General features: G+C 33.2%; 43 protein-coding genes. 3 read left to right on the top strand and 40 right to left on the bottom strand.

Going from position 1 to position 41,426, the window contains the following annotated elements; genetic code table 11:
* Window positions 1-230: 230 nt before the first annotated feature.
* The 15 genes from SPJ17_RS01775 to SPJ17_RS01705 form a co-directional block, all read right to left on the bottom strand.
* On the bottom strand, window positions 231-392 hold the full coding sequence (locus SPJ17_RS01775; protein ID WP_321092158.1) for a hypothetical protein: 162 nt from the start codon (window positions 390-392) through the stop codon (window positions 231-233).
* A 143-nt stretch (window positions 393-535) separates the two neighbouring features.
* Window positions 536-877, bottom strand: a complete 342-nt coding sequence (locus tag SPJ17_RS01770; RefSeq protein ID WP_321092155.1) for a zf-TFIIB domain-containing protein — start codon at window positions 875-877, stop codon at window positions 536-538.
* On the bottom strand, window positions 874-1,392 hold the full coding sequence (locus SPJ17_RS01765) for a hypothetical protein (protein WP_321092154.1): 519 nt from the start codon (window positions 1,390-1,392) through the stop codon (window positions 874-876). Before SPJ17_RS01765 ends, SPJ17_RS01770 begins: the two co-directional genes overlap by 4 nt.
* Window positions 1,392-2,018, bottom strand: a complete 627-nt coding sequence (locus SPJ17_RS01760) for a DUF4417 domain-containing protein (RefSeq protein ID WP_321092153.1) — start codon at window positions 2,016-2,018, stop codon at window positions 1,392-1,394. Before SPJ17_RS01760 ends, SPJ17_RS01765 begins: the two co-directional genes overlap by 1 nt.
* Before the next feature lie 94 nt (window positions 2,019-2,112).
* Entirely contained in the window at window positions 2,113-2,784 is a 672-nt protein-coding gene (locus tag SPJ17_RS01755) for a nitroreductase family protein (RefSeq protein ID WP_321092151.1), read from the bottom strand.
* A gap of 2 nt (window positions 2,785-2,786) precedes the next feature.
* Window positions 2,787-3,212 carry a MarR family winged helix-turn-helix transcriptional regulator gene (locus tag SPJ17_RS01750; RefSeq protein ID WP_321092149.1) on the bottom strand — a complete coding sequence of 142 codons (426 nt, stop codon included), beginning with the start codon at window positions 3,210-3,212 and terminating at the stop codon, window positions 2,787-2,789.
* A 111-nt stretch (window positions 3,213-3,323) separates the two neighbouring features.
* Window positions 3,324-3,809 carry an NUDIX domain-containing protein gene (locus tag SPJ17_RS01745; RefSeq protein ID WP_321092147.1) on the bottom strand — a complete coding sequence of 162 codons (486 nt, stop codon included), beginning with the start codon at window positions 3,807-3,809 and terminating at the stop codon, window positions 3,324-3,326.
* A 153-nt stretch (window positions 3,810-3,962) separates the two neighbouring features.
* The gene (locus tag SPJ17_RS01740; protein WP_321092145.1) at window positions 3,963-4,493 is read right to left on the bottom strand and encodes a GNAT family N-acetyltransferase; all 531 of its coding nucleotides are present in this window, start codon (window positions 4,491-4,493) and stop codon (window positions 3,963-3,965) included.
* Between the two features lie 455 nt (window positions 4,494-4,948).
* Window positions 4,949-5,455, bottom strand: a complete 507-nt coding sequence (locus SPJ17_RS01735; protein ID WP_321092143.1) for a hypothetical protein — start codon at window positions 5,453-5,455, stop codon at window positions 4,949-4,951.
* Window positions 5,456-5,611: 156 nt separating this feature from the next.
* The gene (locus tag SPJ17_RS01730) at window positions 5,612-5,737 is read right to left on the bottom strand and encodes a hypothetical protein (RefSeq protein WP_321092141.1); all 126 of its coding nucleotides are present in this window, start codon (window positions 5,735-5,737) and stop codon (window positions 5,612-5,614) included.
* Between the two features lie 26 nt (window positions 5,738-5,763).
* Window positions 5,764-7,080 (bottom strand): AAA family ATPase, encoded by a 1,317-nt coding sequence (locus SPJ17_RS01725; RefSeq protein WP_321092139.1) that lies wholly within the window; start codon window positions 7,078-7,080, stop codon window positions 5,764-5,766.
* Window positions 7,081-7,567: 487 nt separating this feature from the next.
* The gene (locus tag SPJ17_RS01720; protein WP_321092138.1) at window positions 7,568-8,143 is read right to left on the bottom strand and encodes an RNA 2'-phosphotransferase; all 576 of its coding nucleotides are present in this window, start codon (window positions 8,141-8,143) and stop codon (window positions 7,568-7,570) included.
* Window positions 8,109-8,564, bottom strand: coding sequence for a hypothetical protein (locus SPJ17_RS01715; protein WP_321092136.1), 456 nt, complete (start codon window positions 8,562-8,564; stop codon window positions 8,109-8,111). The genes SPJ17_RS01720 and SPJ17_RS01715 overlap by 35 nt, the downstream gene beginning before the upstream one ends.
* Before the next feature lie 190 nt (window positions 8,565-8,754).
* Window positions 8,755-10,230, bottom strand: a complete 1,476-nt coding sequence (gene rlmD, locus SPJ17_RS01710) for a 23S rRNA (uracil(1939)-C(5))-methyltransferase RlmD (RefSeq protein ID WP_321092134.1) — start codon at window positions 10,228-10,230, stop codon at window positions 8,755-8,757.
* Window positions 10,231-10,241: 11 nt separating this feature from the next.
* Window positions 10,242-11,795, bottom strand: a complete 1,554-nt coding sequence (locus SPJ17_RS01705; RefSeq protein WP_321092133.1) for an ABC-F family ATP-binding cassette domain-containing protein — start codon at window positions 11,793-11,795, stop codon at window positions 10,242-10,244.
* 198 nt (window positions 11,796-11,993) lie between these two features.
* On the opposite strand from SPJ17_RS01705, the gene SPJ17_RS01700 reads away from it, so the two are divergent.
* On the top strand, window positions 11,994-13,652 hold the full coding sequence (locus SPJ17_RS01700; RefSeq protein ID WP_321092131.1) for a 2-isopropylmalate synthase: 1,659 nt from the start codon (window positions 11,994-11,996) through the stop codon (window positions 13,650-13,652).
* 67 nt (window positions 13,653-13,719) lie between these two features.
* On the opposite strand, the gene ilvB is transcribed toward SPJ17_RS01700, so the two are convergent.
* The 16 genes from ilvB to SPJ17_RS01620 form a co-directional block, all read right to left on the bottom strand.
* The gene (gene ilvB, locus SPJ17_RS01695) at window positions 13,720-15,393 is read right to left on the bottom strand and encodes a biosynthetic-type acetolactate synthase large subunit (protein ID WP_321092129.1); all 1,674 of its coding nucleotides are present in this window, start codon (window positions 15,391-15,393) and stop codon (window positions 13,720-13,722) included.
* A gap of 30 nt (window positions 15,394-15,423) precedes the next feature.
* Window positions 15,424-17,088: a dihydroxy-acid dehydratase gene (gene ilvD, locus SPJ17_RS01690; protein WP_321092127.1), complete on the bottom strand. Its 1,665-nt coding sequence runs from the start codon at window positions 17,086-17,088 to the stop codon at window positions 15,424-15,426.
* 28 nt (window positions 17,089-17,116) lie between these two features.
* Window positions 17,117-18,214, bottom strand: coding sequence for a 3-isopropylmalate dehydrogenase (leuB, locus tag SPJ17_RS01685; RefSeq protein WP_321092124.1), 1,098 nt, complete (start codon window positions 18,212-18,214; stop codon window positions 17,117-17,119).
* 2 nt (window positions 18,215-18,216) lie between these two features.
* Window positions 18,217-18,729 carry a 3-isopropylmalate dehydratase small subunit gene (gene leuD / locus SPJ17_RS01680; protein WP_321092122.1) on the bottom strand — a complete coding sequence of 171 codons (513 nt, stop codon included), beginning with the start codon at window positions 18,727-18,729 and terminating at the stop codon, window positions 18,217-18,219.
* 9 nt (window positions 18,730-18,738) lie between these two features.
* Entirely contained in the window at window positions 18,739-19,992 is a 1,254-nt protein-coding gene (leuC, locus tag SPJ17_RS01675) for a 3-isopropylmalate dehydratase large subunit (protein ID WP_321092121.1), read from the bottom strand.
* Window positions 19,993-20,005: 13 nt separating this feature from the next.
* Complete coding sequence (cimA, locus tag SPJ17_RS01670; RefSeq protein WP_321092120.1) at window positions 20,006-21,577, bottom strand: citramalate synthase; 1,572 nt, start codon at window positions 21,575-21,577, stop codon at window positions 20,006-20,008.
* 82 nt (window positions 21,578-21,659) lie between these two features.
* Window positions 21,660-22,685, bottom strand: coding sequence for a ketol-acid reductoisomerase (gene ilvC / locus SPJ17_RS01665; protein WP_321092119.1), 1,026 nt, complete (start codon window positions 22,683-22,685; stop codon window positions 21,660-21,662).
* A gap of 22 nt (window positions 22,686-22,707) precedes the next feature.
* Entirely contained in the window at window positions 22,708-23,205 is a 498-nt protein-coding gene (ilvN, locus tag SPJ17_RS01660; RefSeq protein WP_321092118.1) for an acetolactate synthase small subunit, read from the bottom strand.
* 270 nt (window positions 23,206-23,475) lie between these two features.
* Entirely contained in the window at window positions 23,476-23,802 is a 327-nt protein-coding gene (locus SPJ17_RS01655; RefSeq protein WP_321092117.1) for a hypothetical protein, read from the bottom strand.
* Entirely contained in the window at window positions 23,790-24,893 is a 1,104-nt protein-coding gene (locus SPJ17_RS01650; protein WP_321092116.1) for an aminopeptidase, read from the bottom strand. Before SPJ17_RS01650 ends, SPJ17_RS01655 begins: the two co-directional genes overlap by 13 nt.
* A complete protein-coding gene (locus SPJ17_RS01645; protein WP_321092114.1) occupies window positions 24,856-25,446 on the bottom strand; it encodes a cytidylate kinase-like family protein in 591 nt (196 codons plus the stop codon). Before SPJ17_RS01645 ends, SPJ17_RS01650 begins: the two co-directional genes overlap by 38 nt.
* A gap of 116 nt (window positions 25,447-25,562) precedes the next feature.
* Entirely contained in the window at window positions 25,563-25,976 is a 414-nt protein-coding gene (locus tag SPJ17_RS01640) for a peptide deformylase (RefSeq protein WP_321092111.1), read from the bottom strand.
* A gap of 30 nt (window positions 25,977-26,006) precedes the next feature.
* Window positions 26,007-26,318 carry a hypothetical protein gene (locus tag SPJ17_RS01635; protein ID WP_321092110.1) on the bottom strand — a complete coding sequence of 104 codons (312 nt, stop codon included), beginning with the start codon at window positions 26,316-26,318 and terminating at the stop codon, window positions 26,007-26,009.
* A gap of 490 nt (window positions 26,319-26,808) precedes the next feature.
* Window positions 26,809-27,792, bottom strand: a complete 984-nt coding sequence (gene plsX, locus SPJ17_RS01630) for a phosphate acyltransferase PlsX (RefSeq protein WP_321092107.1) — start codon at window positions 27,790-27,792, stop codon at window positions 26,809-26,811.
* A 10-nt stretch (window positions 27,793-27,802) separates the two neighbouring features.
* Entirely contained in the window at window positions 27,803-29,461 is a 1,659-nt protein-coding gene (locus SPJ17_RS01625; protein ID WP_321092105.1) for a DAK2 domain-containing protein, read from the bottom strand.
* A gap of 5 nt (window positions 29,462-29,466) precedes the next feature.
* Window positions 29,467-30,357: a DegV family protein gene (locus SPJ17_RS01620; RefSeq protein ID WP_321092102.1), complete on the bottom strand. Its 891-nt coding sequence runs from the start codon at window positions 30,355-30,357 to the stop codon at window positions 29,467-29,469.
* A 211-nt stretch (window positions 30,358-30,568) separates the two neighbouring features.
* Between SPJ17_RS01620 and SPJ17_RS01615 the strand changes: the two genes are divergently transcribed.
* Window positions 30,569-31,681 (top strand): hypothetical protein, encoded by a 1,113-nt coding sequence (locus tag SPJ17_RS01615; protein ID WP_321092100.1) that lies wholly within the window; start codon window positions 30,569-30,571, stop codon window positions 31,679-31,681.
* 31 nt (window positions 31,682-31,712) lie between these two features.
* Here the strand turns inward: SPJ17_RS01615 and SPJ17_RS01610 are convergent, their stop codons facing one another.
* From SPJ17_RS01610 to SPJ17_RS01590, 5 genes are all read right to left on the bottom strand, one after another.
* Window positions 31,713-32,780, bottom strand: coding sequence for an Mbeg1-like protein (locus SPJ17_RS01610; RefSeq protein ID WP_321092098.1), 1,068 nt, complete (start codon window positions 32,778-32,780; stop codon window positions 31,713-31,715).
* A gap of 21 nt (window positions 32,781-32,801) precedes the next feature.
* Window positions 32,802-33,749: a hypothetical protein gene (locus SPJ17_RS01605; protein ID WP_321092096.1), complete on the bottom strand. Its 948-nt coding sequence runs from the start codon at window positions 33,747-33,749 to the stop codon at window positions 32,802-32,804.
* Window positions 33,750-33,829: 80 nt separating this feature from the next.
* Complete coding sequence (locus SPJ17_RS01600) at window positions 33,830-34,273, bottom strand: hypothetical protein (protein WP_321092095.1); 444 nt, start codon at window positions 34,271-34,273, stop codon at window positions 33,830-33,832.
* A 131-nt stretch (window positions 34,274-34,404) separates the two neighbouring features.
* Entirely contained in the window at window positions 34,405-35,025 is a 621-nt protein-coding gene (locus tag SPJ17_RS01595) for a flavin reductase (protein WP_321092094.1), read from the bottom strand.
* Window positions 35,026-35,028: 3 nt separating this feature from the next.
* Entirely contained in the window at window positions 35,029-35,403 is a 375-nt protein-coding gene (locus tag SPJ17_RS01590; RefSeq protein WP_321092093.1) for a desulfoferrodoxin family protein, read from the bottom strand.
* A gap of 171 nt (window positions 35,404-35,574) precedes the next feature.
* Here SPJ17_RS01590 and SPJ17_RS01585 point away from each other — a divergent pair, with 171 nt between their 5' ends.
* Window positions 35,575-38,070: a glycoside hydrolase family 3 C-terminal domain-containing protein gene (locus SPJ17_RS01585; RefSeq protein WP_321092091.1), complete on the top strand. Its 2,496-nt coding sequence runs from the start codon at window positions 35,575-35,577 to the stop codon at window positions 38,068-38,070.
* 24 nt (window positions 38,071-38,094) lie between these two features.
* Here SPJ17_RS01585 and SPJ17_RS01580 read toward each other — a convergent pair whose 3' ends face one another.
* The 4 genes from SPJ17_RS01580 to SPJ17_RS01565 form a co-directional block, all read right to left on the bottom strand.
* Window positions 38,095-38,721 (bottom strand): hypothetical protein, encoded by a 627-nt coding sequence (locus SPJ17_RS01580; RefSeq protein ID WP_321092090.1) that lies wholly within the window; start codon window positions 38,719-38,721, stop codon window positions 38,095-38,097.
* A gap of 287 nt (window positions 38,722-39,008) precedes the next feature.
* Window positions 39,009-39,953: an L-lactate dehydrogenase gene (locus SPJ17_RS01575; RefSeq protein ID WP_321092089.1), complete on the bottom strand. Its 945-nt coding sequence runs from the start codon at window positions 39,951-39,953 to the stop codon at window positions 39,009-39,011.
* 104 nt (window positions 39,954-40,057) lie between these two features.
* Window positions 40,058-40,477 carry a hypothetical protein gene (locus SPJ17_RS01570; protein WP_321092087.1) on the bottom strand — a complete coding sequence of 140 codons (420 nt, stop codon included), beginning with the start codon at window positions 40,475-40,477 and terminating at the stop codon, window positions 40,058-40,060.
* The gene (locus SPJ17_RS01565; RefSeq protein WP_321092085.1) at window positions 40,470-41,006 is read right to left on the bottom strand and encodes a hypothetical protein; all 537 of its coding nucleotides are present in this window, start codon (window positions 41,004-41,006) and stop codon (window positions 40,470-40,472) included. The genes SPJ17_RS01570 and SPJ17_RS01565 overlap by 8 nt, the downstream gene beginning before the upstream one ends.
* Window positions 41,007-41,426 lie beyond the last annotated feature (420 nt).

The raw sequence follows: 41,426 nt of genomic DNA, 5'->3' as shown, positions 1-41,426 counted from the left end.
CATTATACGGGAGCTAGGGTACCTCTCTTTGTCCCAGTAAAAAAATCAGCAAGAATTTATTCTCACTGATATTTCTATTTTAACATAATCATATTTCCTTTACTACGGAAGATTATATGAGTCAACGATATTAATAATGCTATTGCAAAAGATTTATAGATAAATATACATAATAAAAAGCATTATTGACTTGTGGTAAATCTAATGACTAATATGCTGTTTAAAAATAATTAATTTTTATTCTCAGCCACCACGCCTAATAATATCTCTTTGTCAGCTAGAAATTTAGCATTGTCAAAGTTACATGCTGATTCTTCAGTATCAAATACATAATAAGAAGAATATAAATCAATATTCTTATTTAATATAAAAACTTCTTTATTTGTATCCATTAAATTAATTCCAGTTATTGATTCACCAGTTTCTTGGCCTAAAATCTAAATAGTTCTTTAATTAAAATCTAAATCTAAAATAACTTTATCTTTCATTTTTGTTTATCCTGATTAATCTAAGACTTCATATAAATATATAAAATTTACCACTTAAATTCAGGAGTAATGGAATATTTGATATTAAGACCATCTAACGCATTTCTTATATCATATATCTTTTTAGCTTCTCCTTCGATTAGTATCCCACCATCATTTAGCATTTTCTTAGCCGCCAATAGGTTTATATTCACTTGCTTTGATATTAATTGAACTTGAGAAATATTGCTATCTTGAGGCAAAACTTCCATCTTATAAATTGTTTCATCCTCATCTATTGGTTCAACAACAAAGGCACTAACACCATAATTACATTGTGGGCAATGATACTCTCTACTATTCATTTTAATTATTTCATTTAAAATACTTCCACATTTTGGACAATTCATCTCGATCTCCCCTTTCTTGGATAAAATATTCTAAATTCCTCTCTAATTGAGCCAGTTCGACTCTCAGAAATATAATAACTACCATCTGATTCGGCCCATAAAGTAGTCCTTGGTGCATATACGATTGTATTTAATTTATTAGCTAGATTTTGTGCAAATCCATTATCTAATTTCCCCGTACTACAGGACAATAATTTTATAGGCTGACCTCTATAGTACTTCTTATCTCCTTTAATTATCTTTGCAACTGTTCTCCAATCGACCTCATGTGTTTTTCCATTAACATAAATCTCGACACTTTTAGGACCACCATGCGCCGCAAAATCAAAATTCCCTTCCGAATCCTTATCCTTTCGACGTTCTATATAATCATGAAAATAATTGTATTTAGGATCAGCCAAATTTATATCACCAGGAACCGCATGTGCCACTAGTTTGCTTATTAATTCATAATTTTCAATACTAACTTGTCCTCTAACACCTGAAGCAAGCCCACTATTAATTCTTCTTCCCATTATTTGATACCTCCACAATTTCTAATTTGTAGAGTATTTGGAATATAAATAATCGGAATCCCTTTACTTATAGCGTACCATAAGATAGAATCTGATGATTCTTTTGATGCAACTGTATAAATTATTAATGCCTTAGGAGAACGAGTATCTATTAATACTTTAAGCGCCTTCATAAATAATTCTCTTTCAGGACCATACATTACGCCTTTTAAACTTATGCACACATTAGATTTTTCCATAATATAGCCAAAGCACCAGCCAAATGTATCTTCAAGTCCATAAGTTATGAGCGGAAAAACAATACCATCGCATTCGAAAGTAAGCCATAAATATACTACAATTTCTTTTTTAATATTATGCAGAATTTGTTCCTCATCAAAGTCACCATATGGTGAGTAATCAATAGGTATAAAAAACTTAACATCTTTATATCTGCTCTTATAATATCTAAGCAATTCAATATCCTTATACACTATAGCGTTATATAAACCATCTATGGTATCAAAATACGAATCATCTTTAAAAAAACATACACCTGTATTTGGCGTTTTGTTAAATAAACCAGGCTCACTATCTAACGCAAGGAAATCAGGATATTGGTCAACAAATGAGCCTATATCAGGCAATGCTTTAGGATTGAATTTAGTAGTCTTGTTAGTTAAATAAAAACCGTATACATCACTGATCTTCTATTTTTAATTTCATTTAAAATATCCATACTTATTTTTCCCATTCAAAGTTCTCTTTTCCAGCTCCAAGCTCAAAATGGTATTTGATGATACCCTTATCGATGCCACGATACATTCCATCTCCCATATCTATTTTTACCATATTACCATTTCCAACAATTTTATATTCCTGTCGATTTAGGGCTGTTGGGGCATATAGTGTTGCCTCAACTCCATTTTTAAACCACTCAGGAGTATCATTTTCCATATAATTTGAAACCTCAAGTGGGGTTCTTTTTTCTTTATGAGGTTTACCGTTATTCATTCCAAAGCCTATAACTAAAATACCTAAAACCTGGGATTTCTTAACCTTTTTATGTACATGGAATTTATTGTATGTCCCAGATATAAACCATGTATTTAATCCTAGCGTTTGTGCATAAAGCATTAAATCACATGCTGCATAGCCTATACGCTCCTCTAAATCCTTTGCATGATTTCCACATAAGATAATATAGTTTTTTACTCCCTTGCATAGAAAAAGCCTTAAAAATAATGGTATTGCAAAGGAATCCTTTGTAATAAGCTTCATATTTAATAAATATTTTTGGTTATTTTCTTCGATCCTTTCATTTATAACATCGATAAATGAATCAGGAAGGTTCTTATCTAAATATTTCCTTACGGTATGTCTTTTATACATTGCATCAATCATTTTCATCATTTTTATTTACCTTCCCCAATTATATTTCTTGAAACCTTATCAGATAAAAGGAATAAGGCCTCTAATTCTTCCTTTGAAAAACCACAAAATAGCTCTTCTTCGAGCTTTTTCTTTTGTTCTTGATAATACCTTATAATAGGCTTTGCTTTTTCTTTAAGTTTCAAATGGACAATTCTTCTATTTTCACTTGAACAAATTGCACTTAAATAATCGCCTAATTCAAGCTTTCTTACCGCAGTGGATACATTCGATTTCGAATAGCCTGTATATTTTACAATATCTGTTGCGGTATCCTTCTTATTCTTTGCTAAGTATAAGATGATATTCGCTTCTGCTGGATTTAAAGCAAAGCTTTGGCAAACATCATCAAACATTTGTTGATAACGATTCTTAAATTGATTTAAATCATCCCAGAATTTTTCACTCATCCTATCACTTCCATTCGATTTTGAACTGTTCTATATTGAACATTTTAGCATAGATATAACGATTCGTCAAGGCAAAAGAAAAGGAATGAGGTAATCATTCCATTTTCAAGGCTATTTTTTTAAATATTCTAGGTAAAACCATTTCGCTAGGGAGTCTGGCTTTATATTATCTAAGACTTCATTTTCTTTAAACCATTTATAGCTATCGATTTCATAATTTAGCTTAAGGCTACTTATATCATCGAATTCAAGGATAAAATTACACATAAGTGTATTGGAAGCAGGATAATATTTTGAGGTATTAAATGTAATTTTGCTAGGAATTAAATTTATTTCCTCTTTAATCTCTCTTTTTACTGCATCCTCTAGTCCTTCACCTAAATTTAAATAGCCTGCCACTAAAATATAATAAGGCTTATGATATTGCTTAATTAATAATATAGTATCTTGATATTTGCATATCATAGATACTGCAGTATTAAACATAGGGAATCGGTATTCCTTACAATTTTCACAATAAGGAATTAATCCTTCATGCTCTAATTCCTTTAAAGTTAGCTTAGCGCCACATTCTGGGCAGCATTTTTGTTTGATCATACTCCACCTCTATAAATTCAATTTATCCTTATGTAATTTTGATAAATAAATTTTATTTATGGTATTTATTCTTTTTATAAATTATATTAATAATTAACAGAAAAATATAAGTTAAATTTATAATTTTATTATTTTTTATAAATATTATTTATATTATTCAATCTCAATCCAATATCTTTGAATTAAACCAGATTTTGTTAATCCAGCCTCATCGACTACATCATCCTCTAGGATTCCACCATTTCTTAAAATAGCCTTTGAGGATCCTTCATTAATACCATCACAGGTAATTAAAATTTCATGTAAGCCTATCTTTTTAGCTTCTTCCTTTATCAGGGCAACAATTTCTGTTGCGTAGCCCTTTTTTCTTTCGTCTATTGCAACACTAAAGCCAACATTGCCACCAAAATTAAGCAAGAATGGAGTTAGCTCGTGACGGAAATCGACAATACCACAAACCTTATTATCGCTCTTTCTTACAGCAAGATAAATTGTAGATGGTACATAGCCCCACAAATAATTCTTTTTATTTCTCTTTTCAAACTCTAGCCATTCCTCATAGGTTTTACAATCCTCAAGCTTACAGCAGCCATCGAATCTTTGATTATTCTTTAAAAAATCCTCTTTATATTTCATTACCTGATCCTTATATTCTAAGGTAGGCTTTATTAATTCTAGTTCCATATTGAATTCTCCTTTTATTGAAAGTTTCTTTAAGATAATTTTACACTATTTTATGGCAAAAGAAATAAAAAACATAAAAAAATGCCCTCTTTTCTTAGAAAAAGAGAGCATTCCTCTTATGAATTTGAAATTCATAAGATTGAATCATGTAACCGAACTCATTGATTCTTATAGTTTTTATTGGTAACAAAGGAGGATTCTTTTTTTATTTTTATATGATCCTTTAAAATTGAATTTGATTTTACCCATATAAAGCCTTACACCTATAATATCATTAGCCCTAATACCCATATAAACCCAAAACCTAAACATACCTATGTCATTTCATTATATCTTTAATGATTCACTAGTTTTTATCACTTTTAAGTTTATTTCTTTAATTTATATAATAGTTTAATTGATATATATACATGTTGCCATTTATATATAAATTTGTTACCAAACGGAATACCTAACTAACACTCGATGGTGTTTGTTAGGTTTGTTCTATCAATTGCAATTTGTAATCTTGCAATTTCTTGCTTTAATTCCTTAAGGATTACTGGAATAGAATCAATATCGTATAAGCATTCGCGAATCTTAATACGGTTTGGCTGGTCCGCTATTGTAGATGGAATAACAGTTCTTGTTACCTTTTGCTTAGATACTAATCTTTTCACTCTCTCTAAGGATTTTGTTAGCTGCGCAAGCTTAACTAGTCCCTCAGCAATGGAAGTCTTACCATCGTAATCCATAAGAATGGTAGTAGCATTACTATAGGCAAGTAAAGTACGGATTCTTCTTTCTTCTTCTAATAGCTCATTAAGCTTAGCATAGGATTCTTCGAAATTGAAATCCTTATATACGTCATCGCCTTCGTAATATGTTACAATAGAATATTCTGTGATATTATTTCTAATTTCAGCAATTTCAGTTTGTAGAGTTTTTAACTCCTTCATTAATTCTGCATTACATTTTCTCATTTTATTCGTACCTTCTTTCACTTACTCTATATGGAAATATTCAATTTTTGCAACCCAAAAGAAAAAAAGTAGTCCAATTTTTATAGACTACCATTTCTTCTTTGATTTTTTCCCTATTGCCTCAAAAGGATCCTCTCGCATCCTTTCGATATCCGATTAAGGAATATATTTCATTTTATTCTCTTTATAATTTTTTGTATTTTCCTTTTGCTTTTTAACTAAAGCTTCTAATTCCTCTAGCTCAGAATCCTTCTCTAAAACTGCAGCACTTTCGACATGCACATCTATATCTTTTAAATTGCTCCACGTTATACAAACATGATCAAATAAATTGGTAATATAACCAAACCATCTTTTATTTCAGATATATTTTTATTTCCAAAAATATATCCAAATGGAAGCTTATAATTTCCATCTTTTGAAACTAACTTGGGTATTGCTCTAAAATTGTTTTGATCTTTACCTGATTTAATTTCTATTGGTAGAACACTCAAATTATCGTAATCATTAATTAAAAAATCAACCTCACCTACTTTTTTACTATCAAAATAAAATAGATTATGACCATGAGCTAATAACTCCATAGCGCACGCTGTTTCATAAACCGAACCAAGATTAACACCCTTATCAGCATCTAAAATTGCTAATATATTATTTTTATACAGTAGATTTGTTAAAATACCAACATCATTGTAATATAACTTCACTAAGTTCTTACTTGTTGATTCATTAAGCGGAAAAACAGGATTACTTACTGCGTATGTATTGTTAGCCACACCAGATGCACAAAGATAATCGAATTCTTCTTCATATTTTTCTAGATTTGTGTCTTCTTTATTTTCTATTTTCTTAAATATTATTCTTTTAACTTTATTTGACATATTAGAAATCATCAAATCATAAAGCTTTCCAATTTTAAGTTTATGTTCTAAATCATATTTGGAGCAATCATCTTTGTAATACGTGAATGTTTGATTATGTACCGTTCTCATCTTCATGACATTTCTATTAATTACATATTCAATAACAGCATCAGGTAGTCCACCACATATTAAATAATCTTTAAATAAAGACAGAATCGTTCTATGAATAGGTTCGTCAACTTTGCTTCTTTTCAAAAAACACTCTCTCAAATATTCAATGATTTCATTTGAAACGTTATTTGCCCATAAGAATTCTTCAAAATCCATTGGATACATTTTGATCTCATTAATGGAGCCCATAGGTATAAAAGAATGTCTCAATGTAATACCAAGAAGAGAACCGCTCGCAATATATCTATATCTTGATTCTTTTTTCAAATCTTTAAGCATTGTAATTAGATGTGGATAAAATTGTATCTCATCTAAGAAAATTATTGTGTCATCCAATGAATTTAATCTATCGCCATATAAAGAACCGATTAACAAGTAAAACGATTTTGTTGTTTTAACATTTTCAAAAAGTTTTTCACCTTCATAATCAGATTTTAAATCAATTTCAACATAATTACTGAAATGTTTTGAGGCAGTCTTTCTAATAATATAGCTTTTCCCTATTTGTCTTGCTCCATCAATTACAATAATTTTATCATTAGAATTACTATAGTACTCATTTAGCACACTTTCAACTTCTCTCTTAAACAAGTAAATCATCATTTTCGTTTTTTCTAAATATGTTTTAGCATATTTTACCGGTTTTTCTAATAAAAATATGCATTGAAATTACGGTTAATCAAAAACGTGTTATTTAAAAAACGCAGCATGTTTCAACTGTGTTCATTGTTCTTGAGAACATGAATATGTAAAAGCATAATCATTACCTTGTATATTGTAATATGCTATGTTGTATTAAAGTTTGTGTTTGTATAAAAGAATATGTCTATCGCATTTTTCTCCTAAACACTTAACTTTTTAGGAGAATAGTCGATTGATTAGGAGATTAATTAGGGTTTTAGGTGAACATTTCAAATAAAGCAGCATTCTTATATGAATTGAGTGCCAACATAACATATCAATTAGCACTGGCACTTGACACTCATGTTATTTGCTAATATTAATATTAACTGTTTATAATCAACTAAAAATTATGAGTGCCACAATCTATTCGTGGCACTCATAATAGTATCATAACTTATTTAGTATCTAATTTTATTTTAATATATTTAGGAGGAACTTTATCACAAAGCCATACCTTATCATTTCCGATATAAAATATAACACCATCATTTACTGCCGATTGACAATCTATCTCTAATATTACAGGATTGTTATCTCTTCTTTTTCCAACAGTTATTGCCATTTTTTCATCAACTGATAGATGTACGTATTGTCTATTCATTGGAAGTAACCCATTGCTCACAATAGAATCAACAAACTTTTTAGCAGTTCCATGATATAAGATCTTTGGCGGAATAGCAATTTCTTTCGAAATCTTATTAATAATTGAATGCCCATATAATGCTCTTATCTTACCGTCTTTAATTTCATGGCGTTTTTTATCTGAGTTATTAACTATATATTCAAGATCCTCTTTAACTATTAACCTATCATATATATTTAATTCATTTAATGAAGCTAATAGTTGATTTATATCAACATATCCCTCATCATCAATTTCTAATTCATATTCCCATGGTGCATGTCTCAATGCATAAGATATCTCTTTTGATAATTTAATGTAATCCATTGCCTTTTTTCTTCCATTCATTAATTGCATCAATAACTAAAGAGTCATTGGTAGGAATATAATCAAATAGCTGTTCCTGTGAATATATACCGGAATGTAAAAAAATCTCAGTCGTCATTCCTTCTAACAGATACCCTGCTTCTTGATGCTTTTTGATATCAATATTTGCATATAAAAAAGCACAAAATTCAACTGCATTATATATTTTTTGCTTATAACCTTCATAACACCAAAATAAATTAGCAAAATTTAAAATTGAATCTTCGTCCTTACAATTGTTAAGTAGATAATCATACCATACATCATACACTGAATCCCACGAGAAATCTTGAATCAATTTTTCTGCAATATCTAAATATTCATAGTATACGTTATCATCTTCGAAATCAATTTCATAATTTACTTCGAACAATTTTTTTGTTATAATTTTGATATTTTCCATAATTATTTTCTCCATTTTGATTTATTATTTAATACATTAGGATATTTTTTACATATTACAATTTAGCTGTTTTCACAGCGCTACACATGCAAGGTTCGAAATAAAAAAGGTATTCAAGATTTTTAACAGTCTAAAATACCCCTAATTTATTATTTTAGAAAAATGGCTTAGTTAATCCAATTTTAATAGACTACCATTTCTTCTTTGGTTTTTTCCCTGTTGCTTCAAAATGATCCTCTCGCATCATTTCGATATCCGCTTTGGGGATATATTTCATTTTATTCTCTTTATAATTTTTGGTATTTTCCTTTTGCTTTTTAACTAAAGCTTCTAATTCCTCTAGCTCAGAATCCTTCTCTAAAACTGCAACACATTCTGTGTGTATCGTTCTTGGGAACATATCTACTGCAGTAATAGATTTAACAACATAATCATTCTCAGAGAATAAATATAAATCTCTTTTCAATGTCTCTGCATTACAAGAAATATAGACTACCTTTCTAGCACCTAAATAGTTTATAGCATTAATGAAAGCCTTTGTTGATCCATCTCTTGGTGGATCCATTAATACAACATCACATTTTTCTCTATTCTTAGCTAAATTGGTCATATAATTCGTTGCATCATCACTAATGAAGGTAACATTATTTATATTATTAATTTTAGCGTTTATTTTTGCATCTGTAATTGCATTTTTATTTAATTCAACACCAACAACCTTTTTTGCGTATTTGCTTGCAAAAATTGAGATTGTACCAACACCACAATATGCATCAATTACCATATCGCTCTTTTTAATTTCAGCCTTTTCTAAGGCTAAATTATATAGTTTTTCCATACCTAGGGTATTAATTTGGAAAAAGGATGTGCCTGAGATTTTAAATTTATAGCCACCTACAGTTTCATAAATAAAGCCTGGTCCATAAATTACCTTTTCCTTATCCCCTAAAACAATAGATGTATCTCTTGCATTATAGTTTTGTACAATGGTTGTAATTCCCAAATTTAATTTCTTTAAATCACTTACAACATTTCCTCTTCCTGGAAACATTTCCCCATTGGTAACTAAGACAACCATGATTTCTTTTGAATTAAAACCATAGCGAATATAAACGTGTCTTAGATTTCCTTCTCTTGTTTTCTCATCATATGGTCTTATTTTATTCTTCGTTAAAACCTTATTTAATGCAAGAATTACCTCATTTGCCTTTTTTGCTTGAAGCATACAATCCGTAATCGTTACAATTTTATGGCTATATTCCTGATATAATCCACAAACAACCTTTTTAGATTTGGATAGCTTATAGGTCATTTGACATTTATTTCTATAATTATTAGGCATATCTAAAGTAACTAAGGAAATATGAGGTAAATGGAAGGATTTAAATAAATCATTTAAGTATTTTTCTTTTAGCTTTTTTTCATATTCATAGGAAACATGCTGAAATTGACATCCACCGCATTCTGCTTGATATGGGCATCCATCATAAATTCGATTCGGTGATGCCTTAATGACCTTATGTAATGCTGGATATTTTAAATCTGTATCAACTAAAATATCTTCACCTTGAATGACATCATGAATTTTATATTTTTTATTATTTAATTCGATTTCTGTATCTGGAATATATCCAACAGATACATTCTTAAATTCCTTTAATGCCATTTTATCAGCTCCTATAATATTTTTGTTGTCCAATCCTCTGCGTTTAAAATGTCTGTTGCAATATCATTATAAAACTCTGGCTCATGAGATACAAGAACAACTGTTCCCTTAAATGCCTTTACGGCATCCTTTAGGGATTCCTTTGCGTAAACATCTAAATGGTTGGTAGGCTCATCTAGGATTAATGTGTTGCATTCCTGTAGCATAATCTTACATAATCTTACCTTTGCAGCCTCTCCACCAGATAACACCATCATCATGGATTCAATCTTTTCCTTCGTTAAGCCGCATGCGGCAAGCGCACCTCTAACCTCTGCATTCGTCATAGAAGGATACATATCCCAAATCTCTTGGTGTGCTGTTTTATCACTGTATTCCTCTTCTTGGGCGAAATAGCCATAATGGACATTATAATCCATTTCACATTTACCACTTAATGGCTTTAATATACCAAGTAAGGTTTTAAGTAAGGTAGATTTACCAATACCATTCGCGCCCTTAATAACAACCTTTTGGCCTCGCTCTATGGTAAAGGATACTGGCTTCGTTAATGGTTCTGAATAGCCAATGACTAAATTTTCAGCAACAAAGACAAATTTTCCTGATGAACCACATTCCTTAAATTTGAAATTGGGTTTAATAACTTCCTTTGCTTTATCGATGATTTCCATCTTATCTAGTCTTCTTTGTCTAGATTTTGCTAAATCTGTTGTAGCAACTCTTGCTTTATTTTTATTAATAAATTCCTTTAAATCACGAATTTCCTTTTGTTGCTTCTCATAGGCAACATTTTGATTTCTCTTTTCAATTTCATACATTTGCATATACTGATCATAATTACCTGTATATCTTGTTAAGGTGCCATCCTCCATATGATAGATAACATTAACCACCTTATTTAAGAAGGGTACATCATGGGATACTAATAAAAATGCATTTTCATAATTTGCTAAATAATTGGTTAACCAATTAATTTGAGCCTCATCTAAGAAGTTTGTTGGCTCATCAAGAATCAAAATCATAGGTTTAGCTAAAATAAGCTTTGTAAGTAAAACCTTTGATCTTTGACCACCAGATAAATTGGATACATCATGATCAAGTCCAATATCACCAAGTCCAAGTCCATTAGCAACCTCTTCAATCGTTGCATCAAGGCTATAGAATCCTGAGGATTCAAGTAAAGTCTGCATTTGTCCTGTATCCTCTAAATACTGGTTCATTTCTTCTTCTGTGCAATCACACATTTTTTCATATAAAGCATTCATTTCAGATTCTAAATCATACATATGCTTAAATGCTTCTCTTAATACATCTCTTATCGTCTTACCCTTAGATAGAGTTGTATACTGATCTAAATAGCCCGTTGTGATTCTTTTACACCATTCAATTTTACCATCATCTGGTGTTAGCTCGCCTGTAATCATTTTTATAAATGTAGATTTTCCTTCGCCATTTAAACCAATTAATCCAATATGCTCACCCTTTTGCATAACAAAGGATGCATTTTCAAGTATAGTTCTATTTCCAAAGGAAAAGGATACGTTTGTACATTTTAATATGCTCATGTTATTACCCCATTTTTACCTATTTTAATTCAACAGATAGATAATACCATAGTTGATATAATTTTTAAAGAAAAATTTTATCATATAAAAGCGCTATTATTCTTCTTTTTTGTTCGATAAAATTGACTACTATATAAACTTTTGATATAATGATATAAATTTATTTATAAATTTAATTGAATTTTTTGGAGGATTATTATGAAGGGATACGAAAAATATTTCAGAGGCTATTTTATGCCACCAGTCAAATGTAATGATTGGGTAGAAAAAGAATATATCGATAAAGCGCCTATTTGGTGTAGTGTTGATTTAAGAGATGGTAATCAATCCTTAATCAAGCCTATGTCCTTAGACCAGAAAGTAGAATTCTTCAAGCTCTTAGTTCAAATCGGATTTAAAGAAATTGAGGTAGGCTTCCCTGCAGCAAGTGAAACAGAATATGAATTCTTAAGGACATTAATCGATGCAGATTTAATTCCTGATGATGTTACCATCCAGGTATTAACACAGGCAAGACCTCATATTATTAAAAAGACATTTAAGGCACTAGAGGGCTGTAAGAAGGCTATCGTGCATTTATATAACTCTACTTCCCTAGCTCAGCGTGAGCAGGTATTTAAAAAGAGTAAGGAAGAAATAAAGGAAATTGCAGTTGAAGGAGCTAAAATGCTTGTCGATTTAGCAAGTGAGGCGAAGGGAGAAATTTATTTTGAGTATTCTCCTGAATCCTTTACAGGTACAGAGCCTGATTATGCACTTGAGGTTTGTAATGCAGTAATTGATGTATTTAAACCAACAAAGGATCATAAATTAATAATCAATCTACCTGCAACTGTTGAAATGTCACTTCCTCATGTATATGCATCTCAAATCGAATATATGTCAAAATATATGAAAAATAGAGAGGCTGTAACCATTTCACTTCATCCACATAATGATAGAGGTACTGGAGTTGCCGATGCAGAGCTTGGAATTTTGGCTGGTGCGGATAGAATTGAAGGTACATTATTCGGTAATGGTGAACGTACTGGTAATGTTGATGTCATTACTCTAGCACTTAATATGTATACGCATGGTGTTGACCCTATCTTAGATTTTTCAAATCTTCCTGATATCATAAAATTATATGAATCTGTTACAGAAATGAAGGTTTATGATAGACAGCCATATGCAGGTAAATTCGTATTTGCCGCATTTAGTGGTTCTCACCAGGATGCCATTTCTAAGGGCTTAAAATATCATAAGGCAAACAAGCTTGCAACATGGAGTGTTCCATATCTTCCACTGGATCCAAAGGATGTATCTAGAGAATATTCTGCAGATGTTATACGTATTAATTCACAATCTGGTAAGGGTGGTATTGCCTACATTTTGGAAACAAACTTTGGTTTAAATATTCCAACAAAGATGAGAGAAACGGTTGGATATACCGTTAAAGATGTATCTGATAAGGAGCATAAGGAGCTTACTCCTTCTGATGTACAAACCATCTTCGTTGAAAACTTCGTTAATCTTAAGACTCCTCTTAAGATGCTTGAATACCACTTCATTCGTGAGGGTGCCATATTCAAGGTAATGATTTCAACCGAATGGAATGGAATCAGAAAGGATTATTTAGCTGAGGGTTCCGGTAGACTTGATGCTGTATCGAATGCAATTAAGGAATGCTATAATCTCGATTATGTATTAACAAATTATAATGAGCATGCCTTAGAATCTACATCAAAGTCAGAGGCTGCAGCATATGTATCCGTTAAAATCGGAGATAAGGAAACTTGGGGTTCTGGTATCCATGAGGATATCATTTGCGCTTCCATTTACGCACTTGTTTCTGCAATCAATAACCAATATAAATAAGAATGGGACACGAAGGTGTCCTTTTTTTGGGATTAAAAAACTCCTCGAAATTTGAGGAGTAATTTTTTTACTTTAGCATAATATCATCAATTTGATGTCCTGGTGCTACCATTGGTAATACCTTTTCATCAATTTCTACATGTGCATTAATTAGTGTAGGTCTTCTGAGCTTTACGGTTTCTTCTATTGCCTTCGAATAATCATCTTTTGTGAAGCATTCATAATAAGAAACGCCTAAAGCCTTAGCTAGGGCTTCATAATCAAGTACAGTATCAAGTATTGTTTGAGAATATCTCTTCTCATAGAATGCAGTTTGCCACTGACGAACCATACCAAGTACTTGGTTATTTGCAACAATTACACATACAGGCAAATTGTATTTAGAAATCGTAAGTAATTCGTTGAAATTCATACGGAAGGAACCATCACCTGCAATATTGAATACCATTGCATCAGGATGTGCTATTTGAGTGCCAATGGATGCACCCATACCGTAGCCCATTGTGCCAAGACCTCCTGATGACATCAAACGGTTTGGCTTTGTATATTTGAAGTATTGGGCAGCCCATAGCTGATGCTGACCAACCTCTGTACAAATATAACAATCTCCATTTGTTGCTCTTTGGATTTCTTCCATGAAGAACCTAGGCTTTAATGTAGAAGACATTTGATTTTCTGTGAAGATATTCTTCCAAGAATCAACAAGTGCTAACCAAATAGGATTCTTCTTTGGCTTAAGGTATGGAAGTAGGCGATCTAAGAATTCCTTTGCATCCATAACTAAGGAATAATCTGTTGGAATATTTTTATCAATTTCAGCTAAATCAATATCAACCTGAACAATTTTAGCATTTTCTGCAAAATGCTTACGGTTCGATAATACGCGATCGGAAAATCTTACGCCAAGAGCAAGTAATAAATCACATTCAACAATACATTTATTAGATGCAACTGTACCATGCATACCAACTAAACCTGTAGATAGGCGATTGGTTTGATCAAATGCACCAAGACCCATTAAGGATGTACATGTTGGAATATCCATCATATTAGCAAATTGATTTAATTCTTCGCTTGCGTTTGCGCGAATAATACCACCACCAGCATAGATAAATGGACGTTTTGCTTGATTGATTAAATCTGCAATTTCTTTAATTCTATCATCGGATACATGAGGAAGCTTTTTAGCGAAAACCTTTGTATCAATTACTGCTGGTTCATATTCTGCCTTACATTTGGGGTCTGTAATATTCTTTGGAATATCGACTAATACAGGGCCTGGTCTTCCGCTTCTTGCGATAGCGAATGCCTCACGGATGGTATCCGCAAGCTTATTTACATCCTTAACGATATAATTATGCTTTGTAATTGGCATGGTAATACCTGTAATATCTACCTCCTGGAAAGAATCCTTACCTAAAGAGGAGACACCAACGTTACCTGTAATAGCAACCATTGGTACAGAATCCATATATGCCGTTGCAATACCTGTAACTAGGTTTGTTGCACCTGGACCTGATGTTGCTAAAACAACTCCAACCTTTCCTGTTGATCTTGCATATCCATCGGCTGCATGAGATGCACCCTGTTCATGGGATGTTAGGATATGAAGGATTTTGTCCTGATTTTTATATAATTCATCATAAATGTTTAATACAGCTCCACCAGGGTATCCGAATATTACATCAACACCTTGCTCAATTAAACATTTTACGATGATTTCTGAACCACTAAGTTTCATATTCACACCACCCTTTTTAGATTTTAATAATTATTCATCCTTAAATACTGCACCTGTAGATGCATTTGTAACAAGCTTAGCATATCTTGCTAAATAGCCTGTCTTAATCTTTGGCTCAGGGCATACCCATTTTGCCTTTCTCTTTTCTAGTTCCTCATCGGAAACTAATAATTCAATCTTACATGCAATCATATCAATTGCAATCATATCTCCATTTTCAACATAGGCAATAGGACCACCTTCCGCTGCCTCAGGAGAAACATGACCAATGGATGCGCCACGAGTTGCACCACTAAATCTACCATCGGTAATTAAAGCAACATCCGATGCCAAGCCCATACCTGCTAGTCTAGAGGTTGGTGCTAGCATTTCTCTCATACCTGGTCCACCCTTAGGTCCTTCATAACGAATGACAACAATATCACCCTTTTCAATCTTTCCACCATCAATTGCAGCAATTGCCTCCTCTTCAGAGTTATATACCTTAGCTTTACAGGTGTGCTTAAGCATTTCAGGTGCTACGGCACCTCTTTTTACAACACAGCCATTAGGTGCTAAATTACCCTTTAATACAGCAATTCCTCCAGTCTTTGAATATGGATTATCTATTGTACGAATAACATTAGGATTCTTATTTATTGCACCCTTAATGTTTTCTCTAATTGTTTTACCTGTAACTGTCATTAAATCTAAATCTAAAATACCAAGCTTAGATACCTCATTCATAACAGCCTTAATTCCACCGGCTTCATTTAAATCCTCCATGTAGGTAGGACCTGCAGGAGCTAAATGGCATAGATTTGGAGTGTGTTCAGAAATACCATTGGCCATATCTAAATCGATATGTACACCAGCCTCATGTGCAATTGCTGGTAAATGAAGCATTGTATTTGTAGAGCATCCAAGTACCATATCCATAGTTAAGGCATTCTTTAGGGACTTTTCATTTACAATATCTCTTGCCTTAATATCCTTCTTAACCATTTCCATAATCTGCATACCAGCATGCTTAGCTAAACGAATTCTTTCCGCATAAACCGCAGGAATTGTACCATTACCAGGTAGTGCAATACCTAATACCTCGCACATACAGTTCATAGAATTTGCTGTATACATACCAGAACATGAACCACAACCAGGACAGGAATTATTCTCATATTCATCTAGTTCTTCTTGTGTAATCTTTCCAGCTAAGAATTTACCTACTGCCTCAAATGTAGAGGAAAGGGAGGTTTTATGTCCATCTACTCTACCAGCAAGCATAGGTCCACCAGAGCATACGACGGTAGGAAGATTTAATCTTAATGCTCCCATAAGCATACCTGGAACTATTTTGTCACAGTTTGGAATTAAAACTAATCCATCGAAGGCATGAGCGCTTGCCATACATTCTACAGAATCTGCAATTAATTCTCTTGTGACTAAGGAATATTTCATTCCCTGATGTCCCATAGCTATACCATCACAAACACCAATGGCAGGTACCTCAATTGGAGTACCACCAGCCATTAAAATACCTCTTTTAACAGCCTCTGCAACCTTATCTAGCCACATATGACCAGGTACTATTTCAGATTTTGCACAAACAATACCAATCATTGGTCTTTCGATTTCTTCGTCTGTATATCCTAAAGCCTTGAATAAAGAACGGTTAGGTACTCTTTCAACGCCCTTCTTTACAACATCACTCTTCATGATGCCACCCCTTTTCTAAAACAAATTCTTACTTTAATTGAGCGACAACTAAATCGCCCATTTCCTTAGTTCCAACAATCTTATCTTCTGGAGTATCCTTTGATTTAATATCACCAGTTCTCCAACCAGCATCTAAAACAGCATTAACTGCAGCCTCAATAGCTTCAGCCTCCTTAGTTAAGCCTAAGGAATATCTAAATAGCATTGGAACGGATAAAATTGTAGCAAGTGGGTTTGCTAAATTCTTTCCAGCAATATCTGGTGCAGAACCATGAATTGGCTCATATAAGCCTAACTTACCTGCACCTAAGGATGCACTCGCAAGCATACCAATAGAGCCTGCAACCTGGCTTGCCTCATCGGTTAAAATATCACCAAAGATATTCGATGTTACAATAACATCAAACTGACGAGGATTTCTAACGAGCTGCATTGCACAGTTATCTACATACATTTCACTAGTTTCGATATCAGGATATTCATTCTTTACTCTTTCGAATACTGCTCTCCATAATCTAGAGGATTCAAGTACATTAGCCTTATGAACACAGCATAGCTTCTTTTGTCTCTTTCTTGCACATTCAAAGCCTGTTCTTAAAATTCTTTCAATCTCAAATACAGAATACTTCTCTAAATCGGATGCCCAGCAATCAGGCTTTTCTGGGTTGAATGCTGGTGAATTTGCCTTCTCCCCAAAATACATACCACCAGTTAATTCTCTTACAACTAAAATATCTAAGCCTTCACCAATAATTTCAGGCTTTAGTGGAGATGTATGCTGTAATTGCTTATATAAAACTGCTGGTCTTAGGTTCGCATAAAGCTTTAATGCACCACGAATACCAAGTAGTCCCTTCTCAGGTCTATCTCCATTGGTTAGGTGATCCCACTTAGGTCCACCTACAGCACCAAGAAGTACTGCATCAGATGCTAAGGCAGCATCAATGGTATCCTGTGGTAAGGATGTACCATCCATATCAATAGCGATACCACCCATTCTCTTTTCAATAATATCAAATGTATGACCATATAATTCACCAATACGGTTCATAACCTTAACTGCTTCTCTTACGATATCAGGTCCAATACCATCACCTGGTAATGTTACAATCTTAAATGTTGCCATAATTACTTATTTTCTCCTTTGATCTTATTCACTAATCCGCCAGCCTTGATAATATTTTGCATAAATTCAGGGAATGGCTGACCCTGGAAGGATTTACCTGTTGTTTCATTTTTAATTACGCCTGTATCAAAATTTACAGAAACAGTATCGCCTTCCTTAATTCCATCAACTGCCTCAGGGCACTCTAAAATTGGAAGACCAATATTAATGGAATTACGATAGAAAATACGAGCAAAGCTCTTTGCAATTACGCATGAAACTCCGCAAGCCTTAATTGCGATTGGAGCGTGCTCACGAGAAGAACCACATCCAAAATTCTTTTGGGCAACAATGATGTCTCCTTCATGAACTCTTTTTGAAAATACTGGTAAACCAGCATTAATATCCTGCTTAGAATCCTCCATACAATGTACGGCTAATTCCTTTGGATCTGATGTATTTAAGTAACGTGCAGGGATGATTACATCTGTATCAATATCTGCACCATAACAAAATGCTCTACCTTTAGCGTTCATAATAACCTCCTAAACCAAATCAGGATTTGTAATATATCCTGTTAATGCACTTGCAGCTGCAGTAGCTGGAGATGCTAAGTAAACCTCAGAATCTACATGACCCATACGTCCAACGAAGTTACGGTTTGTTGTAGATACACATCTTTCACCAGCAGCTAAGATACCCATATATCCACCAAGACATGGTCCACATGTAGGTGTTGATACGGCGCATCCTGCCTCAACTAAATCCTGAATAATTCCTTCAGCGATAGCCTCAAGATAAATTTTTTGCGTACCTGGGATAATTATGACACGAACATTTGGATCTACCTTCTTGCCCTTTAAGATTTCATGAGCAATTCTTAAGTCCTCCATACGACCATTTGTACAAGAACCAATAACTACCTGGTCAATCTTTACTTCATTTTTACCAATCTCATCTACGGTCTTTGTATTTTCAGGTAAATGAGGGAATGCTACTGTAGGACGAATCTTTGATAAATCAATATCATAAACTGCATCATAGATGGCATCAGGGTCTGCCTCATATACAACCGGAGTCTTCTTAGAATGCTTCTTGCAATAATCAAGGGTAACCTCATCTACTGCAAAAATACCATTCTTAGCACCAGCTTCAATTGCCATATTTGCCATACATAAACGAGAATCCATACTTAAATTCTTTAAACCCTCACCAGAAAATTCCATAGACTTATATAAAGCTCCATCTACACCAATCATACCGATAATGTGCAAGATAACATCCTTACCAGAAACATTCTTCTGTAATTTTCCAGTTAAATTAAATTTTAATGCACCAGGTACCTTAAACCAAGCCTCACCTGTTGCCATACCACAAGCCATATCTGTAGATCCTACACCTGTAGAAAATGCACCAAGTGCACCATAAGTACAGGTATGTGAGTCAGCACCGATTACAACATCTCCTGCAACAACTAAGCCCTTCTCAGGAAGTAAGGCATGCTCAATACCCATTTGTCCAACCTCGAAGAAGTTTACAATTCCCATCTTATGAGCGAACTCACGGATATATTTGCACTGCTCTGCAGATTTAATATCCTTATTCGGTACAAAGTGATCTGGTACGATAGATACCTTTTCCTTATCAAATACATGATCAACTCCAATATTTTTAAATACATTTACTGCTACTGGAGTTGTAATATCATTACCATGTACTAAATCTAGCTTACATGTAATTAATTGTCCGGCAGTAACTTCCTTTAATCCTGCATGAGCTGCAAGGATTTTTTGTGTCATTGTCATTCCCATATTATTTATTATTCTCCTTAAATAACTTATATTCTATGGAATCGATTAAAGCCTTGAAGGAGGCTTCAATGATATCCTTGGATACACCAACAGTGGACCATGTATATGCTCCATCTGTCGATTCAATTAAAACTCTTGTTTTTGCTGCGGTAGCGGATTCCTTACCATCTAATATACGAACCTTATAATCGGATAGGTGTACCATATTTAAGATTGGATAGAATCTACCAATGGCCTTTCTTAATGCCTCATTTAAGGCATCCACTGGACCATCGCCATTTGCAGCTGTAATTTCTTCTATTCCTTCTACTGAAACCTTAATGATTGCAGCGGAGGAATGTAGGTTTGCCTTTGATGGACCTTCACCAATCGTTTTGAAATCTAAAACCTCGAAGAAAGGCTTAAATGCACCAAAGCTTTTATGGACAATTAGCTCGAAGGATGCATCTGCACCCTCAAACTGATATCCTAAATATTCTAAATCCTTGATTCTTTGAATAATCATGGATAATCTTGGATCATTTTTTTCTACATTTGGATAAATCTTTTGAATCTTAGCTAGTACGGTTGCCTTACCTGCAACCTCACTAATTAAGAATTTTCTTTCATTGCCTACAAGTTCTGGAGAAATATGCTCAAAGGATTTTGAGTTCTTAAATACTCCATCTACATGCATGCCAGCCTTATGTGCAAAGGCAGTTTCACCAACAAATGGTAATGTACCAAGTAGCTTAAAATTCGAAATTTCAGCAATGGTTCTTGCCGTATTCGTTAATTCCTTTATGTTGCCTTCTGGTAGACATAAAATATTTTTCTTTAATTCTAGGTTTGCAATAATTGCAGAAAGATTTGCATTACCGCACCTTTCACCATAGCCTAAGAATGTACCCTGTACCTGAGTTACGCCATTTAATACAGCAAGTACAGATAAGGATACCGCCATACCGGAATCATTATGAGCATGAATTCCAAGCTCTGTGTGAATATTTTCTTTAACTTCTTTTATTATTTCAACCATTTCATCTGGAAATGTACCACCATTTGTATCACATAAAATAATACATTCAGCACCTGCATCCTCTGCAGCCTTTAAGGTTTTTAGAGCATAATCCTTATTTCCCTTAAAGCCATCAAAGAAATGCTCAGCATCAAAGAAAACATGCTTATTCTTAGATTTTAGATATATAATCGTATCCTTTATCATAGATATATTTTCTTCAAGTGTTGTATTAATAATTTCTGTCACATGGAAATCCCAGGATTTACCAAAAATACAAACATAATCTGTTGAAGCCTCAAGAAGAGCATTTAAATTTGCATCATCGGAAGCTTCAATATTACATCTTCTAGTACTTCCAAAAGCAACAAGCTTCGAATGCTTAAAGGTTAAGTTTTTCGCTACATGGAAAAATTCCATATCCTTTTGATTTGAACCAGGATTCCCTGCTTCAATAAAATCAACACCTAAATCATCAAGCGCCTTAGCAATTTTAATCTTATCACCAACTAAAAAGCTAATACCTTCGGCTTGTGCTCCATCTCTTAAGGTTGAATCGAATATCTTGGCACGCAAGAAATTCACCCCCTTTTATATGTGAAAATTAGGAAGCAGCTAAGCCGCTTCCATAATTTCATAAAACTATGTTCAATTAAAATTAATTATTGATGAACTTGTTCTTTTCGTCGTTCCATGCATAGAACTTACGGATTTCTTCACCAACCTTTTCTGATTGATGAGATGCTGCCTTAGCTCTTAATGCATTGAAATGTACCTGACCGGATGCAGAAGACATATCTAATAAGAAGTCCTTAGCAAATGTACCATCCTGGATATCTGCTAATACCTTCTTCATTGCCTTCTTAGTATCTTCAGTAATAATCTTTGGACCAGTGATATAATCACCATATTCAGCTGTATTCGAAATAGAATATCTCATACCTGCGAAGCCAGACTGATAAATTAAATCAACGATTAGCTTCATTTCATGAATACACTCGAAATATGCATTACGAGGGTCATAACCAGCTTCAACTAGAGTTTCAAAACCAGCCTGCATTAAAGCACATACGCCACCGCAAAGTACTGCCTGCTCACCGAATAGGTCTGTTTCCGTTTCTGTCTTGAATGTAGTTTCCAAAATTGCAGCACGAGCACCACCAATACCAGCACCGTATGCTAAAGCAATCTCTAATGCCTTACCAGTTTCGTTTCTTTCAACTGCAACTAAGCATGGAGTACCCTTTCCAGCCTGGAACTCAGAGCGTACAGTATGACCTGGAGCCTTTGGAGCAATCATAGCTACATCGACACCCTTAGGTGGATTAATTAAACCGAAATGAATATTGAAGCCATGAGCAAACATTAACATCTTACCAGGCTTTAGGTTAGGAGCAATATCCTTTTCATACATAGCCTTTTGCTTCTCATCATTAATTAAGATCATGATAATGTCTGCAACCTTTGCAGCCTCAGCTGTAACCATAACCTTGCAGCCCTGTGCCTCTGCCTTAGCCCAGCTCTTGGATCCTTCATATAGACCTACAACAACATTAACACCAGATTCCATAAGGTTTAATGCGTGTGCATGTCCTTGAGAACCATATCCAATAATTGCAACTGTCTTACCATCTAAATAATGTAAGTCACAGTCCTTTTCATAAAAAATTCTAGCTTCTGCCATTTTCAAAATCCCTCTTTCATTTTTAATAATTTTTTAATTCGCTATCTCCACGGGCGATAGCTGAAACTCCGGTTCGGATTACTTCTTTGATGCCGAACTCATCAAGCATAGAAATAATAGCTGATACCTTATTTTGATCACCTGTAATTTCTAGGATAATAGTACTATTGGTAACATCAATGATATGTGCTCTAAATATATTTGCTATTTCCATGATTTGACTTCTTGTACCATTTAATGCATCAATCTTAATTAAGGCAAGCTCTCTTTTTACAGAATGCTCTTCTTCAAATTCAGCTATTTTAATAACATCCATAAGCTTTGCTAGCTGATTTTTGATTTGCATGTACACGTCATCCTCACACTCAACAACAATCGTCATTCTAGAAACATTTGGATCTTCTGATTTTCCAACGGATAAGCTTTCAATATTGTAGCCTCTTCTTGAGAATAATCCAGATACTCTAGATAATACACCCATGTGATTGTTCACTAGTACAGATAATGTGTGTCTAGCCACTATGTCCATCCTTTCCGACACCCTATATATTATAAATATATAAGCGGTCAAATATGAATTATGGTTTAATTATAACATTTTAAAATACTTTGTCAAACCAATTCCATTGTCTTAACGAACTAGATTTTGTGAAAATATTATTTTTCATAAATTATATTTTTAGAAAACGTTATTTTATGAAATTTAATTTTATAAAATTGATTATAACAAAAATACTATAAATTATATTCGTTTTTTTGAAAACGTTTTATGTTTTTTTGTACATGATTTTCATACAATTATGTAAATTACACCACTATTTCCAACACGTTTTTCACTATCTGGTATGAAATGGGAATACTTAAATGTAAAAAACTTAGGTGTATAATCATATAGGTCAGAAGATAAGATATAATCCTTTATCCCATGACCTTTTTTCTCCTCTAGGTAAGCTAAAACCTCATTTTTAATAATATGCGTTCCACCACTTGATCCATACCCTACAATCACCTTAACACAATGATCCGCCTCTCTTTTTCCAAAGGATATTGCAATCTTTAGCTCCTCTATTGCACTTTTTCTATTCTCGTTATATTTGTGTATGTCTACGGTATACATATTCCTCCATCCTTAAGGATTAAAATCTCATCCTTTCTATTTTTAATTTTAGCATATACCTTTAGGCTTAAGGAGCCAAAAACTAAATCGATATGATATTGGGATTTATTGATTCTTCCCAATTCCTCTATGCCATAAGGATAGCTATTACCAAGCGCGATATGACATCCTATATTTTCATCCATGATTGTAGATAGAAAATACCCATCTTCATATGGTGCAAGTGCTACTTCTCCTATATAGGATAAGGATTCATCTAAAGATAGAATTTCATCTAAGTTTTTCGATCGAATTACTTTTCCATTTTCAAGTTCTATTTCCATATCCTTATATATTTTCCCGTGGTAGCATAAAGGCTTTGTAAATACGATTTTCCCCACTCCACTATATTTACTAGGGGCTGTAAATATTTCTCTAGATGGGGCATTTGCCTGATATATTTTTCCATTATGTTCAATTCTTTTTCCAACAAATTTAAAATTCTTTGTCATTTTAAAGCGACAATTTGTACCCTCATCACTTACAAAATGCAATTCTTCTATATTTAATTCATCTAAGGATTCCTTATATATATCAAAGGAATCACTATCGTATAAGGCTTCTACCTTATCCCATAATTCATTTAACGAAATACCTAACCTTGATGCCCAATATAGATTTGGCTTCACAATCATAATTCTTGGGGAATGAATTAAGTATTCCTGTAAGAAATTAAGCTCATCTAAATGCTTTAAATAGCCATTAATCTCACTCGTAATAACTACTGGCAAAGGAAAAGGAGATAATATAGTAATACGGATGAATCCTTCAGATATTCTTTCCTTGTAAAAGGAAATCTTATCATTTAGATATTTCCTAAATCCTTTATTTATCTCCTCACATATAATTCCATTTGTATAAGTAATAAAAACATTTCGGATACCTTTGGCTATAAAAAGCTCCTTTAGGGTTTTAGCAAATTCCATTTCCTCATAGGAAATCACAATTTCAATAGATTTTGTATCCTTAAAGTCATAATATTCCGTTAAAACCCTTTGGGCAAGCTTTAATTCCTTATTCCAAATGGAATCTTCTTTTTGTGTAGTCGACAATCGTATCTACACATCCTTCAATACCGATTCTAGAATTGATACATAAATCATAATTCGAAGCCTTACCCCAATCCATATCGGTATAAAAATTATAATAGCCTTTTCTCTTCTTATCCTTTTTTACAATATAGGATGCAGCCTTTTCAGGCTTAATTCCGTAATACTCAATCGCACGCTTTATTTTATCCTCCATAGGTGCGCAAATAAAAACATTAACAACATTAGGATTCTCTTTTAGTACATAATCCGCACATCTACCTACAATGACACAGGATTTTTCCTCTGTAATCTTTTTGATTGTATCAAATTGTGCTAAAAATACCTTTTGAGATAGGGTCATATCATAGGAATACATACCCAATCCACCACCTAAAAAGCCATCTTGCTTTTCATCATAGCTTTCAAAAATTGATGGAGAAAGCCCAGATTCCTTAGCCGCCTCAATTAAAAGCTCATTATCATAAAAAGGAATTCCAAGCTTTTCAGCAACTAATCTACCGATAAATCTACCACCACTGCCGTATTCACGACCAATCGTAATAACATACTTCATATTGAGTTCACCGTCCTTTGTTACTTTCATTATAATCCATATTTTAAAAACTCTCAAATAATTTTTATGGCACACAAGAAAAATCCTATACTGTATTTATACAATATAGGATATCTTTAAATGATTTTCCCAAGTAAATGATCCATTTCATGCTCAATGATTTCTGCAGTGAAGCCAGAGAATGTCTTAATTCTCTTTTTAAAATCTAGGGTTAAATATTCAATTTTAATTTTCTTATGACGGATACATTTTCTAAATCCCTCTAAGGATAGGCATCCTTCTTCTATCTCATAAGGATCCATTGCCTTTAGGATTTTAGGCTCTAATATAACCTCCATCTTTTCATCATCATTAATGAAAATAATCATATTCTTAGAATAGCCTATCATATTTGCTGCCATACCAACACAATGACTTCTATGAAATCTTAAAGTATCGATTAAATCATCCGCGATGAATAGATCTTCCTTTAATACTTCACTCGATGGCCTTTTTAGAAATTCTATATCCTTAATTATATTTCTTATCATATAGAAAGAAAAAATGTCAAAAATGACATTTTACCCCTTTAATCCGTCAGCCTGACGCTGCATATTTTCAACTACAATATCATAAATATCGCCCATTTCCTGACCCTTAGCTAATAATAGCCATGGCTCATTCGTATGGAAATGAACCTTAATGAAGTTTTCAGGATTACCATATTTATCTTCACCCTCAATTGCAGCAATTACAAGTGAGTCTCCTACTAATTTTGTTAAAATGAATTCTCTTAAGGAATCCTCTGCATCATCAATATCACCATCAGCTATATCGATTAAAAGCTGTGTATCAAATTTATATTCTACTAAACTTAAATGTTCCTTTACCATTATCGTTTCCCTCCATAATCTATATACATTATACGCTATAGGTGTTGATTTGTAAAGAAAATAAAATGGTAAGTTAGATGAAACAAACCTCATTTTTATGAATACATATTTATTTATTCTATATTGTTTTTTATCTTCTCCTAGGCCCTTTAGCTATCCATAGATCACAATTTGAAAATACTAATAAAGGAATCATCCTCATCCATCTTATCTATAATTCTTTATTTACCATATCGAATAAGCGTTCCTTTAAAGCTAGGGTTCCACGGTATGGATTATGAATTCATATGATTCATTATATCTATTAATATATAGAAAATTAAAGCTTACTTTTTGTTTTTTAATAAAGAATGGTATCCTTTAATATCTTATTGGTAGTTGAAGAGGTCACTTTAGTGATGTTTACTTTAACTACATTTATGGATAACATAAAAAGTCCCTCATTTAATAGACTCTATTTTAGTCATATTATTTGAAGGACTTTCTTCCTTTAAGATAATAGATTCTCCATTATACCAATCATATCATTTTTAGCTAAAACATAGGCTTCTTTAATCATATTATAGAATGTTTTAGCCTCGCCTGCACCATGACCCTTAATGACAGGTTTTTTAACACCTAAAAGATTAGCACCACCCAAGGTGTTATAATCATATTTGGCCATAAGGTTTTTTACCGTATTCATTAATACTTTGGCTTCTTTATCATCCTTAGCTTCCTTTGATGCCTTGATCATATCCATGAATAAAGCTTTTGCAGTACCCTCGATCGTTTTAATCACTGTATTTCCTGCAAATCCATCACTACAGATGACATCACAAGTGGATTGAAGAACATCCTTACCCTCAACATTACCTAAGAAATTAAGTCCAGAATTCTTTAATAATTGATGGGCTTCCTTGATTGCATCAGGTCCCTTCTTTTCCTCTGCACCATTCGATAATAAACGTACAGAAGGATTTTCAATTCCCTTAGCCTTCATATAGGCTACACCCATCTTTGCAAATTCTACAATTTGCTCAGGCTTGCAATCGACATTCGCCCCACAATCGCTAATTAAGAATTCACCATTTTGACCTAGAAGTAGACAAGATAGACATGGCCTGACCTCGCCAATTCTGCCTAAGATGAACATAGATGAAACAAGTACTGCACCTGTAGAGCCACAGGATACAAAGCCTCCGGCGAATGGATCGTTTTTACAAATATTTAAGCCCTTTACTAAGCTTGAATCTGGCTTTTTTCTAAAGGCTTTTGTTGGAATATCATCATTTGTAATTTCTTCACTGCAATCTATAATTTCCACCTGGTCCTTATTATAAGATAATGTTTCAAGCACAGGCATAATGATATCCTTTTTTGCACATAGGGTAACCATTAAATCACTATTTTCATTAATGGCATCGATTGCGCCAGAAACAAGCTCGTTTGCTGGCTTATCTGCCCCCATAAGATCAACAACAATCTTAATCATAGTAAACCCCTTATTCAATACCAATAATATAAGAATAAATATCCTGATTTCCTTTAAGAGGATATACCTCAATATAGGAATTTAGTGTTTCAGCAAACTCTCGAATAGAATCACATTCTTCAATTTTAACATCCTGTCCACAAAGAATAGTCATAACCTGCTTATCGCTAAAATCACTAATCTTCTTTAAGGATTTTTTAACTGCAGTAACTCTATCCTTATCGGATGCAATTAAATCACCATTGTAAATACAAATATAGTCACCCTTTTTAATTTTAATACCATTAATTTCTGTATCACGGATGGAATAGGTAACCTCAAGTGTAGAAACATTTTTGACTACTTCTATTTCCGTCTTTACAATTTCATCGATATCATCAATTTCATAATTGAGCATAGATACTGCAGAATAGCCTTCTGCAATCGTCTTAGTAGGAATGACATATACCTTGGCCTTATCATAGTTTTCTTGAGCCTGCTTAGCCGCCATAACGATATTTCCATTATTTGGGAAAACCAAAATATATTCTGCATCAATTTTATGAAATGCATTTAAGAAATCCTCTGTTGAGGTATTCATCGTTTGTCCACCTGTAACTACCTCATCTACACCCATTTCCTTAAAGGAACGGACTAAACCCTCACCATTAGCTACCGCAACGCTTGCATACTTCTTATGTTCTAAAGGCTTCTCTTCTACCTCTTGACTTGAGGCAATGATTTCATTATTTTCAGTATGCTGAACGTTCATATTTTCAATCTTAATGGTGATGAATTCACCATACTTTCTCATCTCAGTTAATACTAAGCCTGGGTCAAAGGTATGAACGTGTACCTTAACTAAATCCTCATCCTTAAAGGAAACGATGGAATTACCTATAGTCTTTAGGTAATCTTGGATAATCTTTAAATCAAAATTAGGAATATCAACCTTAGAATTTTGAAGCTGTAAAATGAATTCTGTACAATAGCCCCATGTAAGCTCACTATCCGCATTAAAGCCTGAATTATCTACAACAGAAATATTCGAATCCTTAGAAGATAAAACCTCTTCACCTAAGGATGCTTTAAGCATTCCTTCAATGATTAAGCAAAAGCCTGCTCCACCAGAATCGATTACTCCCGCTTCCTTTAGTACAGCTAAAAGCTCAGGTGTATGCTCTAAAGATACCTTTGCAGCCTCTAAATATATTTTTAAATATTCCGGTAATGTCATAGAATCAGTTAAAGCTTTATATGCAGCCTCCCCTGCTTCTCTCATTACAGTTAAAATTGTACCCTCCGTAGGAATTTGAACGACACTATAGGATTTTTTAGTTCCTTCTAGCATGGCCTCGGCAAAGCCCTTTACATCTACATTTTCCTTTCCTTCAAATCCAATAGATAAGCCCTTAAAGAATTGTGATGTGATTACACCAGAATTGCCTCGAGCAGATAAAACCATGGAACGGGCAATATTTTTAGAAATTGCTCCAAGATTTGTTTCCTTATTTCCTAATCCTTGCGATGCACCACCTTCAATGGTCATCTTCATATTTGTACCTGTATCTCCATCAGGTACAGGGAATACATTTAATGCATTAATTCTATCTACATCGTTTGCAAGGCTTCTTGCGCCTGCAACAATTAAAGAAACATAGTCCTGTCCATCGACCTTATTCAGTATCATGGTGATTACTCCTCACCAGTGATATCCATCTTCTTGCCGTAGAAGCTTACAGTAATCGTATCAGGTCCACAGGTAGCACCAATGATAGGTCCTAATGTAGAAATGTGTACTTCCTTGCAATTTGTCTTAGCTTTAATTTCCTTAGCTACGTATTCTGCATCCTGTAAGCAATCTGCATTTTCAACATATACAACTGCATTTTCCTTATTTTCTAATCTTTCTACTGTAATAGCAACTAATTCATCAAGACTAGTCTTTCTACCCTTAACCTTCTTGAATCCATAGTTATTACCCTTAGTATCACCACAAATAATTGGCTTTACACCAAAAAGATTACCAAAGAATGCTTTAGAAGCCTTAACTCTACCTGCCATCTTTAGCCAGTTTAAGGATCCAACTGTTGCGAATGTCTGATAATTTAATTTATATTCATCAAAATATTTAACTACATCATCCATAGTCTTACCCTCATTTGCCATACGAGCTGCATCCATAGCCATCATAGCCTCAGCATAGCAGCTTCTTAAAGAGTCGTAGCAAACGAACTTTCTGCCAGGGTATTTTGCAACGATTTCCTCACCGATAACCTTTGCGTAATTTACGGATGTAGATAATTTAGATGAGCATGCTAAATAGAATACATCTAAGCCTTTAGCAAATGCTTCCTCGAATTTCTTTTCAACCTCAGTTGTTAAAATCTGATTCGTTGTTGCACGATTACCCTGCCTTAATGTATTATAGAAATCTTTAGAGGCAAGTCCGCTCCATTCAAGATCTGCATCATAATCCTTTTCATCAATTCGAAAGGCCATCTTTAGATATCCAAAATCTAATTCTTCACGATAGTTCTTCTCAACATCAGATGTTGAATCTGTAAAAACATAAAAATTTTTCATAAGTTTCCTCCTAAAATAAGTGTTTCCACTTTTATGCTTAATCTAAATTTAATTATACCAAAGTTTTCTTTACTTTTACATAATACTTTGTATTATTTTTTAAAAATCTTAACTTTTTATGTCAAATCCAAAAAAATGAAATCTTTTTCTTTATTTTCTTTTAAAAAATGGTATACTAAAATACAAACCTAAACGAAACGAGGAGAGTAAAATGAGTAAAAGATTTCGTATGTCAACCGCACTCGATGTTGACGATTTATTAATGGAATGTATTCCTTATGCAATAAAGCTTGCAAACGAGAAATACAAATTCGACCCACCACTGACGATTTATGAAGTAGACCACTGGGGAAAGCTTGGGACGCGTGCCGATGTCATTTTTGAATTCTTCAATGACCCTGATTTTTTTAGAACACAGCCCGTCATTGAAGGTGCAAAGGAATTTGTAAGAAAGCTTACGAAAATGACTGAGGTCTTTATATCTACTTCTATTTATCCTGAATTCATGGGAATCCGTGCACAAAGAATTATGGAGGAATTCCCAGAAATTCCTAAGGAGAACATTTATATGGGCTCAAGAAAGGATAAAATCAATGTAGATATTTTATTTGATGATGGTATGCATAACATTTTTAATTCTAGTGCTGCATATCCAATTCTTATGCGTAAGCCATGGAATATGAACGCAACAGGTATGCTTGCAGTAAATAGCTACGATGAATTTTTAAAGCTTGTAGAGGTGATTTCTAAAAGCTACCTATTCAATGTCGATAAGCTTATCCAGCCAGGTATAGTAATTTTGGTTGGACCATCAGGATCTGGTAAAAGTAAAATAGCGAAGAAGCTATTAGATGAAAAACCCATACTGGAAAAGCTTAAAACCTATACTACTGCAGATCCTACTGCCGTCTATGAAAATGATTGGTATAATTATGTATCAAAGGATGAATTCTTCCATATGATGGATAAGAAGATCTTCTTTGAATCTACGATGTATGCAGGACATGGATATGGTTCTAAAAAGGAAGATGTCGATAAGATTTTAAAGGATGGAAAATCCGTACTTGCAACTATGGATATTTGTGGTGCTATGGCATTAAAATCAAGATATGATAATGTCATTACTATCTATATAAAAAAGGATAGAAAGGAGCTCATTTCTTCTATTTTGAATAAGAAATGCTCCCATGAGGATAAGGTAAATCGATTAATTTCTATTGAAGATGAAAAGAGAAACGAAGAAATTTGTGATTATGTCGTATCTGTAACGAATAAGGATTATGAATCCTCAGTAAAGGAAATTGAAGAAATATTAGGCATATAAGTAAAATGGGTCAACATTGTTGGCCCATTTTTTAAAAGAACAAAAATTCACTGACAAGCTGTAGGAATAATTGCTTACTTCTTCCACTAAATTTATTTAAATATTTCAATAATTTTATAGATTCCTTTTTACAATCTAGTAGGGTATCTAATTGGCTTGCAAGAATAAAATCATATACATTTTTACCTAAGACTATCTTATCCTCTACTGGTACTTCCTTAATTAGCTTAGTTAATGCTCTATCTAGTTTTCTTGCCTTAGGCTGAAGCTCCTTCGCAAGATCAAAATCGGTAACTTTAATTTGCCAAGAGAATCCATCATGCTGATAAACTCCCTTCGCATTGGATTTAACTACAACTGTTCTTCCTGCAAAGCAATCAAAAATCATACCCACAACACTAAGCTCTGGAATAATTCTTATAATTCTTCCTTTAATACGCTCATATTTCTCTAAATCAATATAATTCTTATCCATTCCTTGTCCATCATTGGTATAGCATCTTATGATTCTATCTTGAACGTCACTTCTTGCATAAATAGAGGCGTAATTTGCCAAATTACCACCCTTAGAATGTCCGCCTAAGTAGATGTTCGCATTCGGATATAAATCCGCTATATCCTCTAAATATTTTACAGCAAGAACCTGCCCCCTAACAGGAGATGTATAAAGCATATCTATATTTTCTTGCCATCCAATTAAAGAATCATCTGTACCTCTATAGGCAATATAAATCGTATCCTCATCTAAATGGAATACGACTGCAGAAAACTGTGTTCTTGTTTCCTTTTCAATAATGTTGACATAATTCGACATATAGATTCTACCAAATCTTTTGGTATCTTTTACTAAATCCATAAGATCTACAATTCTTTTAGGCACAATTAAGCCTAGTACCATTTTTTCCTTATCATGTGTCTCAAATACCTTATTCATTGCAGTTCTTGCAAGAATTTTCTTCTGTGATGGATATTCTGGTACAGCATCCTTAAAATCAATATATGCAAGCTTTGCAAATATTAAATTGTCTAAAATATTAAATTGATCCTGAAGGAAGGATAAATCACCTCTCCAGTGTACATAATCTAATATATTTGCCATGATATCACTTCCCAAATAATATTATATTTCTCCATTTTCAATAACTACATTACCACTAATATCATTCTTCGTAATCATAGGATCACCACCATAATAAATAACTCTACAATCTCCCAGTGCAGAATTTACATGAATAGAGGATATAGCTTGAACTAAAACCTCTGATTTTCCATAACCAATATTGATCACAACATGGTCAATTTCATTTTCTCTACCACTATATTTACCATCACTCATAACTAAATCGAGCGCATTTGAATTACCACTTACACGGATAATACTATTTCCATTTAAAGTGAAAAAGGAATTTTGAATATCCTTAGATATAAAGAGAATCTCTGATTCATTATCTAGTGTAACTCTAGCCTCCTGTGCGTTAATTTCGCCAGACTCTATGGTTGATTTTTCTTTTAAATTAAAATTAACTAAGGAGGATAATTCTAATTTTTCAATTACCATAGAAGAATTTGAGCCTAAGTTTGCTCTAAAGCGCGTACCCTTATAATAATCTAAGGTAACATCCGTTGCATAATTTAGATTAAACGCTACATCATCTTGAAGTGCAGCGGCAGAAACTTTAACACTAGAAAGCTCAAAATATAAGTTGCTTAGAGTATATCCTGAAATATGTATTCGAATAGACTTGGCAACATAATTTACATTCTGATTCCCAGAGATTAATAATTGTCCAAAGGAGGATGTAATGGATATAGAATCATAGACCTCCTTTTGGCTATAAATGGTTATTTTCTTTTCCATATTGGAATCTATTTCAACGATAATAGGTAAAATTTTCGTATTGTTTACAATTCTGATATCTGAGATTCTAATGGTTTCAATATTCGATGCACTTTGATAGTCAAATTCTAGAATCTCCCCACTACCAATGACATTCTTCCTTTGATTACAGGAGGTAAAAAGAAATAAACTAAATATGAACATAATAAAAATAAATAATTTATTTTTCATAGAATTCCTCCTCTCGTATAAGCCGGCTTTATTTTACAACAATATGAAAAAAAAGTCCACAGGTACACCTGTGGAGCCTTCTAGATTAAACCAAATAATGCACAAACCTTCTTTTGCTCATCAATGGTTGCTTCATTATTTGCTGAAATAATAAATAACGCAATGATATATAAAGCACTCTTGTGACCATATTTTTTAAAATCCTTATGTGCATATTCTCTTAGCTGATTTACCTCATTTGGCATCATATTCTTTCTACACATTTCTAAGAATTCATCGGCAGTAACTGTAAATAATGAATTATTACAAAATTCATATTCACTTCTATTGATTTGTCCATCGGATGCACTAATATACGAAATTAATCTTTCAAGCATCTTTTGTGTTTGCAGGCTAGATAAGCCCATTTCCTTTGCTTGATTTAAATAATTCTTATATAAATTCTTTCCATAAAGAGTTCTCTTTTCTCCACCGATAGCTAAATATTGCTTCATCTCTTTTTGAAATGCTTCTAATTCATTCATAACCTACCCTCAATTTCTTAAATTCATACTCATATTATAGCATTGTTTTCTTTAAAGGAAAAGAGTAATCTCATTTTTAGTGCATAAGAAAAGACCATACTTAAAGTATGATCTTTGTAGAGGAAAGAGAATTAGTCTTCAAAAATCGGTTCAAAGTCAGATGCATCATGACCACAAAGTGGACATAAATAATCCTCTGGTAATGTAGCCCCTTCATATACAAATCCACAAATCCTACATCTCCAGCCAATAATTTTTTTATCTAGGGTAGGAGCCTTTGGCTTAGGCTTAATATTGGATTGATAATATGCATAGGTAAGTGGAGCATTATCGCTCAATTTGATTGCATCATCCAATTCTGCAATAAATAGAGTATGACTACCTAAATCATGCATTTCTGTAACATGACAGGCAAGTAAGCTACAGGAAGACCAAGATAAATATGGTACATCAACACCCCCTATATTGATAAAATCACCAAAGAATTTATCGACATCTCTACCCGATTGCATGCCATAATATTTAATCGTATCAAAGCTTGTCTTTTGCTCTAATATACTGATCGTAAATACCTTGCTTTCCTTAATCATTTCACAGGTTAAATTTTGATTGATGACTGCGATTGCAATCTTATTTGGATTCGATGCAACCTGCATGCAGGTATTTGTAATACAGCCATTCATTTTATCCTTTGTTCTCGTTGCTAAAACGAAAACACCATAACTTAAACTATATAATGCCTTTGGATCCATAAGTTACCTCCTCCATAGTCCATGTAAATTACAATATTCATATACAGCTATAACACTATCTCCCTCCATAAGCGGGAAGATAGCCTTTGGCTCATCTTCAGGCGTTAAATCCTTCTTTTGAATGCCATTCTTAGTTTCAAGTACAATCCATTCAATATAATGTTGCTCCATCATAGGATGAATGACATCACCAACCGTTACATATACCTTATTATCCTTTACCTCATATACAGGTACATGCTTTTCAACGGCTGCATCGGTAGTTCCAGGAATCAATTCCTCCATAGCTTCTTCGCAACAATACATATCACATTTGCTTTTCTTTAGCATCATGACCATTTGGCCACATTTCTTACAACGAAATACTCGTAAAGCCATAATATTGCCCCCTTATTTTATTTTTTGATGCATCGAATGCTTACATTAATATTATACAAATTCTTTGTTTTCTTTTCAATAAATTAAGATTGTTTTCTGACATAGTTATAGAAAAAATATAAAAATCGTGTTTTAATAAAGATAGATGAAACGATTCTGGAGGGTGATCCTATGATTAAAAAGGTAGAAAATATTTTAACCTATGCACATTTAACTGAAGAAGCCAATGAGCTTGAAATCAAAAATAGAGCTCTAGCAAGAAGAATAGCGACTGAGGGTATAGTTTTACTTGAAAACAATGGAATACTGCCAATTCCAAAGGAAGAAAAGATTCTACTTGCTGGCGCTGGGGCTACCAATACCATTAAGGGAGGATCTGGTTCTGGTGAGGTAAATGAAAGGTATTCTGTTTCAATCCTAGATGGATTAAAATATGCAGGATATAGCATTTTGAACCAAGAGGAGCTTGAGGAATATAGATTAAAGGCAATAGAGGAAAAGGAAAAATTCTTTATCGAAAAAAGAAAGAAGGCTGGATTCTTCTCCTTCAAGGAAATCTCCATGGCCAATATTGAAACGGGCTACCACGATATTGAATTTGTTTTAAATAAGGATAAAAAATATGATACAGAAATTGCTATCTATGTATTATCTAGAATGAGTGGAGAGGGTGGAGATAGAAAGCTTGATAAGGGAGATTTCCTACTATCCGATAGAGAAAATGAGGATATTCATTATTTAGCTAAAACCTATAAGGATGTAATCGTAATCATCAATGCGGGTGGTATGGTTGATTTATCTAGCTTAGATGATATTAAGCTTTCTGGCTTAATCTTCATGGGAATGCTAGGTGAAGAGGGCGGTAATGCCCTTGCAGACATTATATCTGGAGATATCACACCATCGGGTCATTTAACCTCTACATGGCCTATATCCTATAAGGATATTCCTTATGGGGATAAATATTCCTACCTCGATCAAAACGAAAAGGAATTAGACTATAGCGAGGATATCTATCTAGGATATAGATATTATGAAAGATTTAGAAAAAAGGTTCGATATCCATTTGGATATGGACTATCCTATACAGGATTTAAAATTGCTACTAAAGTAGATTTAGCAGATGAAATCAAAATCTTTGTAAAGCTTAAAAACTTTGGTGAATTTAAGGGCAAATGTGTACTTCAATTCTATGCATCTATTCCAGAGGGCAAACTAAAGCAACCTCAATTTTCTCTTATTGGCTTTACAAAATCGAAGCTTCTAGTACCTGATCAAGAAACACTTTTGTCCGTATCTATTCCATATCATTATTTAGCAAGCTATGATGAAGAATCCTCTTCCACGATTATGGAAAAGGGTAGATATGCATTATACATTGGTCAATCCTCGGATAAAAGGAGCTTAATTGCAGGCTTTGATCTACATGAGGATATCATTATATCTAAGCATAAGAAAATATGTCCATTAAAGAAAAATATTGAAATATTAACTCCAGATTTTCCAAAGAAGGATTTATTAATTCCGGATAATCTAATGCTAACACTAGATCCATCCAATATTAAGCCTGAGGAAATAAAAGAGCTTAAGGTTTTAGATGCGCCTGAAAATTCGATGGACGAATACTTAATAGAAGCCAAAAAAATTGTAGATGAATTAACCATGGATGAGCTTAGTTTCCTCCTTGTAGGTGGTGGAGTAATGGATATTGCAATTCCAAGCCCACATAGTGTCATTGTACCTGGTGCAGCAGGAAATACTACAAATAAGCTAAAGGAAAAGAATTTAAAGAGCTTCGCATTAGCTGATGGACCTGCAGGATTAAGATTAGTTAAGACATCCGTTGTCTTAAAGAATGCCAAAACGATTAAATATGTTGATCATGGTATGGAAATGTTTAACTATCTACCTAAAATCGCAAAGCTATTAGGCTATTCTAAAATCAATAAGGGTACTCCACTTTATTGCTATACTACTGCATTCCCAACCGGTATTTCACTTGCCCAAACCTGGAGTGAAAAGCTATTAAATAAGTTCGGTGATGCCATTGCAAAGGAAATGGAGGAATATGGAGTAACCGTTTGGCTAGCTCCTGGAATGAACATTCAAAAAAACCCACTATGCGGTAGAAACTTTGAATACTTCTCTGAAGACCCAGTTCTATCCGGTAAGATGGCAAAAGCGATCGTTTTAGGTGTTCAAGCACATAGAGGATGCTACTTAACACTTAAGCACTTTGCATGCAACAACCAGGAAAACGAAAGGAAATACACTTCAGCAAATGTATCGGAAAGAGCCCTAAGAGAAATCTATTTAAAGGGCTTTGGTATTGCTGTTAAGGAAGGCAGATGCCGTGGTATCATGTCAAGCTATAATAGGATTAACGGCGTATGGAGTGGGGCAAATAAGGATTTATTGACCACTGTATTACGTGAAGAATGGAAATATAAAGGCTTCGTTATTACCGATTGGGATGAATCACATGAAGGTTTAGAAGAATATAGAAGCATTGATTCTGGTATTAATCTTTTAATGCCAGGTAACCATAAGCAAATTGCAAATTTAAAAAAGGCCTTACAAAATAAGACCTTAGATATCAATGTAGCAAAGGAAAGAGCAATCCAAATTGTTCAAATTATGCTATTACACAATTCAACCATAAAATAGCAAAAGAAAGCATTTGATGATTCGTCAAATGCTTTCTTCTTTTTCTTCTATTGTAGCGTCCTTTACTCCATCCTTAGTAGATTTTTTCATCATTTGAACAATGATTAAAACAAGTCCAATAAAGCATGCGATAACTAAAATGAATTGTCTTAATATAGATAATGGTAAATGGTAAACCAAATAATAGGCTAGGAAGCCACCCTCATGAAGCAATGCACCAATTTTCACAACAATTTCCTTTTTATTGTTTTGTGTAATCGTAGACATTGTCACAATTAAAGGTGGTAAATAATTATCCCGTTTCGAAAATTCATTACTAAAGCCTAAATAAATTAAAATGGATATCCACATGACACCAAGTAATCCAAAAACGATTCCTTTTGGTAATTCCTTGTGCTTTTTATATAAGAAATAAATCATAAGTAAATTTCTTATGAAGCAGGTTGAAGATACAATTAGATTACTATATAGGGCTGCAAAGGCCTGTTCTAGAATAAAGAAGATAAAGGATATCGTTGCAATCGCAATAAATTCCTTTTTCTTAAATAGATATGAAATTCCAATAACAATTAAACCAATTAAGCCTGCAATTTGAGAGATCCATAGGTTAACGGTTAAATCCTCAAATGAGCTTCGAATTATATCCCACATAATATCACCAGGAATAAAAATACTACAATTTATTATTCTTTACAATATAAAATTTTATTATCTTATAATAATTTCTTAATCTCTTGATCTACTTTTGTAGGTGATTTTAAAGAACCAATGAGAGTCCTACATTACCTTCTTTATCTAGTAAGAATTTAGAGAAATTCAATTCATATTTCTTTACATATTGATACTCATGCTCATTTTCACTATTGACATAAATATTATAGATGATAATAAAGCACCTAAATTCTTTCAAGAAAAGCCCTAAAAACAGGGCCTTTTCGTTATATTTCTAATTCGTTAAATGTAGCCTCTAGTGTATCTGCAGAATGATGAAGCTCTAAGATTTCATTACTAGATAATGGAAGCTCAAGTACGGCTTCTACTCCATCACTACCTAAAATTGCAGGTACAGATAAGGCAACATTAGATACACCATATTCACCCTCAAGTAGGGTTGAAATAGGAAGCATGGAATGCTGATTTTTTACAATACATTCACAAATTCTTGTGACGGATAGGGCAATACCATAATAGGTTGCACCCTTTCTTTCTATAATCTTATAGGCAGAATCTCTTACCTCAACATGAATTTCTTCCTTTAATTGCTCCATATCCTTATAGCCTCTTAGGCATAAGAATTTTTTAATTGGCATACCCGATATATTGGCAAAGCTCCAGGCAACAAATTCACTATCGCCATGCTCACCCATAATTACGGCATGAACATTTCTTGTATCTATCCTTAGCTTTTCACTTAATAAATACTTTAATCTGGCAGTATCTAATACAGTACCAGACCCAAAGACTCTTTCCTTTCCAAAGCCAGAAACCTTAAGTGCAACCTGCGTTAAAACATCGACTGGGTTTGCGACTATAAGAAGTAAGCCCTCTGCCTTTACTCTTACAATTTCGTTTATAATGGAGGTCATTATTTTACTATTCTTTTTGATTAAATCTAATCTTGTTTCTCCAACCTTTTGTGCAGCACCTGCAGTGATAATTATAATTTTAGCATCACTTATATCCTCATATTCTCCTGCATATATTCTCATAGAATTTGAATATGCAAGACCATGCGATATATCCATAGCCTCTCCTTCTGCCCTCGCTTTATTTGCATCAATTAAAACAAGCTCATTAAATAAGCCCTTTTGCATTAATGCAAATGCAGAGGATGAGCCAACAAAGCCTGCACCAATAATAGCAACCTTTCTATCATTAATCATTTTTATTCACCCCTATCTTATATTAATTATACCAAGAATTTAAAACTTCTTCTATATGTATTCTTCAACACTCTTTAAAAATATTAAAGTAATGGGAAATTTCATCACTTAAGGAATAATTTATCCTCTAATCGTTTTTTTAATAAAAGGTATCGATTCTTCTTTTCTTCTTTCATAAAATGAATATCTCTATTTTGTAATACTGCATTAGAATAATCTAATGGTTCATGAAATTGCTCGCTCGTTAAATCAAATATAAAACGACCGACCTTATTGAAGCAATGATAATTCCCATCCCCTAAAGGTATACCATATACATCTCCTCCATAGATATCCTGCATTAAAAATGCAGTGATGGAGCATTGACCTTTCGTTTTATTATTTATACTCCAAGAATCCCTCATTCTTGGGGCACAAGTATCAAAACTCCATAGGCTTGATAATAAATCATAATAATCCCTTGGAGTTAATCCATTTTTATCCATAATATTTTTTGCATCATTTGCACCATAAAATTTATACACTAGCCCCAACTCCTTTAACAATTATAATCATACTTAAGCCAATCACTAAAGCAAGAATAGAAAATAGAATTGCAACGACCGTAAAAGGTTTAATTTTTCTTATATTAGGATCCTTTTCTATGATTCTTCTTTTATGCATTTTATTTGCAACAATAGCAAGTATAAACATAGAAATAAGCATGATGATAATGGCTATTCTTAAGGATATAAAGGTTGTGATTTGTACATCACTAATATAAACGTCACCTAATATTTCTTTGAATATAGAAATGGATAAGGATAGCGGCCAAAAGCCTGCATTATTAACGATTCGAATACCAAAGACAAGTATTATACTTAATACAAATCCAATAAAGAAAATAAAGAATATGAATCCTGTAACAAGAATACCGCCAATAAAGGCTAAAATATAATCCTTAAAGATTACGAAATCTGTAATAATAGTAACTAAAATTAGACCAAATACACAAGAAAAGGAAACCAACGCTAAAATCTTAGGGATATAGCTTTCTTTATTTGTTTTATCCATACTAACCCTCCTTAAACTATGGTTTTGCTTACCGCAACAAAGATATCGATAACAAAATATAGAATAGACGAATAAAATAGGAATAATATAACAATATAATATATTGCATATATAATTACAGAAAAGCTTAAGTAGGGATCTATCTTACACCATTTTTATATACAATAAACCATCATTTAGATAATCCATTTTACCGGATTGCATACATATTGCTTACAAATCTATAATTTATTATACAATAATTTAAAAAATAATACTTTATTTTTGAACAAGAACAAAGGGGTAAATAAATTTCCCCTTAAGGAGCTTAGGCTCCTTTTTTAAGTGCTTCAAAGAACTTGAAGTCGCTTTGGTGTGTTCACACCTCTACGTAATAGATATTCTATAGTATGAATATCACACACGCTACTTTTTCTATAT

The sequence above is a fragment of the Anaeroplasma sp. genome (assembly GCF_034179385.1).
Taxonomy (GTDB): domain Bacteria; phylum Bacillota_I; class Bacilli_A; order Acholeplasmatales; family Anaeroplasmataceae; genus Anaeroplasma.
Note: the sequence above shows the minus strand (reverse complement) of the source record. Positions and strands in the feature narration are given on the sequence as shown.

What these genes read in the sequence shown, in the direction of transcription:
- SPJ17_RS01775 (WP_321092158.1), bottom strand. Translation starts at nt 392, where the DNA reads ATGGATACAAATAAAGAAGTTTTTATATTAAATAAGAATATTGATTTA.
- SPJ17_RS01770 (WP_321092155.1), bottom strand. Translation starts at nt 877, where the DNA reads ATGAATTGTCCAAAATGTGGAAGTATTTTAAATGAAATAATTAAAATG.
- SPJ17_RS01765 (WP_321092154.1), bottom strand. Translation starts at nt 1,392, where the DNA reads ATGGGAAGAAGAATTAATAGTGGGCTTGCTTCAGGTGTTAGAGGACAA.
- SPJ17_RS01755 (WP_321092151.1), bottom strand. Translation starts at nt 2,784, where the DNA reads ATGATGAAAATGATTGATGCAATGTATAAAAGACATACCGTAAGGAAA.
- SPJ17_RS01750 (WP_321092149.1), bottom strand. Translation starts at nt 3,212, where the DNA reads ATGAGTGAAAAATTCTGGGATGATTTAAATCAATTTAAGAATCGTTAT.
- SPJ17_RS01745 (WP_321092147.1), bottom strand. Translation starts at nt 3,809, where the DNA reads ATGATCAAACAAAAATGCTGCCCAGAATGTGGCGCTAAGCTAACTTTA.
- SPJ17_RS01740 (WP_321092145.1), bottom strand. Translation starts at nt 4,493, where the DNA reads ATGGAACTAGAATTAATAAAGCCTACCTTAGAATATAAGGATCAGGTA.
- SPJ17_RS01735 (WP_321092143.1), bottom strand. Translation starts at nt 5,455, where the DNA reads ATGAGAAAATGTAATGCAGAATTAATGAAGGAGTTAAAAACTCTACAA.
- SPJ17_RS01720 (WP_321092138.1), bottom strand. Translation starts at nt 8,143, where the DNA reads ATGAATGGAAGAAAAAAGGCAATGGATTACATTAAATTATCAAAAGAG.
- SPJ17_RS01715 (WP_321092136.1), bottom strand. Translation starts at nt 8,564, where the DNA reads ATGGAAAATATCAAAATTATAACAAAAAAATTGTTCGAAGTAAATTAT.
- rlmD (WP_321092134.1), bottom strand. Translation starts at nt 10,230, where the DNA reads ATGGCATTAAAGGAATTTAAGAATGTATCTGTTGGATATATTCCAGAT.
- SPJ17_RS01705 (WP_321092133.1), bottom strand. Translation starts at nt 11,795, where the DNA reads ATGAGCATATTAAAATGTACAAACGTATCCTTTTCCTTTGGAAATAGA.
- SPJ17_RS01700 (WP_321092131.1), top strand. Translation starts at nt 11,994, where the DNA reads ATGAAGGGATACGAAAAATATTTCAGAGGCTATTTTATGCCACCAGTC.
- ilvB (WP_321092129.1), bottom strand. Translation starts at nt 15,393, where the DNA reads ATGAAACTTAGTGGTTCAGAAATCATCGTAAAATGTTTAATTGAGCAA.
- ilvD (WP_321092127.1), bottom strand. Translation starts at nt 17,088, where the DNA reads ATGAAGAGTGATGTTGTAAAGAAGGGCGTTGAAAGAGTACCTAACCGT.
- leuB (WP_321092124.1), bottom strand. Translation starts at nt 18,214, where the DNA reads ATGGCAACATTTAAGATTGTAACATTACCAGGTGATGGTATTGGACCT.
- leuD (WP_321092122.1), bottom strand. Translation starts at nt 18,729, where the DNA reads ATGAACGCTAAAGGTAGAGCATTTTGTTATGGTGCAGATATTGATACA.
- leuC (WP_321092121.1), bottom strand. Translation starts at nt 19,992, where the DNA reads ATGACACAAAAAATCCTTGCAGCTCATGCAGGATTAAAGGAAGTTACT.
- ilvC (WP_321092119.1), bottom strand. Translation starts at nt 22,685, where the DNA reads ATGGCAGAAGCTAGAATTTTTTATGAAAAGGACTGTGACTTACATTAT.
- SPJ17_RS01655 (WP_321092117.1), bottom strand. Translation starts at nt 23,802, where the DNA reads ATGTATACCGTAGACATACACAAATATAACGAGAATAGAAAAAGTGCA.
- SPJ17_RS01645 (WP_321092114.1), bottom strand. Translation starts at nt 25,446, where the DNA reads ATGAAGTATGTTATTACGATTGGTCGTGAATACGGCAGTGGTGGTAGA.
- SPJ17_RS01640 (WP_321092111.1), bottom strand. Translation starts at nt 25,976, where the DNA reads ATGATAAGAAATATAATTAAGGATATAGAATTTCTAAAAAGGCCATCG.
- SPJ17_RS01635 (WP_321092110.1), bottom strand. Translation starts at nt 26,318, where the DNA reads ATGGTAAAGGAACATTTAAGTTTAGTAGAATATAAATTTGATACACAG.
- plsX (WP_321092107.1), bottom strand. Translation starts at nt 27,792, where the DNA reads ATGATTAAGATTGTTGTTGATCTTATGGGGGCAGATAAGCCAGCAAAC.
- SPJ17_RS01625 (WP_321092105.1), bottom strand. Translation starts at nt 29,461, where the DNA reads ATGATACTGAATAAGGTCGATGGACAGGACTATGTTTCTTTAATTGTT.
- SPJ17_RS01620 (WP_321092102.1), bottom strand. Translation starts at nt 30,357, where the DNA reads ATGAAAAATTTTTATGTTTTTACAGATTCAACATCTGATGTTGAGAAG.
- SPJ17_RS01615 (WP_321092100.1), top strand. Translation starts at nt 30,569, where the DNA reads ATGAGTAAAAGATTTCGTATGTCAACCGCACTCGATGTTGACGATTTA.
- SPJ17_RS01610 (WP_321092098.1), bottom strand. Translation starts at nt 32,780, where the DNA reads ATGGCAAATATATTAGATTATGTACACTGGAGAGGTGATTTATCCTTC.
- SPJ17_RS01605 (WP_321092096.1), bottom strand. Translation starts at nt 33,749, where the DNA reads ATGAAAAATAAATTATTTATTTTTATTATGTTCATATTTAGTTTATTT.
- SPJ17_RS01600 (WP_321092095.1), bottom strand. Translation starts at nt 34,273, where the DNA reads ATGAATGAATTAGAAGCATTTCAAAAAGAGATGAAGCAATATTTAGCT.
- SPJ17_RS01595 (WP_321092094.1), bottom strand. Translation starts at nt 35,025, where the DNA reads ATGGATCCAAAGGCATTATATAGTTTAAGTTATGGTGTTTTCGTTTTA.
- SPJ17_RS01590 (WP_321092093.1), bottom strand. Translation starts at nt 35,403, where the DNA reads ATGGCTTTACGAGTATTTCGTTGTAAGAAATGTGGCCAAATGGTCATG.
- SPJ17_RS01585 (WP_321092091.1), top strand. Translation starts at nt 35,575, where the DNA reads ATGATTAAAAAGGTAGAAAATATTTTAACCTATGCACATTTAACTGAA.
- SPJ17_RS01580 (WP_321092090.1), bottom strand. Translation starts at nt 38,721, where the DNA reads ATGTGGGATATAATTCGAAGCTCATTTGAGGATTTAACCGTTAACCTA.
- SPJ17_RS01575 (WP_321092089.1), bottom strand. Translation starts at nt 39,953, where the DNA reads ATGATTAATGATAGAAAGGTTGCTATTATTGGTGCAGGCTTTGTTGGC.
- SPJ17_RS01565 (WP_321092085.1), bottom strand. Translation starts at nt 41,006, where the DNA reads ATGGATAAAACAAATAAAGAAAGCTATATCCCTAAGATTTTAGCGTTG.